The organism is Streptomyces monomycini, assembly GCF_022271435.1.
Lineage (GTDB): Bacteria > Actinomycetota > Actinomycetes > Streptomycetales > Streptomycetaceae > Streptomyces > Streptomyces monomycini.
Genome location: NZ_JAFIQY010000029.1, coordinates 56,446 through 105,790 on the forward strand (window position 1 = coordinate 56,446; position 49,345 = coordinate 105,790).

The 49,345-nt window shown below is 71.6% G+C and carries 52 protein-coding genes (1 of these 52 cut by a window edge); 29 read left to right on the forward strand and 23 right to left on the reverse strand.

The annotated features are described in order from the left end of the window. Window positions 1-690: the 3' portion of a sensor histidine kinase gene (locus JXZ78_RS27275; protein ID WP_157851584.1), read on the forward strand. 471 nt of this gene lie to the left of the window's left edge; the window shows 690 of its 1,161 coding nt (coding positions 472-1,161); the start codon falls outside the window, past its left edge; it ends in the stop codon at window positions 688-690. Continuing rightward, entirely contained in the window at window positions 687-1,424 is a 738-nt protein-coding gene (locus tag JXZ78_RS27280; protein ID WP_030020222.1) for a response regulator transcription factor, read from the forward strand. The genes JXZ78_RS27275 and JXZ78_RS27280 overlap by 4 nt, the downstream gene beginning before the upstream one ends. 160 nt (window positions 1,425-1,584) lie before the next feature. Here JXZ78_RS27280 and map read toward each other — a convergent pair whose 3' ends face one another. Then, window positions 1,585-2,367 carry a type I methionyl aminopeptidase gene (map, locus tag JXZ78_RS27285; RefSeq protein WP_030020223.1) on the reverse strand — a complete coding sequence of 261 codons (783 nt, stop codon included), beginning with the start codon at window positions 2,365-2,367 and terminating at the stop codon, window positions 1,585-1,587. Between the two features lie 64 nt (window positions 2,368-2,431). Between map and JXZ78_RS27290 the strand changes: the two genes are divergently transcribed. Next, window positions 2,432-2,821, forward strand: a complete 390-nt coding sequence (locus tag JXZ78_RS27290; protein ID WP_238783407.1) for a helix-turn-helix domain-containing protein — start codon at window positions 2,432-2,434, stop codon at window positions 2,819-2,821. A gap of 117 nt (window positions 2,822-2,938) precedes the next feature. On the opposite strand, the gene JXZ78_RS27295 is transcribed toward JXZ78_RS27290, so the two are convergent. Both JXZ78_RS27295 and JXZ78_RS27300 read right to left on the reverse strand, forming a co-directional pair. Further along, complete coding sequence (locus JXZ78_RS27295; protein ID WP_238783408.1) at window positions 2,939-3,106, reverse strand: hypothetical protein; 168 nt, start codon at window positions 3,104-3,106, stop codon at window positions 2,939-2,941. Window positions 3,107-3,259: 153 nt separating this feature from the next. Further along, window positions 3,260-4,132 carry a helix-turn-helix transcriptional regulator gene (locus JXZ78_RS27300; protein WP_033037774.1) on the reverse strand — a complete coding sequence of 291 codons (873 nt, stop codon included), beginning with the start codon at window positions 4,130-4,132 and terminating at the stop codon, window positions 3,260-3,262. 87 nt (window positions 4,133-4,219) lie between these two features. Between JXZ78_RS27300 and JXZ78_RS27305 the strand changes: the two genes are divergently transcribed. Together JXZ78_RS27305 and JXZ78_RS27310 are read left to right on the forward strand one after the other, a co-directional pair. Then, window positions 4,220-5,017 carry an SDR family oxidoreductase gene (locus JXZ78_RS27305; RefSeq protein WP_030020226.1) on the forward strand — a complete coding sequence of 266 codons (798 nt, stop codon included), beginning with the start codon at window positions 4,220-4,222 and terminating at the stop codon, window positions 5,015-5,017. A 51-nt stretch (window positions 5,018-5,068) separates the two neighbouring features. Continuing rightward, complete coding sequence (locus JXZ78_RS27310) at window positions 5,069-5,278, forward strand: 4-oxalocrotonate tautomerase family protein (protein WP_030020227.1); 210 nt, start codon at window positions 5,069-5,071, stop codon at window positions 5,276-5,278. A 132-nt stretch (window positions 5,279-5,410) separates the two neighbouring features. Here JXZ78_RS27310 and JXZ78_RS27315 read toward each other — a convergent pair whose 3' ends face one another. After that, window positions 5,411-6,202, reverse strand: coding sequence for a DUF4232 domain-containing protein (locus tag JXZ78_RS27315; protein ID WP_238783409.1), 792 nt, complete (start codon window positions 6,200-6,202; stop codon window positions 5,411-5,413). Between the two features lie 570 nt (window positions 6,203-6,772). On the opposite strand from JXZ78_RS27315, the gene JXZ78_RS27320 reads away from it, so the two are divergent. The 4 genes from JXZ78_RS27320 to JXZ78_RS27335 all read left to right on the forward strand — a co-directional run bounded on the left by JXZ78_RS27320 (window position 6,773) and on the right by JXZ78_RS27335 (window position 10,257). Further along, complete coding sequence (locus JXZ78_RS27320; protein WP_157851802.1) at window positions 6,773-7,042, forward strand: hypothetical protein; 270 nt, start codon at window positions 6,773-6,775, stop codon at window positions 7,040-7,042. Further along, entirely contained in the window at window positions 7,039-7,611 is a 573-nt protein-coding gene (locus JXZ78_RS27325; RefSeq protein WP_157851801.1) for a hypothetical protein, read from the forward strand. Before JXZ78_RS27320 ends, JXZ78_RS27325 begins: the two co-directional genes overlap by 4 nt. A gap of 470 nt (window positions 7,612-8,081) precedes the next feature. Further along, window positions 8,082-9,278: an acyltransferase family protein gene (locus JXZ78_RS27330; protein ID WP_050502013.1), complete on the forward strand. Its 1,197-nt coding sequence runs from the start codon at window positions 8,082-8,084 to the stop codon at window positions 9,276-9,278. Window positions 9,279-9,300: 22 nt separating this feature from the next. Then, on the forward strand, window positions 9,301-10,257 hold the full coding sequence (locus JXZ78_RS27335) for a pirin family protein (protein WP_030017605.1): 957 nt from the start codon (window positions 9,301-9,303) through the stop codon (window positions 10,255-10,257). 90 nt (window positions 10,258-10,347) lie between these two features. Here JXZ78_RS27335 and JXZ78_RS27340 read toward each other — a convergent pair whose 3' ends face one another. Continuing rightward, on the reverse strand, window positions 10,348-10,755 hold the full coding sequence (locus JXZ78_RS27340; protein ID WP_030017604.1) for a hypothetical protein: 408 nt from the start codon (window positions 10,753-10,755) through the stop codon (window positions 10,348-10,350). Window positions 10,756-10,846: 91 nt separating this feature from the next. Further along, entirely contained in the window at window positions 10,847-11,089 is a 243-nt protein-coding gene (gene tatA / locus JXZ78_RS27345; RefSeq protein WP_030017603.1) for a Sec-independent protein translocase subunit TatA, read from the reverse strand. A gap of 135 nt (window positions 11,090-11,224) precedes the next feature. On the opposite strand from tatA, the gene JXZ78_RS27350 reads away from it, so the two are divergent. Next, window positions 11,225-12,898 (forward strand): LCP family protein, encoded by a 1,674-nt coding sequence (locus tag JXZ78_RS27350; RefSeq protein WP_030017602.1) that lies wholly within the window; start codon window positions 11,225-11,227, stop codon window positions 12,896-12,898. 80 nt (window positions 12,899-12,978) lie between these two features. Here JXZ78_RS27350 and JXZ78_RS27355 read toward each other — a convergent pair whose 3' ends face one another. Together JXZ78_RS27355 and JXZ78_RS27360 are read right to left on the reverse strand one after the other, a co-directional pair. After that, window positions 12,979-16,053, reverse strand: a complete 3,075-nt coding sequence (locus JXZ78_RS27355) for a P-type ATPase actuator domain-containing protein (RefSeq protein ID WP_078623939.1) — start codon at window positions 16,051-16,053, stop codon at window positions 12,979-12,981. 7 nt (window positions 16,054-16,060) lie between these two features. Continuing rightward, a complete protein-coding gene (locus JXZ78_RS27360; RefSeq protein WP_030017600.1) occupies window positions 16,061-16,429 on the reverse strand; it encodes an ArsR/SmtB family transcription factor in 369 nt (122 codons plus the stop codon). Between the two features lie 624 nt (window positions 16,430-17,053). Here JXZ78_RS27360 and JXZ78_RS27365 point away from each other — a divergent pair. The 7 genes from JXZ78_RS27365 (at window position 17,054) to JXZ78_RS27395 (ending at window position 22,345) form a co-directional block, all read left to right on the forward strand. Further along, window positions 17,054-17,218 carry a hypothetical protein gene (locus JXZ78_RS27365; RefSeq protein WP_167745376.1) on the forward strand — a complete coding sequence of 55 codons (165 nt, stop codon included), beginning with the start codon at window positions 17,054-17,056 and terminating at the stop codon, window positions 17,216-17,218. 82 nt (window positions 17,219-17,300) lie between these two features. Next, window positions 17,301-17,594, forward strand: coding sequence for a Dabb family protein (locus tag JXZ78_RS27370; protein ID WP_030017599.1), 294 nt, complete (start codon window positions 17,301-17,303; stop codon window positions 17,592-17,594). A 290-nt stretch (window positions 17,595-17,884) separates the two neighbouring features. Then, window positions 17,885-18,694: an RNA polymerase sigma factor SigF gene (locus JXZ78_RS27375; RefSeq protein ID WP_030017598.1), complete on the forward strand. Its 810-nt coding sequence runs from the start codon at window positions 17,885-17,887 to the stop codon at window positions 18,692-18,694. 191 nt (window positions 18,695-18,885) lie between these two features. Next, window positions 18,886-19,722 (forward strand): RNA polymerase sigma factor SigF, encoded by an 837-nt coding sequence (locus JXZ78_RS27380; RefSeq protein ID WP_030017597.1) that lies wholly within the window; start codon window positions 18,886-18,888, stop codon window positions 19,720-19,722. A gap of 219 nt (window positions 19,723-19,941) precedes the next feature. After that, window positions 19,942-20,862, forward strand: a complete 921-nt coding sequence (locus JXZ78_RS27385; RefSeq protein WP_238783410.1) for a hypothetical protein — start codon at window positions 19,942-19,944, stop codon at window positions 20,860-20,862. 55 nt (window positions 20,863-20,917) lie between these two features. Further along, window positions 20,918-21,067, forward strand: a complete 150-nt coding sequence (locus JXZ78_RS27390; protein WP_157851447.1) for a hypothetical protein — start codon at window positions 20,918-20,920, stop codon at window positions 21,065-21,067. Between the two features lie 264 nt (window positions 21,068-21,331). Then, complete coding sequence (locus tag JXZ78_RS27395; protein ID WP_238783411.1) at window positions 21,332-22,345, forward strand: S1 family peptidase; 1,014 nt, start codon at window positions 21,332-21,334, stop codon at window positions 22,343-22,345. A 131-nt stretch (window positions 22,346-22,476) separates the two neighbouring features. Here the strand turns inward: JXZ78_RS27395 and JXZ78_RS27400 are convergent, their stop codons facing one another. The 3 genes from JXZ78_RS27400 to JXZ78_RS27410 form a co-directional block, all read right to left on the reverse strand. Next, window positions 22,477-22,878, reverse strand: a complete 402-nt coding sequence (locus JXZ78_RS27400; RefSeq protein ID WP_030017591.1) for a hypothetical protein — start codon at window positions 22,876-22,878, stop codon at window positions 22,477-22,479. A gap of 34 nt (window positions 22,879-22,912) precedes the next feature. Beyond that, complete coding sequence (locus tag JXZ78_RS27405; protein WP_030017590.1) at window positions 22,913-23,557, reverse strand: CatB-related O-acetyltransferase; 645 nt, start codon at window positions 23,555-23,557, stop codon at window positions 22,913-22,915. Between the two features lie 178 nt (window positions 23,558-23,735). Continuing rightward, on the reverse strand, window positions 23,736-24,140 hold the full coding sequence (locus JXZ78_RS27410; RefSeq protein ID WP_030017589.1) for a YunG family protein: 405 nt from the start codon (window positions 24,138-24,140) through the stop codon (window positions 23,736-23,738). 224 nt (window positions 24,141-24,364) lie between these two features. Here JXZ78_RS27410 and JXZ78_RS27415 point away from each other — a divergent pair, with 224 nt between their 5' ends. The 3 genes from JXZ78_RS27415 (at window position 24,365) to JXZ78_RS27425 (ending at window position 26,035) form a co-directional block, all read left to right on the forward strand. Continuing rightward, complete coding sequence (locus JXZ78_RS27415; RefSeq protein WP_030017588.1) at window positions 24,365-24,808, forward strand: cupin domain-containing protein; 444 nt, start codon at window positions 24,365-24,367, stop codon at window positions 24,806-24,808. An 86-nt stretch (window positions 24,809-24,894) separates the two neighbouring features. Continuing rightward, on the forward strand, window positions 24,895-25,344 hold the full coding sequence (locus JXZ78_RS27420; RefSeq protein WP_050502011.1) for a MarR family winged helix-turn-helix transcriptional regulator: 450 nt from the start codon (window positions 24,895-24,897) through the stop codon (window positions 25,342-25,344). 133 nt (window positions 25,345-25,477) lie between these two features. After that, window positions 25,478-26,035 (forward strand): Uma2 family endonuclease, encoded by a 558-nt coding sequence (locus tag JXZ78_RS27425; RefSeq protein WP_030017586.1) that lies wholly within the window; start codon window positions 25,478-25,480, stop codon window positions 26,033-26,035. A 17-nt stretch (window positions 26,036-26,052) separates the two neighbouring features. Here the strand turns inward: JXZ78_RS27425 and JXZ78_RS41170 are convergent, their stop codons facing one another. Continuing rightward, window positions 26,053-26,556 (reverse strand): GntR family transcriptional regulator, encoded by a 504-nt coding sequence (locus JXZ78_RS41170; protein WP_372498451.1) that lies wholly within the window; start codon window positions 26,554-26,556, stop codon window positions 26,053-26,055. Window positions 26,557-26,996: 440 nt separating this feature from the next. Here JXZ78_RS41170 and JXZ78_RS27440 point away from each other — a divergent pair, with 440 nt between their 5' ends. Then, window positions 26,997-27,341, forward strand: coding sequence for a hypothetical protein (locus JXZ78_RS27440; protein WP_030017584.1), 345 nt, complete (start codon window positions 26,997-26,999; stop codon window positions 27,339-27,341). 36 nt (window positions 27,342-27,377) lie between these two features. On the opposite strand, the gene JXZ78_RS27445 is transcribed toward JXZ78_RS27440, so the two are convergent. From JXZ78_RS27445 to JXZ78_RS27455, 3 genes are all read right to left on the reverse strand, one after another. Continuing rightward, window positions 27,378-27,596 carry a hypothetical protein gene (locus JXZ78_RS27445; protein ID WP_030017583.1) on the reverse strand — a complete coding sequence of 73 codons (219 nt, stop codon included), beginning with the start codon at window positions 27,594-27,596 and terminating at the stop codon, window positions 27,378-27,380. A gap of 133 nt (window positions 27,597-27,729) precedes the next feature. Further along, window positions 27,730-28,083, reverse strand: coding sequence for a RidA family protein (locus tag JXZ78_RS27450; RefSeq protein WP_050502010.1), 354 nt, complete (start codon window positions 28,081-28,083; stop codon window positions 27,730-27,732). A 77-nt stretch (window positions 28,084-28,160) separates the two neighbouring features. Further along, window positions 28,161-29,672, reverse strand: a complete 1,512-nt coding sequence (locus JXZ78_RS27455; protein ID WP_030017581.1) for a monooxygenase — start codon at window positions 29,670-29,672, stop codon at window positions 28,161-28,163. A 63-nt stretch (window positions 29,673-29,735) separates the two neighbouring features. Here JXZ78_RS27455 and JXZ78_RS27460 point away from each other — a divergent pair, with 63 nt between their 5' ends. Beyond that, the gene (locus tag JXZ78_RS27460; protein ID WP_030017580.1) at window positions 29,736-30,434 is read left to right on the forward strand and encodes a TetR/AcrR family transcriptional regulator; all 699 of its coding nucleotides are present in this window, start codon (window positions 29,736-29,738) and stop codon (window positions 30,432-30,434) included. A gap of 17 nt (window positions 30,435-30,451) precedes the next feature. Here JXZ78_RS27460 and tgmC (JXZ78_RS27465) read toward each other — a convergent pair whose 3' ends face one another. Continuing rightward, on the reverse strand, window positions 30,452-31,579 hold the full coding sequence (gene tgmC, locus JXZ78_RS27465) for an ATP-grasp peptide maturase system methyltransferase (RefSeq protein ID WP_030017579.1): 1,128 nt from the start codon (window positions 31,577-31,579) through the stop codon (window positions 30,452-30,454). 547 nt (window positions 31,580-32,126) lie between these two features. Here tgmC (JXZ78_RS27465) and JXZ78_RS27470 point away from each other — a divergent pair. From JXZ78_RS27470 to JXZ78_RS27495, 6 genes are all read left to right on the forward strand, one after another. Then, on the forward strand, window positions 32,127-32,342 hold the full coding sequence (locus JXZ78_RS27470; protein ID WP_050502009.1) for a putative ATP-grasp-modified RiPP: 216 nt from the start codon (window positions 32,127-32,129) through the stop codon (window positions 32,340-32,342). A gap of 59 nt (window positions 32,343-32,401) precedes the next feature. Then, window positions 32,402-33,307 (forward strand): ATP-grasp ribosomal peptide maturase, encoded by a 906-nt coding sequence (gene tgmB, locus JXZ78_RS27475; protein WP_238783416.1) that lies wholly within the window; start codon window positions 32,402-32,404, stop codon window positions 33,305-33,307. Then, complete coding sequence (gene tgmC / locus JXZ78_RS27480) at window positions 33,304-34,443, forward strand: ATP-grasp peptide maturase system methyltransferase (RefSeq protein WP_030017575.1); 1,140 nt, start codon at window positions 33,304-33,306, stop codon at window positions 34,441-34,443. The genes tgmB and tgmC (JXZ78_RS27480) overlap by 4 nt, the downstream gene beginning before the upstream one ends. A 233-nt stretch (window positions 34,444-34,676) precedes the next feature. After that, the gene (locus tag JXZ78_RS27485; protein WP_030017574.1) at window positions 34,677-35,150 is read left to right on the forward strand and encodes a MarR family winged helix-turn-helix transcriptional regulator; all 474 of its coding nucleotides are present in this window, start codon (window positions 34,677-34,679) and stop codon (window positions 35,148-35,150) included. Window positions 35,151-35,239: 89 nt separating this feature from the next. Beyond that, complete coding sequence (locus JXZ78_RS27490; RefSeq protein ID WP_483027170.1) at window positions 35,240-37,741, forward strand: MFS transporter; 2,502 nt, start codon at window positions 35,240-35,242, stop codon at window positions 37,739-37,741. A 211-nt stretch (window positions 37,742-37,952) separates the two neighbouring features. Continuing rightward, on the forward strand, window positions 37,953-38,810 hold the full coding sequence (locus JXZ78_RS27495; RefSeq protein ID WP_030017572.1) for a YceI family protein: 858 nt from the start codon (window positions 37,953-37,955) through the stop codon (window positions 38,808-38,810). Between the two features lie 99 nt (window positions 38,811-38,909). Here the strand turns inward: JXZ78_RS27495 and JXZ78_RS27500 are convergent, their stop codons facing one another. From JXZ78_RS27500 to JXZ78_RS27530, 7 genes are all read right to left on the reverse strand, one after another. Further along, window positions 38,910-39,146 (reverse strand): chaplin, encoded by a 237-nt coding sequence (locus tag JXZ78_RS27500; RefSeq protein WP_030017571.1) that lies wholly within the window; start codon window positions 39,144-39,146, stop codon window positions 38,910-38,912. Between the two features lie 185 nt (window positions 39,147-39,331). After that, the gene (locus JXZ78_RS27505) at window positions 39,332-40,270 is read right to left on the reverse strand and encodes a TetR/AcrR family transcriptional regulator (protein WP_078623936.1); all 939 of its coding nucleotides are present in this window, start codon (window positions 40,268-40,270) and stop codon (window positions 39,332-39,334) included. A gap of 43 nt (window positions 40,271-40,313) precedes the next feature. Continuing rightward, entirely contained in the window at window positions 40,314-41,894 is a 1,581-nt protein-coding gene (locus JXZ78_RS27510; protein WP_030017568.1) for an MFS transporter, read from the reverse strand. Window positions 41,895-42,009: 115 nt separating this feature from the next. Then, a complete protein-coding gene (locus JXZ78_RS27515; protein ID WP_238783412.1) occupies window positions 42,010-44,301 on the reverse strand; it encodes an ArnT family glycosyltransferase in 2,292 nt (763 codons plus the stop codon). Beyond that, a complete protein-coding gene (locus JXZ78_RS27520) occupies window positions 44,298-45,791 on the reverse strand; it encodes a bifunctional glycosyltransferase family 2/GtrA family protein (protein WP_238783413.1) in 1,494 nt (497 codons plus the stop codon). Before JXZ78_RS27520 ends, JXZ78_RS27515 begins: the two co-directional genes overlap by 4 nt. 26 nt (window positions 45,792-45,817) lie before the next feature. Further along, on the reverse strand, window positions 45,818-47,551 hold the full coding sequence (locus JXZ78_RS27525; RefSeq protein ID WP_033037112.1) for a sensor histidine kinase: 1,734 nt from the start codon (window positions 47,549-47,551) through the stop codon (window positions 45,818-45,820). A gap of 225 nt (window positions 47,552-47,776) precedes the next feature. Further along, window positions 47,777-48,526, reverse strand: coding sequence for a response regulator transcription factor (locus tag JXZ78_RS27530; protein ID WP_030018050.1), 750 nt, complete (start codon window positions 48,524-48,526; stop codon window positions 47,777-47,779). 269 nt (window positions 48,527-48,795) lie between these two features. Between JXZ78_RS27530 and JXZ78_RS27535 the strand changes: the two genes are divergently transcribed. Continuing rightward, window positions 48,796-49,345, forward strand: a 550-nt coding sequence (locus JXZ78_RS27535) for an NADPH-dependent FMN reductase (protein WP_275128260.1), incomplete at its 3' end; no start/stop codon positions are given.

The window sequence follows — 49,345 nt, forward strand, 5'->3', positions numbered from 1 at the left end:
GAACTGCTGCTGGCCGAACTCGACGACTCACGCGAGGCGCAGGCGCGTGCCGCCGCCGTCGCTGAACGCAGCCGGATCGCCCGCGACCTGCACGACATCCTGGCGCAGTCCCTGTCCGCGCTCGCCGTGCAGCTGGCGGGCGCCCGCAAGCTCGCCGAGCGTGACCACGTCGACCCGGCGCTGCACCAGCTGATCGTACGCAGCGGTGAACTGACCCGGGAGGGCCTATCCGACGCGCGCAGGGCCGTCGCCGCCTTGCGCGGGGACGACGTGCCCATGGCCGACCAGCTCACTTCCCTGGTCGACCGATGCCGCCGCGACCTCGCACTGCCCATCACGATGTCGGTGACCGGACAGCCCCGGGCACTCGCGCCGGAGGCACACCTCGCGTTCTACAGAGGAGCCCAGGAGGCGCTCACCAACGCCGCCCGATACGCCGGTTCACCGACCACCGTGGCGCTGCGCTACACCCCGCATGCCACCGTACTGACCGTCTCGGATCAGGGCCGGGCTGCCGACGAGGACGACGCAGGCGGCGTGGCCACGGACTCCGGCCCGTCCCCAGCCAAGTGGACGGGCGGCGGGAACGGGCTGCGGGGCATGCGCGAACGTATCGAACGGGTCGGCGGCAGCACCCACGCCGGCCCCGCCGGACAGGGGTGGACTGTGGAGATGGAAGTACCGGTATGAGCGAAGACGAGACCCCCATCAGCGTGCTGGTCGCCGATGACCAACGGGTGACCCGCGAGGGCCTGATGCTGCTGATCGGCCTGAACGCGGGCATGGAGGTCGTGGGCGGCGCGGCCGACGGTGCGGAGGCGGTGGCGCTGGCCCATGAGCACCAGCCGGATGTCGTACTGATGGACCTGTCCATGCCCGGCACGGACGGCATCACCGCAACCCGGACGCTCCGCGAGCAGGCCCCGGGGATCGCCGTGCTGGTGCTGACGACCTACGCGGACGACGCGTCGGTCTTCCCCGCACTGCAGGCGGGGGCGAAGGGGTACCTCACCAAGGACGTGGGCGCGGACGAGATCGAACGGGCGATCAAAGCCGTCCATGGCGGACAGGTGTGGATGGACCCGGTCGTGCAGGAGCGGCTGGTCGCAGCGGTCACCTCCGGCATGGCACCCCGGCCCGCGGCGGTCGCGGACGGCACCGCGCCGCTCCCCCCGGCCGCCACGCCCGAACCGGGCCGGCCGACGTGGCACACCCTCGCCCCGCTGCCCGAGCGTTTGACCGCACGTGAAGCGGAAGTCCTGGCGCTGATCGCACAAGGACTGACCAACGCCGAGATCAGCGCACACCTCTTCCTCAGCCGCGCCACAGTCAAGACGCACATCAACCGCATCTTCGCGAAGACCGGCGTACGCGATCGCGCGCAGGCCGTCCGCTACGCCTATCGCGCCGGGCTGGCCGGCTGATCCTCGTCCTCGGCGCGCTGTTGCGCCTGGGACGCTTGTGTTGCCCGGACGCCCCGGAACGCGGTCCGGCAGGATCATGTGAGACCAAGCGGCACCGCATCGGCGCCTATGGCGTGGTGCCCGGGCAGTGACGCGCGTCCCGGGCAGGCTCCCCGCCCCCTTACAGCCGTGCCGACGCAGGCAAGGTGAGGATTTCGGCGCCGTCGTCGGTGATGGCGATGGTGTGCTCGCTGTGCGCGGTCCGGCAGCCCGTCGCGCTGCGCAGGGTCCAGCCGTCGGAGTCGGTGACGAGGGTGGCCGTGTCGGTCATGACCCACGGTTCCAGGGCGAGCAGGAGTCCGGGGCGCAGCTTGTAGCCGCGGCCGGGGCGTCCGGTGTTCGCGATGTGGGGGTCCTGGTGCATGGTCGAGCCGATGCCGTGGCCGCCGAACTCGGTGTTGATCGGGTAGCCCGCCTCGCCGAGGACCGTGCCGATGGCGTGGGAGAGGTCGCCGATGCGCGCCCCGGGCCTGGCGGCGGCGATGCCGGCGGCGAGAGCGCGTTCGGTCGTCTCGATCAGCGCGACGCTCTCCGCCGGCCTGGCCTTGCCCACCAGGAAGCTGATCGCGGCGTCCGCGGCCACCCCGCCCTTGGACACGGCGAGGTCGAGAGTCAGCAGGTCGCCGTCGGCGAGCGGGTAGTGGTGCGGCCGCCCGTGGAGCACCGCGTCGTTGACGGCCGTGCATATGTAGTGGCCGAACGGGCCGCGCCCGAAGGAAGGCGCGTAGTCGACGTAGCAGGACTGCGCCCCTGCCTCGGTGATCATCTCCTTGGCCCACTGGTCGATGTCCAGCAGGTTCGTCCCGACCGTGCTGCGCTGCTTCAGCGTGTGCAGGATGTCTCCGACCAGGGCGCCGGCGCCTCTCGCCCGCTCAAGACGGGCGGAGTTCAGGATCTCGATCATGGGGGCCTCTCAGGTGTTTCCAATAACTATCCCGGTATAACTGTACCGGTATTAAAATGGGGCCATGGTCAGGTTGCCGCTCACCCCCGCCGAGGTAGCCCGCGGAGAGCGCCTCGGCGCCCTGCTCCGCCGAGCCCGGGGCTGCCGCTCGATGCTGGACGTGGCGCTCGCGGCGCACATCTCGCCGGAAACCCTGCGGAAGATCGAATCCGGCCGGGTGGCCACCCCCGCCTTCCCCACCATCGCGGCGATCGCCGACACCCTCGGCCTGTCTCTCGACGCCGTCTGGGCCGAGATGTGCCGGGCGGAAGGGGCCGGGGGAAGGTCCGTGGAAGGGGCTGTGGGAAGGTCCGTGGAAGGGGCTGTGGGAGGGTCCGCAGGAGGGGCTGTGGGAGGGAGCGGCGAGGGACAGGTGGTTCGGCCTGTCACGCGGCATCCCTCGCTGGCTTCGTAACGCCGTACGCGGGGAATCGGCAGTGCACCGACCGTGACGAGTGACGAGGAACGTGCGGGTAGATACGGGGGGGGCGGATGCGGGGCGGGGAGAGATGACGTCGTCGGCACGATGACGTCACTGGGGCGATGACGTCACCGGCACGATGACGTCACCGGGGCGTTGCAAGACGGCCTGGGAGGACTCGGCCACCCGCCGGGCATGGCGCCGTACCGCGATGTTCCGGTGTGCCGCACTCCCCTCCTGACTGCTGGTTCCTTCGGCGTGGCTTTTCGCCGTCGTCATGGCGCCGTCCCGGCTGCTCGTGCTGTCAGCCCTGACGCACGAGCCCTGGAGCACGAACCCTGGCGCACGAGCCCTGGAGCACGAACCCTGGCGCGCGCCGCCGGAGCGCGGGTCGGGGCGGCCTGCTCACGGCGTACGCATCCGTTCGATCCGTCAGCGGACCGGCCCGGATGGCGGGGCGCTGATTTCCTGAGTGCCGAGGACGGTGAGCAGGTCGAGGAGGCCCGCGCTGTCGGTGCCGGCCGCGGGGGTGAACCACAGGAGGCGCTGCCGGCCGTCCTCGCTGAACAGGTTGAGGCAGTTGACCTCGATCAGCCCGAGCGCGGGGTGGTTGATGCGCTTGCGGTCGTCGCGCCGGAACGCCACGTCGTGGTCGGCCCACAGGGCGGCGAATTCGGGGGAGGCGGCCAGCAGTGAGCTGATCATCGAGCGGGCTTCGGTGTCCCTGGCGTCGCGCCGGGCGGCGGCTGCCCGCAGGTCGGCGACGAAGGCGCGGGACTGGCCCGGGTGGTCGGCTTCGGGATACAGCCGCCGGGCGTCCGGTTCGGTGAACCACCGGTGGACGAAGCTGGCCCGGGCGCCCCGCAGGCCGGAGTGGTCCCCGAGCAGCGCCACCGCCGGCGGGTTCTGTACGAGGGTGACGTGCAGGTCGGTGATGATCTGAGCGGGTGTCGTCGTCAGGCGGGTGAGCAGGTCGAGCATGCCGGGGTGGACGTGTGAGGCCGGTCCCCCCTGTGCGGGCACCGGGCGGTCGGCCAGGCGGTAGAGGTAGTCACGCTCGTCGGCGGTCAGGCGCAGGGCCCTGGCCAGCGCGGCGATCATCTGCTCGGAGGGCTGGGAACCGGCGCCGCGTTCGAGTTCGTTGTAGTAGTCCACCGACGCGCCGGCGAGCTGGGCGACCTCGTCGCGGCGCAGCCCGGGCACCCGGCGGCGGGGCCCGTGGGGAAGTCCCACGTCGGCCGGGCGGATGCGGGCACGGCGCGAGCGCAGGAAAGCCCCCAGTTCGGTGTGTTGCGCAGACCTCATGCCTGGCATTGTGCGCGTGGCCGGGCCACCGGCACAGGGGATGACATCCCCTGGTTCCGCCACCCGGCGCCGCGCATCGTGGCGGACATGACTACGCATCACCCCCCTTCCGGCCCCCTGACCGGCCCCGACCCCACCCCCGCTGCTACCGCGGCGGCCGGGCGGGTCGCCGTCGTCACCGGCGGATCACGCGGCATCGGCCGGGCGGTCTGCCTCCGGCTCGCCCAGGACGGTCTGGCCGTCGTGGTGAACTACGCCCGCGACGCGGCAGCCGCCGAGGAGACGGTGGCGGCGGTCGACGCAGCCGGCGGGCGGGCGCTCTGTGTACGGGCGGACGTGGCGGACGAGGACGCGGTCGCCGTCCTGTTCGACCGGGCCGAGCGGGAGTTCGGCGGCGTGGACGTCGTGGTGAACTGCGCCGGGCGGCTCGCTCTGTCGCCGATCGCCGACCTGGATCTGGCGGTGCTCGACGCCGTACACCGCACCAACATCCGGGGCGCCTTCGTCGTCGCTCAGCAGGCCGCCCGTCGCCTGCGGGCGGGTGGCGCGTTCGTGGGGTTCTCGACCTCCGTGGTCGGTACCCGGTTCCCCGCTTACGGTGCGTACGCGGCGAGCAAAGCGGCGGTCGAGTCGCTCACGCTGATCCTCGCCCGCGAGCTGCGCGGGCGGGACATCACCGTCAACACCGTCGCCCCCGGACCGACGGCCACGGACCTGTTCCTCGAAGGCAAGACGCCCGAGCAGATCACCCGACTCGCCCTGGCCCCGCCCCTGGAACGCCTGGGCACCCCCGAGGACATCGCCCAGGTGGTCGCCTTCCTCACCAGCCCGGCGGGGCACTGGGTGAACGGCCAAGTTCTGCGGGCCAACGGGGGGATGGTGTGACCCGCGACGAGCCCCGCACTGCGTAAGAACCCACAACAAGGAGAAACACTCATGCCTTTCGCCCACTTCAAGGTACCCGCGGGCACCGTCACCGGCGAGGACAAGAAGAAGATCGTCGAACGCACCACCGACCTGTACGCGGAGATCTACGGCGAGCGGGCCCGTGCCACCACCGTCGTACTGATCGACGAGGTTGCCGACGGCGGCTGGGGCGTCGCCGGCAACGTCCTGACCGCCGCCATGCTCAACGGTGGCGACTGACCTCGAAGCGCATCGGGCGGAGCACGCCGGGCGGTTCACGCCGGACGCCGCCGGACGGGGCAGGACCCCACACGTACCGCGCCCTACCCGGGCCTCCGGGCAGGGCGCGGTACGGCGGTCGGGTCGGGGTGGTCAGCCGATGGGGTTGACGAAGGTGGCGGGGTGGGTGGCGCCGCGCTGGTCGACGAGGGGGCCCCAGGGCCACTTGAGGGTCAGGGAGGTGGTCTCGTTGGGCGGGGTGACGGTTACGGTCCGGGGCAGCCAGGAGTCTTCGGCGTTCTCCTTGGCCATGCCGAGGTTGAGGGTGAAGTCGGTGCTTTCGCCGGGGGCGAGGGTGAGGGAGGAGTGCTGGGCGGAGGAGCGGGTCAGGGACCAGCCGGGGCCGCCGGCGTCGGGCTTGAGGTCGATGCCGGCGAAGCCGCCGATCTTGCAGGAGCGGTTGCTCTTGTTGGTGAGCACGATGCTGGTGGTGGTGGGTCCGTCGGCGTCCGGGTCGGGGACCGCGTCCTCGCCGGTGGCGAAGACGGCGGTGAGGCCGGAGGTGTGGCAGCGTTCGGTGCCCGCGGCGGCTTTGCCGCCGCCGGTGGCGTGCGAGCCGCCCGCCTGCTTGCCCGCGCCGCCCGTCTTGCCGCCGGTGCCACTGCCGGCCTTCGCCTCGGAACCGGACTGACCCCCGGAGCCCTGGGAGCCGGATCCCTGGGAGCCGGAGCCCTGCGTGCCGCCGGAGGAGTCCGTGCCGCCGGAGGCCGTACTGCCGACGTTCGCGGCCGCCTCCGCGTCCAGGTGGGCTGCGGCCTTGGTGCCGGCGGAGGTGTCCGAGCCGGAGCAGGCGGTCAGCGTCAGGCCGGCGACGGCGGTCAGTGTCGCGGCGGCGATGCGCAGGGTACGGCGACGGGCGGTACGGGCACTGGTCTCGGCGGTCATCTCGGGTCCCCCCAGGGCGGTCGGTGTCGGTCTCTCCTCAGTACGTCCACCACTCTGTCCGGCGGCCTTGGCGCCGTACTGCCGCACCGCTAACACCCGGCTAACGCCTACGCGGACGGGCTCAGTCCGCTGGAATGACGCCGCCCCGGCGAGCCGCACGGCACCGCGCCGATGACCTTTCCATCAGGCCTGTCCCTGACGCTCCCGCACTCCGTCCCGATATACGGGCGGTCGGCTCGTGGCGCGCGCTGCACTTCATACCTGACGAAGTCCTGACGGAGACCTGACGGAGACCTGACGAAGTAGGGGCTATATGCCTTGCTGCGGCGCAACCGTGATCCACCCAACACATAACGCGCTACCGCTTATGCCTACTTTGGGTGACTCTATGGGCATCCTGGGCGTCAGCTCGCCTCCTAGGGTGGTGCGAGCTTTCCGGAGGGCGACGGAACACCCTTTTGCGGCAACGAGACGCCGCACGTGCCGGCCAATCGGATCAACACGGAAAGCTACGCCAAGTCCCTGTCGGACCCCAGCGTCAAGAAGTTGTTCGACTCGTGGTCTTCGTGCATGAAGAAGAAGGGTTACCGCTACACGTCACCCCCGGACGCCGCCGATGCCGTGTCGGAGGAGGCCGCCGGCCGTAAGGAGACTGCCACCGCAGTCGCCGATGTCGACTGCAAGAAGGACGTCGGTCTCCTGGACGCCCGGCACGACGTGGAGTCCGGGATACAGGAAAAAGAATTGATTTCAGAGCGCGAGGAAGCGCTCGTCGCGGAGAAGAAACACCTGACCGCGTCTTTGCACGCGGCCGCCAAGGCCTTGGAGAATTCCCGTTGAAACGCTACGTCTGGACCATGGCCGCCTTGGCGGTCTGTCTCGTCGCCTGTGACACCTCGTCGTCCGCCGACCGGTCGGCGGCCTCCCCGGCGCCCCACGCCTCCTCGTCGGACTCGCCCTCCCCGGCCTCCGCTTCGGCGCAGGCGAAGGGGGAGGGAGAAGCAGGGGCCGGGGCGGAGTCGGGAGCACAAGCAGAGGTGGAGCGCGTCCAGCAGACCCTCACCCCTGCCCTCGACGAGCTGTCCGCCTCCCATGGAGAGGGTGGCAAGTCGCCGTGCAGCGCGGCGAAAGCGGAACTCTTCACGCCCTCGTGTGCCGCCATGGCCAAGGATGTCTCCACGCTCGCCGGGACGGTGCTGAACGAGGTCGAGGGAAAGCACGGGTTCGCGACGCTGCGGAAGGTGGCGACGTCCGCACGTGAGGCCGCGGCCCAGTACGCCGAACTGGACTGCGCGAACCGCCCCGCACGTCTCGCTACGCAAGAGAGCTGCCGCCGGCACGCTGCCGTGATCGCCCAGGCATCGCCGGACCTGCGCGACGGAGTGAACCTTGGTCTCACGGGACGCTGACCGCACGCGGCGCGGCAGACGCACCGGAGCAAACGCCTCGCACGGCATGGCCCGGCGTCGTCGCGTGCTGCTGTGTCTGCCGGCCGGGACGGTGGGCCCGGCAGCGGGCAGCCTGGGCACCGCCGCACTCGTCAAGTCCCCGGCGCAGGCGGCCGCCCAAGCGGATACCGCCCACCCCCGCCCCGCGACCACCCCCGCCCCGCGAACCTCCCAACTTGCCAAAGCCGCCGCGGATCCCCCCTTGACCGTTTCGCGATGAACCCCGCCCGCCCCGTGCGCATCATCATCGGCAGACGCAACCCGGTCGTGCCGGATTTTCCGGATTTGGCACCGGAGCTTTCGCGCCGGCCGAACGCCGACCGGTGCACACAGGAGACGCAGACGTCCTGGGCACCGGCCCCCGCGGCCGGCGCCCGTCTCCATCTGTAGGCGTGAAGCGCCCGTGACCAGGGCGTTCAAGGGGGTGCACGATGGCCGGGCCGCGCTCGGGAAACAGGCTTGCCGCGCTGGACGGGCTACGGCTGCTGGCGGCGTTGATGGTGGTTTTCTACCACTATGTCGCGCTTGCCAAGCCGTGGGGACACGACACCGGAACGATCTTCCCGGTCACTCGTGTCGCGGCCCAGTACGGGTGGCTCGGTGTCGAGATCTTCTTCCTCATCAGTGGCTTCGTCATCTGCATGAGCGTGTGGGGCCGCACGCTGGGGGAGTTCGCCGTCTCCCGCGTCTCCCGGCTGTTCCCCGCCTACTGGGCGGGCATCCTGCTCACGACGCTGGTCATCAAGATGTGGCCGGAGGTGGATTCCTTCCCGGGCCTGGACCGGGTGATCAACAACCTGTCGATGCTCCAGTCCGGGAACAACTCCCCCGACGTCGACCCGGTGTACTGGACGCTCTTCGTGGAGCTCAAGTTCTACCTGATCATGGTCGCGGTGGTGTGGTTCGGCGTCACCTACCGCAACTGTCTGATCCTGTGCGGCGTGTGGACGGCCGCCGCCGCGCTCGCCCCGGCTCTGAACACGCCGCTGCTGTCCGCTTTCGCGATGCCGCAGTACGCGCCGTTCTTCATCGCGGGCATCGTCTTCCACCTGATGCGGCGCCACGGGCAGAACGCGGTCCTGTGGGCGCTGGTCGCCGTACAACTGGTGCTCGCCCAGCGGTACATCGACTACCGCATGGCCACGAGCCTCGGCAAAGCCGTCGCGGCCGCCCTGCCCAGCTGGCCGGCCCGTCTCGTCATCGTCGCGGGCTTCGCGCTGGTCGGCGCGATCGCTCTCGGCGCGTTCGACCGCATCCGGTGGAGGTGGCTCACCACCGCGGGCACGCTGACCTACCCGCTCTACCTCATCCACCTCAACATCGGCATGACCCTCATCCACCACTTCCGGAACAGGGTCCCCGCGCCGGCCCTGGTGCTCTCGGTGACGGCCCTCATGCTGGTCACCGCCTGGCTCATCCACCGCGTCGTCGAACGCCCCCTCGGGAAGTGGCTGCGGACCGTCATGCGGAAGGGCGTGGACGACGCCCGCCGGCACATGGCGCCGCGGCGCAAGCCCGCCCGGCAACCCGAGGCGCCGGTACGGGTGCCGGTACCCGCCGCCGCCTCCAGGACGGCAGGCAGCGCCACGAGCGATGAAGTTGAACGTACAATTACTTTGTCACGGTGACCCGCCCGGGAAGGCTACGCACATGAGCGACGAAGACGCCGGACCCGCCGAATCGCCCGGCATCGAGGTTCTCACCCCCCGCGACGTCCCGCTGGGCGGCCCGCGGGCGATGACCGTGCGCCGCACGCTGCCGCAGCGCTCCCGTACCCTCATCGGCGCCTGGTGCTTCGCCGACCACTACGGCCCCGACGACGTCGCCGGAACGGGCGGCATGCGCGTCGCCCCGCACCCGCACACCGGCCTCCAGACGGTGAGCTGGCTGTTCAGCGGCGAGATCGAGCACCGCGACAGCCTGGGCACCCACGCGTACGTACGGCCCGGCGAGCTGAACCTCATGACGGGCGGCCACGGCATCAGCCACTCGGAGGTCTCGACGGAGCGGACCACCGTACTGCACGGGGTGCAGCTGTGGGTCGCGCTCCCCGGCGAACACCGCCACGCGGAGGCGGACTTCCAGCACCACGCACCCGGTTCCGTACGGGTCGGCGGGGCCGAGGTCAGCGTCTTCCTCGGCACCCTCGCCGGGGTGACCTCCCCGGTACGTACGTTCTCCCCGCTGCTCGGCGCCGAGATCGTCCTCGACCCGGGGGCGACGGCCGCCCTCGCCGTCGACCCGGCCTTCGAACACGGCCTGCTCGTCGACCACGGCACCGTCCGCCTGTCCGGCACCCCGCTGCACCCGGCCGAACTCGGCTACGCCGCACCCGGCCGCGACCGCCTCACGCTGACGAACGAGTCGGACACGCCCGCGCGGACGGTCCTCCTCGGCGGCACGCCCTTCGAGGAGGAGATCGTCATGTGGTGGAACTTCGTGGGCCGTTCCCAGCAGGACGTCGAAGAGGCCCGGCGGGACTGGATGACCGGTCCCGGCTCCGGCCCCGGCTCCCGGTTCGGCGAGGTGCACGGCTACGACGGCGAGCGGCTGCCCGCGCCCGAACTCCCCACGGTGGGGCTGAAACCGCGCGGCCGGGTGCGCTGAGCGGCGGAAGGCCCCGGCAGCACGACGCCCCCGCCGCAAGCACGGGCTTGCGGCGGGGGCGTCCCGGATCGCGCGGTGTCGCGCGGGACCTCAGCTGTTGCGGCGGCGGAACGCCTTGCGCACGAAGTGCACGATCAGCCAGATCACCACGATGATGACGACCAGGAAAATGATCAGCAGCACGATGAGGAAGATGCCGAGCTTCTTGAAGAAGCCCTTTTTCTTCTTCTTGTCCTTCTTGTCGCCGTCCTTGTCCTTGGAGCCGAAGGCCGCCGTCGTCACGTGATGGACGGCAGCCGGAGCGGCCTCCGCCTGCGCGGCCGGCGCGCCGCCGGTCTGCTGGTGGACGCCGTGGGCGACCGCCGGGGCGGCGGGCGACGCCGCTGCCGCCGGGCCCGCGGCTCCCATCAGGCCGAGCAGCAGGGCCACGACAACCGCCGTGAACCGCCCGCCCTTCGCGCGTACGGCGTGTTCGGAAGGCTTGCGCTCGGTGCTCATCCGGTCCGGTATCCCCTCGTGTTGGTGCAGGGCGCGGCACGCTGATCGTGACGCGCGTCCACCATTATGGAACCGCCGGCCGGCCGGACGTTCAGTGAGCGGCCGGGCCGCGGTCGTGCGCGGCCGCCGGCTCCCCCGCCCGTACGACTCCCGGGCCCGGCCCTGCCTTGTCGTCGCCGGCCTCGTCCTTCATCGCCTTGGTCTCGCTCTTGAGGATGCGCAGCGACTTGCCGAGGGCCCGCGCCGTGTCCGGCAGCTTCTTCGAGCCGAACAGCAGGATCACCACGATCGCCACGATCAGTAGGTGCCAGGGCTCCAGTCCGTTCCGCAGCATCGCCGTCCCGCCTCTCTTCCAGCCCGCGCTCGTCCGGTTGTCCGCTTTATAACTTGCTACATTGCGCAACTGTACAACCAACGGGCCGGATCTTCCGTCTTCCCCGGTACGAAGCCACGCGGGTGAGGTGCACACATGACAGCAAGCAGCCACAAGGCGGTGGCCGGAAGGTCCGGACGGGCCAGGAAGGCGGGCCGGGACGGAGCGGGCCAGGCCGGGGCAGGCCGCGGTACGGCGGACCGCGCGGCAGGCCGGGCCGTACGCGGCCGCCGCCGGCCCCTGCGCACGGTCGGCATCGTCGCCGTCTCGCTGCTCGTACTGATCACCGCGGGCGCCGGCTGGTTCTACTTCAAGCTCAACGGCAACATCACCACCTTCGGCGCGGAAGGGGTCAGCCCGCAGCGCCCCGCCGAGGGCGCCGGCGGACAGAACGTCCTGGTCATCGGCTCCGACTCGCGGTCCGGCGACAACAGCTCGCTGGGCGGCGGCGAGGGCGACGTGGGCCGCTCGGACACCGCGTTCCTGCTGCACGTGTACGGCGACAGCAAGCACGCGGTCGCCGTCTCCATACCCCGGGACACCCTGGTGGAGATACCGCCGTGCCGGCTCCCGAGCGGCAAGTGGACGGCGGCGCAGCACAACGCCATGTTCAACGCGGCGTTCTCGGTCGGCGAGAGCCCGCGGGGCAACCCGGCCTGCACCCAGAACACGGTGGAGAAGCTGTCCGGCGTACGCGTCGACCACACCGTCGTCGTCGACTTCGAGGGTTTCTCGAAGATGACGTCCGCGGTGGGCGGCGTACCCGTCTGCCTGCCGAAGGACATCTACCAGGGCGACCTCAACCCGAACCGGCACTCCCGCGGCGAACGGATCTTCGCCAAGGGGCCGCAGAACGTCTCCGGCCGGCAGGCGCTCGACTACGTCCGTATCCGGCACGGCATCGGCGACAACTCGGACATCGGCCGCATCCAGCGCCAGCAGGCGTTCGTCGGCTCCCTCATCAAGAAGGTCAAGGACCAGGGCTTCAACCCCACCACCCTGCTGCCGTTGGCCAACGCCGCCACCCAGTCCATGACCGTCGACCCGGGCCTGGACTCGGCCGACAAGCTGCTCTCCTTCGCGATGTCCCTGAAGGACATCGACCTGCACAACACCAAGTTCGTCACGCTGCCCTGGCGCTACCAGGGCGCCCGGGTCGCGATCGTGCACCCGGCCGCGGACACCCTCTGGGCGGACATCAAGGCGGACCGCACGCTGGACGGCAAGGACGCGGGCGGGCCGGGGCCGGCCGGAGGCGGGGCGGCTTCTCCGAGCCCGTCGCCGTCGGGGACGGGTACGGACGCGGGTACGGGCACCGGCACCGGCACCGGCACCGGCACCGGCACCAATGCGGGTACGGGCTCCGGCACCGGTGCGGGCATCAGCGTCGCCGTCTACAACGGCACCACCGCCACCGGCCTCGCCGCCCGCGCCGCCGACCAGCTCAAGTCCGCGGGCTTCACCGTCACCGGCACGTCGACCGCGCGGACCCAGGACCACGCGGCCACCGTCGTCGAGTACGGCGCGGGCAAGGAGGCCGAGGCCAGGACCGTCGCCGCGCACTTCCGCGGCGCCCAGCTCGTGCCGACGGCCACCGCGGGCGTCAGCGTCGTCCTCGGCGCCACGTACGCGTCCGCCCCGGCCCTGGAGTCCCCCGCCTCCTCCGGCCCGGACCCCTCGCCCGGGTCGTCGGCGTCCGGCTCGTCGGAGATCGCCGGCAAGGCACGCTCGGCCGACGACAACATCTGCTCGGATCTGTCCTACGGCTGAGGGGCCGCGCCAGGGCCGGGGGCACGGCCGAGGCCAGGAACGGGGCCAGGAACGGGGCCGGGGGGCGTGTCTCGCGTGGCCTACGCGTCGTCCGGGGCCGTCTTCCGGTCGTACCGGTCCTTGGCCCATGCCAGCCCAAGCCCGTACAGCACCAGCACCGCCGCCAGCAGCCCGTAGTAGAGGGGAGGCAGGGCCGCCATCCCCAGCAGCGGACCCAGCGGTGACGGGGGCAGCAGCAGTCCGATGACGGCGAGCGCGCACACCGCGATCCGGATCGGGCCGGGCGCCCGGCCTTCCGCCGAGCGGCGGCCGGTACGCAGCAGGTACATCACCAGCGCCTGCGTCAGCAGGTTCTCCGTGAACCACCCCGCGTGGAACGCGTCCTGGCCGCCCGGGTCGCCGAAGCCGTGCAGCGCCAGGACCAGCACGCCGAACGTGGCCAGGTCGGCCGCCGCGTTGAGCAGGCCGAAACCGGTGATGTAGCGGAGCAGGTCGGCGGGGCGCAGGACCGCCGGCCGGCGCAGCGCGGCGGGCCCCGGCCGGTCGAAGGCGAACGCGAGCTGGACCGCGTCGAAGCACAGGTTCTGCACCAGGACCTGCGCCGGAAGCATCGGCAGGAACGGCAGCAGCAGCCCGGCGCCGAGCATCGCGATGACGTTGCCGAGGTTGGAGGAGAGGGTGATGCGCAGGTACGTGGCGATGTTGGCGCTGCTGCGGCGGCCCGCGACGATCGCGCCGTCGATGGCGCCGAGGTCCTTCGAGGCGAGGACCACGTCGGCCGCCTCACGGGTCACGTCGACGGCGTCGCGCGGGGCGATGCCGACGTCGCAGGCGTGCAGCGCGGGCAGGTCGTTGACACCGTCGCCGAGGAAGCCGACGGTGCGGGGCGGGGTCGCCGCGCTCTCCGGACCCGGATCCGGCCCGGCCGCCGTTCCCGTTCCCGGCCCGGTCACCGTTACCGGCCCGGTCACCGTCCCCGCCCCGGCCGCCGCTCCCGTCCCTGCCCCCGGCCCGGCTCCCGCCCGCAGCGCCTCCACGATCCGCGCCTTGTGCTCCGGTGTGCAGCGCGCGAAGGCCGTCGTGCGCGCGGCGAGCCGGGCGAGTTCCGCGTCCGTGAGGCCGTCGGTCCGGTCGGCCGTGACCACCGCGCCGGGCCCGGTGTCGAGTCCGAGTTCCCGGCAGACGTGGGTGACGGTGCCCGGGTGGTCACCGGTGAGGATCTTCACCGCGACACCGCGCCGCGCCAGGCCCGCGCAGGCCGCGGCGGCGGTCGGCGCGAGCGCGTCGCGCAGCCCGACGAAGCCGACGAGGGTCAGGCCGCGCTCGTCCGCCGGCGTGTAGCGGCGGCCGGGCCGGGCGGGCCGCTCGGCGACCGCGACGGCCAGCAGCCGCAGCCCGTCCGCCGTACGGTCCGCGACGAGCCGGGCCAGACGGGCGCGGGCCGCGTCGTCCAGGTCGATGTCTTCGGCGCGTTCGGTGGCCGCGGGGCCCTCTCCCCCGGTACGGACACGGGCACAGCGTTCCAGTACGGCCTCGGGCGCGCCCTTGACCACGAGCGTGTGTGTGCCGAGCCGGAGGCCGGGCCCAGCGGCAGCATCCGTACGGACCACCGCGCACGACGTACGGCGCACCGGGTCGAACGGCAGCGCGGCGATGCCCTCGTACGCCAGCAGCTCGTCGAAGTCGTCCTCGGCCGCCTCCAGGACCGCCTCGTCGAGCGCGTCCGGCGTGGGCAGCTCGGCCAGCTGGAGTGTCCACAGGCTGTTGACAGCCGCCCAGTGCAGCGGCTCGGGCACCGGCCGCCCGTCGGGGTCGAGGGAGCAGTCCAGGACCGGGCGGTCCTGGGTGAGGGTGCCGGTCTTGTCCGTACACAGCACGTCGATCGCGCCGAGGTCGTGCAGCGCGGGCAGCCGCTTGACGATCACCTCGCCGCCGCGCGCGAGCAGCGCCGCGCCCCGGGCGAGCGCGGTGGTGACGATGACCGGCAGCATCTCGGGGGTGAGCCCGACCGCCACCGCGACGGCGAACGGCAGCGTCTCCAGGCCGCGGCCGCGCAGCGCGGCGTTGGCCATCAGCACCAGCGGCGGTGTGAGCAGCATGAAGCGGATGAGGGTCCAGGAGACGCCGTTCACGGAGCGGTCGAAGGCGCTCGTGGGACGCGCGCGCCGGGTGCCGCGCGCCCCGCCCGCGGTGTCCGGGCCCGTTCCGGACCGCCGCCGGCGCGTACCGGCCCGGTACGTCCCGGACCGGTACGTCCCGGCGAAGACCGTGTCCGCACCGGTCGCCAGCACCACCGCGGTGGCACTGCCGGACTCGACGCTGCTGCCCTGGAAGCACAGCTCGGGCCGTTCGAAGAGGCCTGGGCCGGAGGCGGCCGTACCGGGGGCGGCCGTACCGGGGGCGGCCGTACTGGAGGCGGCCGTACCGGGGATGCCCGTACCGGAAGCGTCCGCACCGGAGATGCCCGTACCGGAGATCCCCGTACCGGAAGCATCCGCATCCATACCGGAGGCACCGGTTCCTGCCTCCACCGGATGCTTCGCCACCGGCGCCGACTCCCCCGTCAGCGGCGCCTGCCGCACCGTCAGCCCGCTCGCGCGCAGCAACCGCAGGTCGGCGGGGACCAGGTCCCCCGGCCCGAGGCGGATCACATCACCCGGCACCAGCTGATCGACCGGTATCTCCCGGGTCGCCCCCGGCCGCCGCTGCACCGTCGCCGTCGTGGCGATCAGCTCACGCAGCGCCGCCGTGGACCGTTCGGCGCGGTGCTCGCCGCTGGACCGCAGCACCGCGCTGACCACCACCAGTACCGCGATCACGCACGCCGCCCCCCAGGAGGCGACGGCGGCCGAGACCAGGGCCAGGCACAGCAGTACGGTCGTGAACGGATCGCGCAGGCTGCGCACGAAGCGCCAGGACCGGCCGGCGGGCCGCCGTTCGGGCACCGCGTTGTCGCCGTACCGCAGCAGCCGTTCCTCGGCCTGCGCCTCGGTCAGGCCGCGCGGCCCGCTCTCCAGGAACCGCAGGGTTTCCAGCGCCGTGAGTCCGGGGGTGTCGCGCAGCCGGGCGCCGCGGTCCGCCCGTACGCCCGGTGGTGCGGTGGTGCGCCGGCCCGGCTCCGCCTCCCCGTCCGTACGGGCGGACGCGGAACCCACGGCCCTCTCAGGCGCCCAGGCCACGGACGCGTCCCGGAACCGCCGGGCCGTCGGAGCGGCCCGTCCGGTCGGTCAGCTGCCCCACCAGCCACCGCACCATCGACACCACATCGGGGTCGTCCACCAGGTACACCACGCGGCGGCCCTCGCGCCGCGACCGCACCAGCCCCGCCAGCTTCAGCTTCGCCAGGTGCTGGCTCACCGCGGGCAGCGCGCCGCCCACCCGCTCCGCCAGCCCGCTCACGTCGCACTCGCCGCCCGCCAGCACCCAGACGATGTGCAGGCGCGCGGGCGAAGCGAGCAGCCCGAACGTCGCCGCGGCCTCCGTCAGCACCTCGGCCGACGGATCCGCCACGTCCTCGACGCCACTCGTCACAGCCGCTCTCCATCCGCCCAGGGCCCCCAGGGACGGGCCCGTGCCCCCGAAAGGTCCCAGTCTAGGCGCCGGGTGCCCGGCACTCCCGTACCCATGAGGACCTGCTTCAGGACCCGTTCCCGTACGGCGGGCCTCCGCCCCCCCCTGTACGGCGGAAGCCCCGGCCCCGGGCCCGGAAGCCCGGAGCCGGGGCTCCGCGTCATGGTCGGGGGAAACGGCAACGGGGGGACATGCCGTTTCCCCCGATGGTGGGCCGGGCCTCAAAGTCCGCGCCGCTGTCAGGGGGGAAGCTTGCGGCGTGGACCCCGCAGTGAGGCTCGGGCCCGGTGCCCCGCGCATTCCTGCCAGATCCGCCGGGCACCCCCATCTTGCTCCGCCCGCCTCTCGGAGGACGCGGGCAAAGGGCCTGCCTCCAGAGGCCTTTGGTCCTTAAAGTCACCATCAACACGCGCCCGCCGCCTCTCTCCCACCTTCCCCCTCGCCTCTCTCCCACCCTTCCCTTCGTCTCCCTCCCGGCTCCCTCCCGCCGGCTCCACCCCTGTTGCGGAAGTGGTTACACTCACCCGGTCTGCACTCTGGGAAAGGGCGGGCGGGAGCTGCCGTAGGGGAGACGGGGACAGTCAGATGGCGCAAGCGAAGAAGATCGCGCTGTACGTGGTCGTCGTCTTCGTCCTGTACACGATCATCACGTCCCCGGCACGCGCCGCCGATCTCGTGCAGATAGGGTTCGAGGGCATTTCGTCGGCCGCTCACGGTGTCGGCGAGTTCATGACCCAGCTGATCTCGTAGGACGCGCCGGCCGTACGCAGACGTGCGGAGCGGGACGTACGGCGCGGGACGGCCGGGGGCCGACCGTACGGAGGACCGCCCAGTGATACGCCACCTGGTTCTTTTCAAGCTCGCCGAGGGTGTCGGACGCGACGAGCCGCGGGTCGTGGCCGGCGTGAAGGCGTTCCAGGAGCTGGCCGACCAGATTCCCGAGCTGGAGTTCTGGGAGTGCGCCTGGAACATCACGGACCGGCCGATCGCGTACGACTTCGCCGTGAACTCCGCCGTGGCCGACACCGACGCCCTCAAGCGCTATATCGAACACCCGGCCCATCAGGCCGCCGCCGGGCAGTGGCGCGAGTTCGCCACCTGGGTGATCGCCGACTACGAGTTCTGAGCCGCGGCTCCGGCCGCGCGCACATCCCTCGGCCTGCCCGTCGGCCTGCCCGTCGCCCCGCGCCCCGGCCTGCCCGTCGGCCCGCGCCCCGGCCTGCCCGTCGACCTGCCCCTCGTCCCGCCGCGCGGGCGAGGGGCTTCGTCGTGCCCGTGCCCGGCTCCGGCCCTGCGTGCGCCTGCTCGTCGATCAACTCTGCGATCAACACGGCGTTATGCGGTGCTTGCACACAGTGCACATGTCTTGTGATGCTATGACCGCTTTTGCCGGTTGAATGGACTGAGAAGGGTGGCGTGCCCGTGACGGCCCGAACTGCGCCCAAGGCGCCATCCCGCGAGAGCAGGAGCGCGGACACACGGGCACTCACACAGGTGCTGTTCGCCGAGCTCACGAGCCTGGAGCCGGGCACGCCGGAGCACGCACGGGTGCGCGCCGCCCTGATCGAGGCCAATCTGCCGCTGGTCCGGTACGCGGCGGCACGTTTCCGCAGCCGTAACGAGCCGATGGAGGACGTCGTCCAGGTCGGCACGATCGGCCTCATCAACGCCATCGACCGCTTCGATCCCGGCCGCGGGGTCCAGTTCCCCACCTTCGCGATGCCGACCGTGGTCGGCGAGATCAAGCGCTATTTCCGGGACAACGTGCGCACCGTCCACGTACCGCGCCGCCTCCACGAGCTGTGGGTGCAGGTCAACGGCGCCACGGAGGACCTGACCGTGCTGCACGGACGGTCGCCGACGACCGCCGAGATCGCCGAACGGCTCAAGATCGGCGAGGACGAGGTGCTGGCCTGCCTGGAGGCGGGGCGCTCGTACCACGCGACCTCCCTGGAGGCCGCTCAGGAGGGTGACGGCCTGCCGGGGCTGCTGGACCGGCTCGGGTACGAGGATCCGGAGCTGGCCGGGGTCGAGCACCGGGACCTCGTCCGGCACCTCCTCGTCCAGCTCCCCGAGCGCGAGCAGCGCATCCTGCTCCTCCGTTACTACAGCAACTTGACGCAATCTCAGATCAGCGCCGAGCTGGGGGTGTCGCAGATGCATGTGTCGCGGCTACTGTCGCGGAGCTTCGCACGACTGCGGTCCGCAAACAGGATCGAAGCCTAACCGGGACGGGCTACCCGTTCCTGCACAGATATGTCGACATGGCGCTACAGCGTGTTGCCGACATGTGACATTCTGCAGGAACCGCGTTTGCCGTGGCGCCGCCTCCGGTATTCAGGTGGAGGCATAAGTTCTCGGTTCCGCCGCGGACCGAGGGCGCCGCAGCGACCCGACCGCGACCTCAAGGGGGTGGCATGTCCGTAGAACTGGGCAGCTCGAAGGTGCTTCCCGCGATTCCCGCGCCGGCACCACATGTGCACGACGACGACGCTCTCAACACCCGTACGCTCTCCCGCTCCCTCTTCCTGCGGCTGGCCACGCTCGACAAGGACAGCCCGGAGCGCACGTACGTACGCGACACCCTCATCGAACTGAACCTGCCGCTGGTGCGGTACGCGGCGGCACGTTTCCGCAGCCGCAACGAGCCGATGGAGGACATCGTCCAGGTCGGCACGATCGGTCTGATCAAGGCCATCGACCGTTTCGATTGCGAACGCGGCGTCGAATTCCCGACGTTCGCGATGCCGACGGTGGTCGGCGAGATCAAGCGGTTCTTCCGCGACACCTCGTGGTCGGTCCGCGTTCCGCGCCGCCTCCAGGAGCTGCGCCTGGCCCTGACCAAGGCCAGCGACGAACTCGCCCAGAAGCTCGACCGCTCCCCCACCGTCACCGAACTGGCCCAGTGCCTCGGCGTGTCCGAGGAGGACGTCGTCGACGGCCTGGCCGTCGGCAACGCCTACACCGCCTCCTCGCTCGATTCCCCCTCCCCCGAGGACGACGGCGGCGAGGGCTCCCTCGCGGACCGCCTCGGCTACGAGGACAGCGCGCTCGAAGGTGTCGAGTACCGCGAGTCCCTGAAGCCCCTGCTGGCCAAACTCCCGCCGCGGGAGCGCCAGATCATCATGCTGCGCTTCTTCGCCAACATGACGCAGTCCCAGATTGGCGAAGAGGTCGGCATTTCCCAGATGCACGTCTCCCGCCTGCTCACCCGCACCCTGGCGACCCTGCGCGACGGCCTGATCTCGGACTGAGCCCCAGCAAGGCCAACGCCCGCCGGCGGGCCGACCGGCACCGCCCGGTGCCCCGTCTGCCGCACGGGCCGACGCCCAGCCGTACCGGGCCTATGCAACTGACGCCCCGTCAGTGACACTGGCCCGATGCGACGGATCACGCGCGCCCCGAAAACCGCAAGTGCTCCCCGTACGCCCGGTAATCCCGGCTCTCCGCACACCCGGCAACCCCGTCTGCCCATGCGCGCCCCACAGGCCCCGCGCGGCTCACCTTTTCTGCGCGCCCCGAACCTCCCGCGCGCATCACACTCCCCGCACGTATCGCGCCTCCTGCGCGTACGGCGCCTCCCACGCGCCGTCCTGCCGGCCACCGCTTTGTGCCTGGCCGCGCTGCTCAGCGCCTGCGCCAGCGACGACGGCCATGGCCACGCCGCGGTGGGCGCCGCCGGCCCGGCGGACGGCCGATCCCCGACGAAACCGGTACCCCCGCGCGACGGGATCACCCTCACGCCTCTGGACGAAGCCGGCACCCCCACGACGGCCAACGGCTCATCCTCGTACGCCTCACCGCCGCCATCGGCCCCCGGCACATCCGCCACACCCGGCTCCGACGCCGCTCCTCCGGCCGCCCCTCGACATCACGCCACCGGCAGCGACAGCGACAGCAGCAGCGACCGTGTTGCCGACCACGCCACCGCCCCCACCCCCGGTCCACCCGGCACATCTCCCGGACGCCCCTCCGGCGAAACCCCGCAACGCCCCCCGGCGCACCCCCCAGCACCCGGCACCGGCACCGGCCCCAGCCCTCGACCGACCCCCACGCCCAAGCCCAAGCCCACCCCGCAACCCGACACCCCACCCCACCTCACCGCCGGCCCCGTCAACCGATCGGGCACCGACGTCCGATGGTGCGAAAAGGTATCCGTCCCCCTGCACAACACCGGCGACCGCCCCGTCACTTCAGGCACCATCACCTTCGGCACCCACATCATCGGCGCCCTGGGCATCGACTGGACCACCCGCACCTCCACCCACCCGCTCCCCACCCCCCTCACCGGCCACACCCGCCACACGGCCACCTGGCGCGTCTGCGTCGCCGCCTGGCGCGTACCTCTGGGGATGCACATCGAGACCCGGGACGTACGCCTCGACTGGCACTGACAGACCGGAACTGACCGCTCCGCCCCCACCCGGCCTGGACCACCACCCCCGGGCCGTGCGTCAATTCGACGCCCAGGGAGCAGACAACGACCGTTACCACCCCGTAGACCACGCCGAGGACGAGGAGCGGAGCCGATACGGCACGTCCGCCCTCCCACCGGACTTCCCAGAAGACTTCCACGCCCGCTTCGCCCTCGCCCTCTAGCTGCCCGGCGTCCACGCAACCCGTACCAAGGGTGTCCGGGTGTACAGGCCCACGCCCAGCCCCCGAGACCGTGTCAGGGTCGTCACCCCGCAGGATGACCGCTGACGCGGCCGAAATCTGATTACTCCCGTACGCCTGCGCACTACATTCAACTCTCGTAACAGGCAACGGCGCAGGAGCGGACTGGGCAAGCCCCATCCTGCCGGAATCAGGGAGCGGCACGTGGGGCTGGAGCAACGACAGTACGGGCTCGGGGAGCGTCGGGTGGGCGCGCGTGCCGGAATGGCGCTGGGGGCGGCCGTCCTGACCGCCGCCACCCTCATGGCCACCACCATCGGCACCGCCGGCTCGGCCCAAGCCATGTCCGGCGGCACGCAGTTACCCCGGCCGGGCGCCACGCCCTGGCTCGCGACGCTGGCCGAGAAGGGCGCCACCCCGTTACTGGAACGCGCGTCCTGCGGCGGCGTCCTCATCGCGCCCGACCGCATCCTCACCGCGGCCCACTGCGTGAACGGTGTGGACGTTCAACGCATGGAGGTACACCTGGGCTCCTCGGTCCTCTCGCAGGACCCCGGCACCGTACGCGGCATTCGCAGCGCCACCCTGCACCCGCGCTTCGAACTCCTGCCGTCCCCCGCCGCCCCCAACAGCCCGGAAATGTCCTCGGCCGCCTACGACATCGCCGTACTCCGCCTCGACACGCCGGTACGCGGCATCAAGCCGCTCCCCGTCACGCGGCACCGGCCACGCCCCGGCACCCCCGTATCGATCTTCAGCCACGGCACCACGGCCCCGACGGACTCGTCCCGGCCGGGTACGGGGATACGCGGCGACGTACTGCGCCGCGGCGACCTCATCGTGCGCAGCCACGAGCGGTGCGCCGCGCAGACGCCGGCGGTGGTGGACGAGGCATCGGTCTTCTGCGCCCGGGACGCGCGCGGCGGTCTGCCGGACCGTACCCCCACGACCATGTGCACCGGCGACAGCGGCAGCCCGCTGGTGGCCTGGGGACGGCGCGGCCCCGAACTGACCGGCATCTTCAGTTTCGCCGGCGAGACCGCCGGAAAGGTCTGCGGGCAGCCCGCCGACGCGGCGTTCGCCGACGTACCGGCACTGCTGCCGGACCTGACACCGTCGCCGCTTCCGCTGGAGCAGCGCGCGGCCGCGCGCCCGGATGGCGGCCACGCCCCGCTCGGCTGTGCCACCAAGGACTTCCAGCCCCACCCGGCGACGGCGGCCGCCCTCATCGCGGCAGGCGCGCGCCCCCGGGACGCGTGACGCCGGTCGGCACGTGGGACGGGGCGCTCGGCACATGAGGCGGGACGGTCTGCACGTCACGCGGGGCGGTCGGCACATGAGGCGGAACGGTCGGCACGTCACACGGGGCGCTCGGCACGCGCCCCGGACCATCAGTTGAAGGCGACCGCAGCCGCCCCGCCGAGCGCGGCCAGTACGTACGCCGGTACCTCCTGCCACCCCGTGAACGGCTTCCCGCGGCCCCGGGTGCTGAGCAGTCGCACGGTCCGGCCCGCATACCCCGGCACCAGCACACCGAGTACGCCGAGGGTGCCGACGCTCCACTCGAAGTCGATGCCGCTGAGCACGGCCGTGCCGACCATGGCCAGTGTGGCGACCGCGTACAGCGGGCCGGGGCCGAGCCCGGCCTCGTCACGCGGTTGGGGCGATGCTTCGTCCTCGCCTCCGGGCTCCCCGGAGTGGCGCCGATCCCGCTGTTCGACGCCGAAACAGGCGAGCAGCAAGACGACGGTCTCCACCACCAGGACGGCGGCCGCGACGAGTACGAAGGTCATGTGTCCCCCTCACACGTGCCTGCTGCCCCATGTTCTACGGCTTCGGCGCCACCGCGGCCAGCTCCTCCACCGATCCCGACGTGATCGTCCGAACATGCTCGGTGATGTGCTCCACGGGCCAGTCCCACCACGCCAGTTCGAGCAGCCGGTCGGTGTCCGCCCCGTCGTAGCGGCGGCGGATCAGCTTGGCCGGATTGCCGCCGACGATGCCGTAGTCCGGTACGTCGTCCACGACGACGGCCCCGGAGGCGATGACCGCGCCGTGGCCGATCCGTACGCCCGGCATGACCATGGACCGGTACCCGAACCACACGTCGTTGCCGACCACCGTGTCGCCCTTGCCCGGCAGCCCGCTGATCAGGTCGAAGTGCTCGGACCACGACCCGCCCATGATCGGGAAGGGGAACGTCGAAGGGCCGTCCATCCGGTGGTTGGCGCCGTTCATGATGAACCGCACGCCCTCGCCCAGCGCGCAGTACTTACCGATGACCAGCTTCTCGGGCCCGTAGTGGTACAGCACGTTCCGCGTCTCGAAGGCGGTCGGGTCGTCCGGGTCGTCGTAGTACGAGAAGTCACCGACCTCGATGAGCGGCGAGGTGACGAGGGGCTTCAGCAGCACCACCCGCGGCTGGCCGGGCATCGGGTGCACGACGTTCGGGTCAGCGGGGACAAGTGGCATCGGGCATCGCCCTCTCGTAAGGGGGAACGGTGGGATACGCATCGGTCCGGATACTCGGCTCCGGCTCTCGCGCCATGATCGCAATCACCGCCACCGCACGCGACCGGTTACCGAGGTCGACGCGGCCACGCCGGAGCCGGCCGGCGCGTAGATCAGCCGGCGCGCATCCCGGCCGAGTTCACCTAGCAGGTTCCGGCAGGGGGCCGAGACGCTCCATGACCCGCTTGCGCAGGAGAAGGTACTCGTCCCAGCGGCGCAGCGGGCCCGGCGGACGTTCCACCACACGGCCCTCGGTGACGGTCTGACCTCGCTTGAACTGCTCGCGCGTCAAGTCGAGCTCGATGCCGCTGGCCAGCCGGTTCCACATATGGAAATTGTGCCGGTCCCCGTTGAAGTACACCTCGCCCGCCATCAGATCGCCGCCGAAGACATCATTGACGATCAAAGCCGTGATGTCGCAGTGCCCCCAGGCCGGGTTCTCCGGCTGCCAGCCGGAGCGGGCCAGGTCGTCAGGCGAGCAGGTGTCAGCGGCCCAGCTGGCGCGTAAGGCTTCGTCAAGTTCGAGCAGAGTCCAGGGCATCATGACGTCAGCATCGCAGCCACCACTGACATCGACGCTGACGCGGAGCCGGCCCGGAGCACGGCCAGGACCGGAGCCCCAGTCGCCGATCACCGCGCCTCCACGTTTTCCCAACGCACGGAGTCGGCACAAAAGTTGCTCTATCAGCAACAATACTTGCCACTCCGCGAAAGCAGGCGCAGCCTGTTGCCCACTGAAGGCCGTCGCAAGAATCAGGGGGCAACACGATGACCAGCCACCATGACACCGGGACCACGCCCAGCACCGACGCCGACGCGCCACGCGGCAACCGCGTGCACCTCGTCCGGGCCGGCGAGCTGGACGGCCATGCCGCGATCAGCGGCGGCACCGTCGGCTCGAAGCGGCTCTGGATGGGGATGGTCGTGAACCCGCCGCTCAGCTCGACGGACAACCACCACCACGGCGCGTCGGAAGCGGGCATCTACGTCGTCAGCGGCCACCCCGTCTTCGTCCACCACGACGGCGAACAGGAGGTACGGATCACCGCGCACCCCGGCGACTTCGTACTCGTCCCGCCCTTCGTCCCCCACCGCGAGGAGAACCCCGACCCGGACGAACCGGCGGTCGTCGTGATCGCCCGCACCACGCAGGAGCCGATCAAGGTGTCCGTACCCGAGCTGTACCGGCATGAGGAGCCCGGCACGCGGTAGCCGACAGCTCCAGGCGCAGCCCCGCCACCTGGGACACTGGTACCGGAAGAGCCCTTACTGACGCACACCGCTAGGGAGAGTCACAGGTGAGCAAGGCGCCGGAGAGTGCCCTGTCGACCGTCATGATGGTGATCGCCACCGGACGGCGTCTCCAGGAGCAGCTGGAAACGCGGCTCACCGGCGTCGGCCTGTCGATGCGGCTTTTCGGGGCGCTCGGGCACATCTCCCGCGACCCCGACCTCTCGTACAGCGACCTGGCCCGCCGCGCGGGCGTGACGAGCCAGAGCATGCGCGCCACGGTCCTCATGCTGGAGGAACTGGGTGCGGTGGAACGCAACCTGCGCGGCCAGGGACACCGCGCGCGCCTGGAGCTGACGGACAAGGGCCGCGCGCTGCTCGCTCAGGCGCGGGGCATCCTGTCCGAGCTGGACGAGGAGTTCCTGAAGGCCGCGGGGCAGGACCAGAAGGCGGCCCTGGACGCCGCCTGCGAGCGCGCGCTGGCCCCTGGGGGCCCGTTTCCCTTCCGGGCCGAATAGCCCGCGCCCCTGGCTCAGCCCCGGTGCCGTACGAACACGGCCGGGTGACAGCCCGCCTTCGGCATACCTTACGGGCGGGTGGCGGCGTTGAATGAACACGTGGCCACCCGCCGTTCTCCGGGAGGATGTGCACATGAGCATCGAGTCGGGCGACTACAGCAGCGGCATCAATCCAGAGCATGCCCTGAAGTACGCGATCCAGCATCTTCGCGGCGACCGGGTCCAGATCATTGAGGGAGTCATCGAGCCGGTGTCGCCAACCTGGGACCACGAATCCACCGCCGACATCCTCCGTGAACAGATTCGCGCCCGCGCCCGCGAACTCGGTTGCATGATCGGCTCCGGCAACCTCGACCTGCCCGGTTCCCCCAACTGGTACGTACCCGATCTCGCCGTCGTCCCAGCCGCCGCAGCCAAGGGCGCCGGCGCACTCCTTCCCGACCAGACACTGCTGGTCGTGGAGGTCACGTCGGATTCCAACGCCGACACCGACCGCGTCGTCAAGCGCCGCCGCTACGCCGAATACGGTGCGCCCCTGTACCTGCTCGTAGACCGCCGGCAGCGCGCCCTCACCCTGTTCGCCGAGCCCGGCCACCTCGGGTACACCCGCATCACCGGCCCGCTGCCGTACGGCACCCCGCTGCATCTCCCGGACCCGTTCAGCCTGGACCTGGACACCAGCGGCTGGTGAAGCGCGGACGCGTCCGATCAAGCTTCGCCTGAACCCTCGCCGGGCTCCGTCGGCAGATGCGGCGATACGAACGACCCCATGCCGGGCATGGTGGTGATCAGCCCTTCTTCCCGGAGGGCGGCGGTGACCTTGCGTACGGTCACGCGCGCGACGCCGAACTCCTGCTCCATCTTGACCTCGGAGATCAGATGACGGGGCGGATATTCGCCACTGGTGATGCGCGACCGCAGCACGTCGGCGATCTTCTCCCATTTCGAGCGCGGACGCGCTGTCCGCGACTCGTTCCCGGCCTCCGCCTGCCGTGAGACGTACGACCCGAGTCCAGGCTCGGTGGTGATCAGCCCCTCCGCCCGCAGCCCACGGTGCACTTTGTGGGCGGTGACACCTGCGATGCCGAACTCCTCCTCAAGCTGGAGGACCGAGGGGACGCGTTCCCCTGGCGCGTACGTACCGTCGGCGATGCGCGCGCGGATCACGTCGGCGACCTGGTGCCAGCGGGGCCGGTCAGGGGCAAAATCCATCACTCGAACACGCTAAGCAAGCTATGCCATGCCTGGCGATATGCCCCGTTCGAGGGAATGTATAGATTCCCCAGACACATCCATAGAACGCGCATCTAGGCTTCGTGTCCTGAAGCCCCGGCGAGTGCTAGCCCACCCCCGGGGCGTGGCCAACGCTGCGCAAGGAGCGCCGACATGCGTCACCGTATTCGTCGACTGGCGGCACGGATGGGGAAACTCATCTCACCGCCGTCCATCACGCCCTTCACCACCTCTCACGCGCCCTCGCGCCCCTCCCCCACCGCAAGGCCGCGAGCCGCCTCCCACCCGCTCGACACCCCCCTGAACACCGACACCTCCCCCCTCGTACGCCCCTACCTGACCGCCTACGAAGTACGGGACCACGAACAACAAACCCGACGCTTCGCGCGCCTCCGCGCAATGCACGGGGAGTTCGCCGTATGAGCGCGGCAGAGGGGCCTGTACCGGGCATGCGCCTGCTGCCCTGGTCGCAGGAGGGCGGGAAGCAGTGTCTGCTGTCGACCGACGGTGACGGCTACGTGGCGCGGTTCGCGGACGACATGGAGGCAGCGCAGCTCGACATGGGTACGGAGCTGCTCGATCACGCCGGGGCGATGCTGGGCGAACCCGACGCGTCCGCCAGTGAACTGCGCTTCCTCGCCAATCGGTTGGCCGAGGCGCTGCATGACGCGTTGCGGGTCGCCGACAGCCGAGGCCGGCGGATTCCCGGCCTGGGCGGTGCGAGCGGAAAGGGGGGCGTCGGCCGCTTGGCCGCGGCCGAGTGAGGGGACGTCAGGCCGACGTGGCCGGAGGGCGGCCGGTCAGCTCAGCGCGAGCCACGCGGCGCCGACGACGACCGCGATCGCGACGATCACGCCGACGATGACGCCGATGCGGGGGCCGCCGGACGACTGCTGCTGGGCCGCTGCCCGGCGGCCGCCGGGCTCGGGGGCGCCCTCGTCCACGAAGGCGCGGAACATCTGCGTGCTGCCGGCCGGGTCGGGCTGGCCGTTGGCCGGGTTCTGCTGGTAGTTCGCCATAGGCCAGGACCCTAGCGAACCCGGCATGTACGGCACACCCCTGGGCCTCGTGCGTCACAGCACAGTTGCCCGCCGATCCGCTCCACCGGCTCCACCGGCTCCACCAACTCCACCGGCCTCGGGTCCATCGGCCCTACCGTGTGCGCAATGCCGCCACCACGTCGACTTCCAGCAGGTACTCAGGTGCGAAGAGGGCGGCGACGCCCACCAGTGTGCTCGCCGGCGCCTCCGTGGTGCCCGCGCGCAGCGGGCCGAAGATGTCAGGGAGCAAGGCGGGGGTGTAGTCCACCACGTAGACGGTTTCCTTGATGATGTCGTCCCGGGTGGCGCCGACCGCCGCGAGGGCCGATTCCAGGTTGCGGGCTATCTGGGCGGCCTGTGCCGCGTGATCGCCGGGTCCGAAGGGCCGTCCGTCGGCGTCCCGGGCGACCTGGCCCGACAGGTGGGCCAGCCGTACGCCTTCGGTGACGACGACTTGGCTGATCAAGGGTGTCGGGGTGGGTACGGCGGGGGGATTGAGGCGTCGTGGAGGCGTGCCGGCGCCGCCCTCCCGGGGCCCGGGGTTCACGACGGCGTGCCCGCCCAGGCCGTGAGCGCCTCGTGCCGTTCGGCCCGGCGGGCGCGGGCGTCGGCGGTACGGGTGGCCCAGGCCACGTGGCCGTCGGGGCGTACGAGGATCTCGGTCACGCCGTCCAGGTCGGGGTGGGTGTCCCGAGTGGTGACGGCGACGGGGGTGACGCGCGTACCCCAGCCCGCGGTGACCGTCTCCCCGAGCTCCGGAGCGTCGCCCGCGAGGTCGAGGTGCACGTACCGGCCAGCCGGGAGGAGTTCGTACACCCGTACCGCCTCCGACCCGGCGGCGGTCAGGCCGATGTCCGGCATCCGGCGGCCCACCAGCGGGTCGGCTCCGGGAGTGGTCGGCGGGTAGGCCGTCCCGATGGCGGAGACCCTGGCGGCGAGGGTGCGGTTGACCTGGGGCATGCCGAGGAGTTCGTCGAAGAGGGTGCGGAGGGCCGTGGCGGGGCGCTGATACTGCGGTACGAGGGTCAGTTCGGCCAGCAGGGTCTGGATCTCGGTGTTCTCGGTGACCATCTGCCCGACGGGGCGGCGTTCCGTGTCGTAGCTGTCCAGGAGGCCGGGCGGGGCCCAGCCGTTGATCTCGGCGGCCAGTTTCCAGCCGAGGTTCATGGCGTCCTGGAGGCCGGTGTTGAGGCCCTGGCCCGCCGCGGGGAAGTGGATGTGGGCGGCGTCGCCCGCCAGGAGGACGCGCCCGGCGCGGTAGCTCTCGGCGAGGCGGGTGGCGTTGCCGAAGCGGGAGAGCCAGCGGGGTTCGGCGACGCCGCAGTCGGAGCCGCAGAGCCGGGTCAGGGATTCGCGGAACTCCTCCAGGCTCACGGGTTCGCCGGCCGGCACGCGCATGCGTTCCGGGTCGATGTAGACGAGCCGGACGATGCCGTCCTCCATCGGGGCGACCAGCACGCCTCGCGCGCGGGCGGCGTCGAGGGCGGCGGGGTCGGTGACCGCGAAGTCGCCGAGTACGCCGGTCAGGGACTCGTCCGTACCCGGGAAGGCGATGCCCGCGGCCTGCCGTACGACGCTGCGTCCGCCATCGCAGCCGACGACGTAACGGGCCCGTATCGTCGCGACGCTGCCGTCCCGGCCGCGCACCTTGACCTCGGCCCCGTCGCCGTCCTGGCTCAGCCCGTCGACTTCGTACCCCCGCTCGATCACCACACCAAGCTCCCTGGCGCGCTCCGCCAGCAGCGCCTCGGTGTGCGCCTGGGCGAGGAACAGCGTGTAGCCGTGCCGGGAGTCCAGTACGGAGAAGTCGAGGTGGGTGGGGAGCTGGGCGAAGTGCCAGCCGGGCACGGGCCGGCCGAGCGGGAGGAAGCGGTCGAGCAGTCCGCGCTGGTCCATCAGCTCCACGCTGCGCGGGTGCAGGCTCAGGGCCCGCGAGTCGCGCTGCGGTGCGGTACGGCGCTCGAAGACACGGGTGCGTACGCCGGCCAGCGCCAGTTCGCAGGCGAGCAGCAGGCCGGTCGGTCCTGCGCCCACGACAGCCACATCAACGTTCATCGGAGACACCTCTCTATTTAATGAACAGTGTTCACGTGAACAACGTTCACTATAGTGAGGCCCATGAGCTCTCCGTCAAGCCCGGCCCGCGGCCGCCCCGCCCGACTCGACCGCGCCCGTACCCTGCAAACGGCACTCGACCTGCTCGATCAGTCGGGCCTCGACGCACTGACCATGCGCCGGCTCGCCGACGCGATGGGCGTACAAGCGGGCGCCCTGTACCGCTATTTCGCGACCAAGCAGGATCTGCTCACCGCCATGGCGGAGCGGATGATGGAGGGCGCCGCCGAGGCCGCCGCCACCACATCAGCGGCCACTGCGGACGGCGGCGACTGGAGCGAGCGGCTGACCGCCCTAGCCCGCGCCGCGCGCAGCGCCCTGCTCGCCCACCGCGACGGCGCGCGCGTCTTCGCCGGTACGCATGCGACCGGCGAGAGCGTCCTCGGCTTCGCCGACGCGTTCGTGGGAGTCCTGCGCAAGGCGGGTTTCGGCGACGACGCGGCGGCCCGGGCGCTCTACACGGTCGTCAACTACACCGTGGGCCACACCCTGGAGGAACAGGCGGCCCTCCAGGCGCAGGACGGCGACCAAGAGGGCGCGGGAGCACTGCGCGACGCGGTATCCGTCGGGACGTACCCCCACCTCAGCGCCACCCTGCCCGCCCTGACCAGCACAGACTTCACCGGGCTCTTCGAATTCGGCCTCGACCTGATCGTCGGGGGGCTGCGGGCACGGCACGCGCCGCCGCCGACAGGGAAATGATCACGCAGACCGGCCGCTCACCTCGCCGGCCAAGTGATGCGCTGCCCGCCCGGCCCGACCGTGATGCCGAACCGCTCCAGGGGCGGCGAACCGTCGGCCCGCCAGCGCTGTACGTGCTCCTCCACGGCGTCCCACAACCGCGCCGGGCCTCCCTGGCGTACCAGCGAACGGCCCCCGTCCGGGCGGAGGGCCGCCCATGCCCCGTCCGCGACATCCAGCAGAACCTGCTCGGCACTGCCGTCCTCACGCTTCAAGGTGAAGTGCTGAGCGCGAGGCACCGCAAGCTGGGCGACGAACCGCGCGGTCCAGTCGTCCAGCACCTCGCGTGCGGCCAGGCGGGTGGGGTTCTCGTCGGAGCCGTCCAGGTCGGGCAGACAGCCGAGCGGGGGCGGCTGGTGCGTGCGGGCGAGCATGAAGGAGATCCCGCCGCCGAGGAAGCGGCCGCGCGCAACACCCTCACCGACGGTGAGGCAGGCCAATTCGGAGGCGTACAGCCAGCCGGACACGGTGGCCAGGATCCGGCCGCCCGGGCGGGTCTGCTCGACCCAGTCGCCGGGCACCTCCAGAACTCCGCAGGTGGCGATCGTCCGGTCGTACGGCGCCGAGGGCCCGTACCCGGCCAGGCCGTCCCCGACGACGAGCTCGGGGGCGTATCCGCACGTGCCGAGCGCGACCCGGGCCCGGGTCAGCACATCCGGATCCACCTCGACGGTGGTGACGCGGTCGGCGCCGAGCCGGTGGCACAGCAATGCGGTGGAGTAGCCGGTGCCGGTGCCGACCTCCAGCACCCGGTGGCCGTCGGCGGCCTGGAGTTCTTCGAGCATGCGCAGCACCAGGCCCGGCATGGTGCTGGAGGACGTGGGGGCCCGGCAGATCTCACCCCGGACGTCGGCCGGGACGATGGTGCCGGCCACCTGCGTGACCAGGGAGTCGTCGCGGTAGCAGCGCTCCAGCCAGGTGGTGTCGTCGGGCAGCACCGGCCGCCACCAGGTCGGCGAGGAGCCGGAGACCCGCTCGAAGAAGCCGCCGCGCAGGAACTCGTGCCTCGGCACCGCTTCGGCCGCCGCCCGCCACCGGGCCGTACGGAGATGTCCGGCCTTCGTGAGCCGACGGACCAGATCCGCCCGCAGCTCGTCGTCCTTCACGCTGTGACTCTCCTCTCCAGCAGGCCGGCCATGGCCGCCACCATGGGCAGACCGGTCTCGGGCTCCAGCCAGGCGCCCTCGTGCTGGGAGTCGGGGCGGGCGCCGGGTTGCTCCTGGGCGGTGGCGCTTTGACCGACGGCGTCGGTGACGAGACTCCGGGCGTCAGAGTTCTCGTAAAGAAAGGTGCGGGAGACGCCTGTTCGACAGACGACGACAGCGACAGAGACGAGCGCCTTCTGTCGCCTCGGTCTCCGCGTTCAACCTTCTACCCCCGGTTCCCACCACCCCAACCCCGCGAGCGCCATACCGGGGTGTGACGACCGCATGCGGCCCCAGCGCATGAGCCGTTGAGTGCGTGTGGACGCTCTGTCCGGACGGACGCACCTTCGCCATGCTGTTGTCCGTTGGAGTACGCGGTACCGCTGAGGGCCCGACGCGACGGGCACTACCCGGAGCGCACCCCCTGTGATGCGGTCGCCGGCGTCGTGCATGATCTCGGAGGCACACCTTGAGCGTTCCTGTTCAGGCCCCCTGGGGCCTGTCCCGCATGAAGCCTTACCCCACGTGCGCGACGGCCTTCACTCCCTCTCGCCTGGTGCTGGACGAGAAGACGCAGACCGTGCGGTGGCTGGAGGTGGACGGCATCGAGCTGCCGACGCTGGACCGGCACAAGAGGTCGGAGACGTCCAAGGAGACCAACACCACCACGAGCCTCGACAGCAATCCGGACCAGGGGCACGACCAAGAGGGGGACGAGGATTGACCGGCGGGCAGTTACCGGTCCTCGTCGTCACCCGCCTCGATGACGTGACCGCCGACGTGGTGATCGCTCACCTCAACCGGCGAAGCGTGCCGGTGGTCCGTATCGACCCAGGAGACTTTCCTGAGACGGTCGCTCTGAGCGCCCGCATGGGCGGGAAGGGAGTCGGTGGGCGCCTGCGTACCGCGTCCCGGACGACGGACCTAGGGCAGGTGCGGTCGGTGTACTGGCGTCGGCCTCGCCCGTACACCGCCGCCGGGGGCTTGGACGAGCAGGTCCGTACCTGGTGCGTCACCCAGGCCCGCTACGGGCTGGGCGGTGTCCTGGCGGCCCTGCCTGGCGCCCACTACGTCAACCACCCGTGGCGCAACCGCGACGCCGAGTACAAGCCGGTCCAGCTCACCACCGCGCTCCAGTGCGGCCTGGTCATTCCGCCCACCCTCATCACCAACGAGCCGGCCGAGGCACAAAAGTTCGCCCGCGAGTACGGCCCGGTGATCTACAAGCCGCTGCGCCACACCGACTTCACCGGACCCGACGACCGCCCGCTGACCGTCTGGGTGGAGAACGTAGCCGCCGACGAGCTGCACGATGGCGTGTCCCACACCGCACACCTGTTCCAGCAGCGCATCGACTCCGTCGCCGACCTACGCCTGACCGTCATCGGGGAGCGCATGTTCGCCGTGCGCATCGGTGGTGCCCCGGGGAAGGACTGGCGCCGCCACTACGACGAGCTGATCTACACCCTCATCGACACCCCGCCCGAACTCGTCACGGGCGTGCGCGCCTACATGGACGCCTTCGGCCTGGTCTTCGGCGCCTTCGACTTCGGCCTCGACTCCGACGAGCGGCCGTGGATGTACGAATGCAACCCGAACGGCCAGTGGGCGTTCTGCGGCGACACCATCACCGAACGGATCGCCACCGCCCTGGCCGACTACCTCCAGTACGCAGGGGAAGTCCCGTGAACGATCCCGCCGCGCTGCGCCGTGCCCTCGCCGACCAGGTCGCCGCCGCGAGCCCGCCACCTGATCCGGTCTGGATCGCGGCGCTTGCCGCAGTGCCCCGCGAACGGTTCATGGGTCCCTCCGTCTACCGACCCGCCCCGTCCGGCTGGGAACCCGTCCACCGTGCCCATCTCGGCGAAGAAGAGTGGCTGCGCATGGTCTTCACCGACCAGACCTGGGTGACGCAGGTCGATGGCGTGGACGCGGCCGACGCTCCGGGCCCGGTGACGGGCATCCCCACCTCTTCCGGCACCCGGCCCACTCTGGTCGTACGCACCCTGCACGCCGCCGGGCTGCGCTCCGGCGACAAGGTGCTGGAGATCGGCACAGGCACCGGCTACTCCACCGCACTCCTGTGCCACCGCCTGGGCCATGACCACGTCGTCAGCGTCGAGTACGACACCGGCGTCGCCCGCCGCGCCGCCACGCGTCTGCACACGGCCGGCTACGCACCCACCCTCATCCAGGGCGACGGACTGCGCGGGCATCAGGAAGCCGCCGAATACGACGCCGTTGTGGCCACTTGCTCCGTTCGCACCATCCCTCGCTCCTGGATTTTTCAGATCACCGACACCGGGAGCATCACCTGCACCCTCAGCGGCTGGATGCTCGCCTCCGCCATGATCCGGCTCACCCTCGATGAGAACGGGGACGCCCACGGCCGCTTCCTGGCCGGCGGCGACTCCGTCTCGTACATGCTCGCCCGACCCCACGAACGCCCACCACGCCCCACCCTCTACCGCCACCCCGGCGACACCCGGCCCGCCCGCCTCGACCCCAGCTTTCTCGCCGATCCCACGGGCCGCTTCGTCGCCCAGCTCGGCGCCCCCTCCGCCGAGCTGGTCATCACCGGCGACAGCTACGTCCTGATCGACGTCGCCACCGGCTCACAAGCTTGGACCGAAGGCGGGGGCGCGGACACAACGGTGCATCAGCGCGGCCCCCTGCGCCTGTGGGACCAAGTCGAGGACGCCGTCCTGACCTGGCAGAAGGAAGGTGCTCCGGAGACCACTGCGTTCGGCATGACGGCCGCTCCCGAAGAGCAGTACGTGTGGCTCGGGAGCCCTGACGGTCCACGCTGGTTCCTGCCTGTGTAGACCGTGGTGGGAGAGATCAACGAGTGGCCGTGGAGGTCACGGGCCATTGCCCCCGTCATTCCCCCAAGGCCCCACTGACCTGCACCTTTACACCCCCACCCCACCCCCTTGACCATCGATCTTGCCAACCTTTTAGGTTCCTTTACCTCCCCCGCCCCAGAATCGTTTGCCTTCAGCAACCAAGTGGTTCTACGGTTGCTCAAGGCAACAAAAGAAGAAGTGCGGAGGTGCCCATGGCCGCTCAGAGTCAGTACGAGGAGCTGGCCCGGCAGCTCAGTGCCATCGGTGCCGTCAAGCGTGAGATGGGGCGGATTCTGCCGCCCGACTGCCCGCCCGCCTCGGCCGGTGTGCTCACCCTGCTCGACCGGTACGGCGAGATGCGGATGAGCAAGCTGGCGGAGCTGCTCGCGATCGACATGTCGGTCACGAGCCGGCACGTGGCCCACGCCGCCGAGCGCGGCTGGATCGAGCGCGAGCCCGACCCGCTGGACAAGCGGTCGCGGCTGCTGCGGCTGACACCGAGCGGCCGGACGCTCCTCGCGGAGCTCTCCGAGCGCTACACAGCATCACTCGCCCGGTACCTGGACGACTGGTCCGACAGCGACGTCGGCCGTCTCAACGAATTGCTCGCCAGGCTCCGTACGAGCTTCGGCGACTGCCGGACCCGGGCGCATCACGAACCCACCACCCGCACACCCGCGGAATGAAAAGGAACTACATGGCTACGACCACACCATCCGGTGTGCGGGGCGGCCACGCCAAGCACGGGGGCCACCCGGCTCCCGACGGGGCGCCCATGTCGCACCGTCAGATCATGGAGGCGATATCCGGGCTGCTGCTCGGCATGTTCGTCGCCATCCTGTCCTCGACGATCGTCTCCAACGCGCTGCCCGAGATCATCCACGACCTCAAGGGCGGCCAGAGCGCCTACACCTGGGTCGTCACGGCGTCGCTGCTGGCGATGACCGCGACCACCCCGCTGTGGGGCAAGCTGTCCGACCTGTTCAGCAAGAAGCTGCTGGTCCAGGTCGCGCTGGTGATCTACGTGGCGGGCTCGGTGGTGGCCGGTCTGTCGCAGAACTCCGGCATGCTGATCGCCTGCCGTGTCGTCCAGGGCATCGGCGTGGGCGGTCTGTCCGCGCTGGCCCAGATCGTCATGGCCGCGATGATCTCCCCGCGCGAGCGCGGCCGTTACAGCGGCTACATCGGCGCCACCTTCGCGGTCGCCACCGTCGGCGGACCGCTGCTCGGCGGCGTCATCACCGACACCAGCTGGATGGGCTGGCGCTGGTGCTTCTACGTCGGCGTGCCGTTCGCGATCATCGCTCTGATCGTCCTCCAGAAGACCCTGAAGCTCCCCGTGGTCAAGCGGGACGTCAAGGTCGACTGGGCGGGTGCCTTCTTCATCAGCGCGGCGGTCTCGCTGCTGCTGGTCTGGGTGACCCTGGCGGGCGACAAGTACGACTGGATCTCCGGCCAGACCTTCGCCATGGTCGGCGGCGCGATCGTGCTCGGCGCGATCTTCGTGTTCGTCGAGTCCCGGGCGAGCGAGCCGATCATCCCGCTGCGGCTGTTCCGCAACAAGACGATCACCCTGGCCTCGCTGGCCTCGCTGTTCGTCGGTATCGCGATGTTCTCCGGCACCGTCTTCTTCAGCCAGTACTTCCAGCTGGCGCGCGGTGAGTCGCCGACCATGTCCGGGATCATGACGATCCCGATGATCGGTGGTCTGTTCATCTCCTCGACCGTCTCCGGTCAGATCATCACCAAGACCGGTCGCTGGAAGGCCTGGCTGGTCTCCGGTGGCGTGCTGGTGACCGCGGGCCTCGGCCTGCTGGGCACCATCCGGTACGACACCGAGTACTGGCACATCGCGATCTTCATGGCGCTGATGGGCCTCGGCATCGGCATGATGATGCAGAACCTGGTCCTGTGCACGCAGAACCAGGTCGCCCCGAAGGACCTCGGCTCCGCCTCCTCCGTCGTGACCTTCTTCCGTTCCCTCGGTGGTGCGGTCGGCGTCTCGGCGCTCGGTGCGGTGCTCGCCAACCGCGTCACGCACTACGTGAAGGACGGCGTCCAGGAGCTCGGCCCGCAGGCCGCGGCGAAGTTCGCCCAGGGCGGCGGCGGTGGCGGCGGCGGCATCCCGGACCTGGACGCCCTTCCGGCCCCGTTCCGGACGATCATGGAGAGCGCCTACGGGCACGGCGTCGGCGACGTCTTCCTGTACGCGGCTCCGTGCGCGCTGCTCGCCTTCCTGCTGACGCTGTTCATCAAGGAGGTCGCGCTGAAGACCCAGGGCGGTCTGGCGCAGTCCGGCGAGTCCGAGGCGGCACCGGCCGGTGCCCCCGCCGCTGCCGGTGCGGCCGCCGCCGCGGCGCCGCAGCCGGAGCCCGCCCTCGTGGGCGCCGGTGCCCCGGTGGCCCAGGACGACGGCCAGGCACCCTCCTGGGCGCAGCAGCCGTCCGCGACGGCCACCACCCAGCCGCTGGCGGCGTACGCCTCGGCGGGCGGCGGTGACGAGGTCCCGGCCGGTCCGGCGATCCACGGCTCGGTCCGCAACGCGGAGGGCCACCCGGTCACCAACTCCGCGGTCACGCTGATCTCGCTCAGCGGCAGCCAGCTGGGCCGCTCGGTGGTCCAGGCCAACGGCTCGTACGTGCTGAACGCCCCCGGCGCCGGTTCGTACGTGCTGATCGCGGCGGCCGACGGCCACCAGCCGCAGGCGTCCACGGTCGTCGTCGGCGAGCAGGCCCTGGCCTACGACATCCTGCTCAGCGGCACCAGCGGCCTCGGCGGCCAGGTCCGCAGCGCGGTCACCGGCGAGCCGGTGACGGACGCGATGGTCGTGGTCACCGACGTACGCGGCGAGGTGCTGGCCACCGGCAAGACCGCGCCGGAGGGGTACTTCTCCTTCGACGAGCTGGCTCCCGGCACGTACACCATCGCCGTCAACGCGGCCGACTTCCGGCCGACGGCGCTGCCGGTCGAGGTCGGCGGGCAGGGCACCACCCGGATGGAGATCGAGCTGCTGTCCGGCGCCCGGGTGCAGGGCGTCGTACGGGCCGGAGCCGACCGGCGTCCGCTGCCGGACGCGCGGGTCACGCTCGTGGACGCGGCGGGCAACGTCGTGGCCACCTCCACCACCGGTGAGGACGGCGCGTACGCCTTCACCGACCTGGACGCGGGCGACTACACGGTCATCGCGAGCGGCTACCCGCCGGTCGCCAACGGCCTGACGGTCGACGCGCGCGGGGTCGACGGCTACGACGTCGAGCTCGCCCACCCCGGCGAGTGATTCCGGGCCCGGGGGCCGGCCGTACGGCGGCGGGCCCCCGGGAGCCCCGGTTCACCCCGGGGCGCACGAACCCCGGCCCGCTGTCCTTTTGAGCGGAGAGGCAGCACGGGCCGGACCCCAGGGCTCCGGCGGCGGTACGCGCACAGGCAGGGGACGGCCTGCGTGCCGCCGCCCGGAGCCCGACATGTGAGAGGCAAGAACGGGAGTGGGAATGACTTCGACGGGCGCGGCAGCGGGAGCGGCCAACGGCGCGGGCGTACGCGCACAGGTCCGTACACGGGACGGCTGGGCGGTGCAGCACGCGGTGCTGACCGTCACCGACATGACCGGCACCCAGGTGCTGCGCGCGGCGGCCGACCAGGACGGTGCGGTACGGGACGCACAGCCGCTGGCCCCCGGCCCGTACACGGTGATCGTGACGGCCGTCGGCTACGCGCCGGTCGCCTCCAGCGCGATCGTGACGGCGAGCGGCCGGATGGACGTCGGCAACGTGACGCTGGCGCGCCAGGGCGGGGCGGAGCTGCCGCCGCCCGGCGCCTGGACCATCGACCCGATGCACTCGACGGTCGCGGCGACCGCCCAGCACCTGGGCATCACCAGTGTGCACGGCCGCTTCCTGGACTTCGCGGGCCGCATCGAGATCGCCGAGGACCTGCACACGTCGTCGGTCCGGGCGGTCATCAAGACGGCGTCGATCGACACCGGCAACGGGATGCGCGACGGGCACCTGCGGACCGGGGACTTCCTCGACGTCGAGCAGTACCCCGAGATGACCTACGTCAGCACCGGCCTGGAGCCGGCCGGCCCGGACCGCTGGACCGTGCACGGCGACCTGTCGCTGCGCGGCGTGGTGCGCCCGGTGGACCTGGACCTGAGCTACCTCGGTACCGGACCCGACCCGTGGGGCGGCGTGCGGGCGGCCTTCAACGCCACCGCCGAGCTGCGCCGCGAGGACTTCAAGATGAACTACAACCAGGTCGTCGCCGCCGGTATCGCGGCGATCGGCACGACCCTCCGGGTCGAGCTGGACATCCAGGCCGTACAGGGCGAGACCCTGCCCGCGGCCTGACGACCCGCGGCCCCACCCCCCGACCGACCGGGGCCGCACGCGACGGTGCCCCGCCCTTTGCATCGCAAGGGGCGGGGCACCGTCGTGCAGGGGGTTCCGTCAGTTGGTCTTGCACTTGTTGCCCGTGGCGGGGTTGAGCAGTCCGATGACGTCGATGGTGTTGCCGCACAGGTTCAGTCCGAGGTCGATCGGTACCTGGATGGCGTTGCCCGACAGGATGCCGGGCGAGTTGGCGACCTTGGCCCCCGCACCTGCGTCGGCGACGGCGGTACCGACGCTGCCGAGGACGGCGGCGACGGTCAGGACACCCGCGCTGATGGCAGTACGAACGCGCATGTGGAGCTCCTTACGCTGCGCTGAGAAATGATCAGATAAGAGGTAGACACGGCGCGGTGGTCGAAAACCGCCGCGCCCGTCGATGCCCACGTTCGGCGGGCCCTCTTCATCCGTTCGGACGCGCGGGGAGCACGGGTCGGGGCGGGGGGTGGTAGGGGCGCCGCGGGGCGGCGCCACCGGTCCGGTTACGGGGTTGTGGCGGCCGGGTCCGTACCGGGGTCGGAGCCGGGGGTGCCCATGATGCCCGTGTCGGAGCCGGGGATGCCCGTGTCGCAGCCGGGGTTGTCGGCGTCGGAGCCGGGGTGACCCGTGTCGGAGCCGGGGCCGTCCGTACCGGAGCTCTCCGCCGCGGCCGCCGCCCGCTGCCGCTCCCGCATCGCCTCGATGCCCGCGATCTGGAGGTCGAGGGCGAAGGCGAAGTCGTCGTCCAGCATCTGCTCGATGGTCATCCCCTCACGGGCGTACGTGGCGTTGACGGACAGGTCCATCGTCTCGGCGAACCGCGGACGGTCCCGCACCGCTTCCACGACCCGGTGGAAATACTCGTCCAGGGTGGTGCCCTCGGCCCGGCAGCGGGCCCGGTGCTGGCCCTGGATGCTGCAGAAGCCGTAGATGAACTGGAAGACCGCCGCCAGCGCGCCCGACGCCGACTTCTTCGCCAGGCCGCTGCGCGCCATCACCCGCAGCGTCGCGTTGGAGAACGCCACCGAGCGCGGTCCGAAGTTGAGGTACTCCCCCAAGAGCTTCGGCAGCCACGTGTGGGCGAGCAGCAGCTTGCGGTACTCGAAAGCGAGATGGCGCAGCTGGTCGCGCCAGTCGGCTCCCTCGTCGGACTCGTCGGGCAGGTGCAGCTCGCCCGCCACCGCGTCCATGGCCAGTTCCAGCAGGTCGTCCTTGGTGTCGACGTACCAGTAGACGGACATGGCCGTGACACCCAGTTCGGCGGCGAGACGGCGCATGGAGAACTTCGCCAGGCCCTCGGCGTCCAGCAGCCGGACCGTGGCCGCGACGATCTTGTCGAGGTCCAGTCCGGCCGGCTGGTCCGCCTTCCGTTTCACCGGGGGGCGCTCGGCCAGCCACACGCTCTTCGGCTGCTTCTCGGCGCGGCTCGAAGTCGCTGCCATCTCGCGCCCTCCCTCTCGTTCACGCGGTGGTACGGAGTCGATGCTATTCCGGCCGGGCGGCGGCCGGGCCCGGGCGTACGGGGTCGTCTTCCGGGGCGCTCGGCCCGGGTGCGGCCGGGCCGGGCGCGGGGACACCGCGCTCCGCGCGCCGCAGCAGGAACGCCGCGAGCAGCCCGCCGAGGAAGACGGCGGCCGCGCCCACCAGTTGGCTGGTGCCGATGCCGGAGGCGAACGCGTCGTGGACGGCCGCCCGGTCCGCGTCCGTACGGGCCATGGCCAGCGCGGCCGGCAGCGAACCGGCGCCCAGCGCGACCGCGGGCAGCAGCGCGGCGAAGCGGGAGTTGAGGACCGCGCCGAGGACGGCGACGCCGAGCCCCTGGCCGAACTCCATCAGCGTGCCGTTCACGCCCGCGCCCACCCCGGCCTTCTCGACCGGGATCGACGACATGATGGCGTTGGCCATGGTGGGCATCGCGAACGCCACACCGACGCCCATCAGCAGCAGGCCGAGCAGCATGCCGCCGTAACTGTCGCTGCCGAGGGTCGCGATGGCGGCCAGACCGCCGGCGAGCAGGCTCATGCCGACCACGATCATGCCGGGGGTGCCCAGCTTGGGCAGCAGCTTGACGCCCAGGCCGGTGAAGTTCAGCGCGACGACCATCAGGGCCAGCGGCGCCATCCGCAGCCCGGCCTCCAGCGGCCCGTAGCCGAGGACGAGTTGCAGGTGCTGGGTGAGCAGGAACATCGACCCGCCCAGGCCGAACGCCACCAGGATGCCGCCGGACACCGCGCCGATGAACCGGCTGTTGCGGAAGAAGTGCATGTCCAGCATCGGGTTCGGGATGCGCAGCTCCCAGAGCGCGAAGACGGCGAGGCCCACGACGCCGACCGCGGCGGAGATCAGCACCCGGCCGGAGAGCCAGCCGCTCCCGGGCCCGGAGATGATCGCGAAGACCACGCCCACCATGCCGACCATGGACAGCAGAGCGCCGACCAGGTCGGGGCGCTCCCCGTTGGAGCTCTTCGACTCGGGGACGAGCCGCAGCACGGCGACGAAACCGATCAGCGCGACCGGGATGTTGATCAGGAACAGCGAGCCCCACCAGTAGTGGGCCAGCAGCGTGCCTCCGATCAGCGGCCCGGCGGCGAACCCGAGCGAGTTCACCGAGCTCCAGATGCCGATGGCCTTCGGGCGCTCGGCGTCGTCGAATATCTGCATGACGACGGCGAGCGTGGTCGTCATCAGCAGCGCGCCGCCGACACCCATCGCGGCACGGGCCGCGATCAGTTGTCCGGGCGACTGGGCGAGGGAGGCGGCGAGCGAGGCGACGCCGAACAGCACCAGGCCGAGGGCGAGCATCTTCTTGCGGCCGTACCGGTCGGCGGCGTTGCCGGCGGTGAGCAGCAGGCCGGACTGGACCAGGGAGTACGCGTTGAGCATCCACTGGACGTCGGCGGTGGTCGCGCCCATCTCCTCGGTGAGCGAGGGGACCGCGACGTTCAGGACGGTGTTGTCGAGCAGGACGGTCAGCTGCGCGAGGCAGATGACGGCGAGGATGAGCCAGCGGGTGGGATTGCGGGCCGGACTCAAGGGTGGGGTGGCTCCGGAGGCCACGGAGGACATACAGGCTCCCTGTACGGAGTGATCGAGCGGATCAGCGGGACATCTACACCGTACAGGGAGCGCTATACGCCGTACATCTCTTTATCGGCGGAGCGACTGGGCGTCCTTGACTACATCACGAGACGGGTTTCGTCAGGTCGTACAGCGTCGTACCTCCGACGGTCACCTTCTTGAAGTTCTTCTCGACCCAGCTCGTGATGTCGGACGAGGTGGACTTCTGGGCACCGTTCGGGCCGAAGAAGCCGCCGCCCGCGCCGCCGCCGACGAAGTAGTGGATCTTGCCCTGGCGTACGTACTCCTTGAACTGTGCGAGCGTGGGTGAGGGGTCGCTGCCGTTGAAGCCGCCGATGGGCATGACCGGCAGCCGGGTGGCGAGCTGGTAGCTGGCGGCGTTCTGGGAACCGATGGCGGCGGCGGCCCAGGTGTAGTCGGCGGCGTTCTCCTGGAGGGCGGCCTTGGCTTTGGGGCTGACCTGCTGGCCGTTGAGGAGTCCGCCGAGGGTGTTGTGGGGGCCGCCGTTGGGGGTGGCGGGGCGGTTGGGGCCTCCCGGGCCGGCGGGCCGGCCCTGGCTCTGACCCTGGCCCCCCTGGCTTCCCTTGCCTCCCTGGCCTCCCTGGCCTCCCTGGCTCCCCTGGCCTCCCTGGCCTCCCTGACTTCCCTTGCCTCCCTTGCCGTCCGGCCCGGGCCCGCCGACGATGATCATCCCGCCGTGCCGGCCCCCGGCGCCCTCGACCTTCGGGCCCGCGGTCACGATCGACCCGGTGTGCGGGGTGCCGACCGTGTTCGCCGCGTACGCCACCGGCCCGCCCAGCCCGGCGGCGACGCCCAGCCCGGCGGCCACCACGGCCAGCCGCCGGCCCATCCGTACGGACAGCAGCAGCCCCAGCGCCGCCACCGCGCCGACCGCCACCACCGACCAGCGCAGCCACGGCAGCCACTGCGGCGAGCGGTCCAGCAGGACGTACGCCCAGGCCGCCGTCACCGCGACCGTGCCCGCCAGCACCAGCACGGCGGCGGTGCGGTCCCGCCGCCGCCACAGCAGCGTCGCGCCCATGGCGACCAGTGCCGCGATGTACGGCGCCAACGCGATGTTGTAGTACTGGTGGAAGATCCCGGACATGAAGCTGAACGTCGCGAACGTGATCAGCAGCGCGCCGCCCCACACCAGGAACGCCGCGCGCGCGGCATCGGTCCGCCCGGCCCGCCGCAGTATCACCAGCCCCGCGACCAGCAGGACCGCGGCGGCGGGCAGCAGCCAGGCGATCTGGCCGCCCATGTCGGAGGCGAAGAGCCGGGTGAAGCCGGTGTCGCCCCAGCTTGCCCCGCCGCCTCCGCCGCCGCCTGGGCGGCCGCCGCCGACACTGCCCGCCTCGTTGCCGTTCAGGCGCCCGAGCCCGTTGTAGCCGAAGGTCAGCTCCAGGAAACTGTTGCTCTGCGAGCCGCCGATGTACGGACGTGAGCCCGCCGGCCACAGCTCGACGATCGCGACCCACCAGCCGCCGGAGACGACCATCGCCAGCCCGCCGAGGAGGAGTTGACCGAACCGGCGGCGGAGGCGCGTGGGCGCGCACACCACGTACACGAGCGCCAGCGGCGGCAGGATCAGCCACGCCTGAAGTGTTTTGGTCAGGAAGGCGAAGCCGAAGCAGACGCCCGCCAGCAGCAGCCACTTCGTACGGGCGTCCTCTAGCGCGCGCAGCACGCAGTACACGGCGCAGACCATCAGCAGGCACAGCAGCGCGTCGGGATTGTTGAAGCGGAACATCAGCGCGGCGACCGGCGTCAGGGCCAGCAGCGCCCCCGCGAACAGCCCGGCGCCCACCCCGAAGCGGCGCCGTACGGCCGCGTACAGCACGCCGACCGTGGCGACGCCCATCAGCGCCTCCGGCACCAGGACGGACCACGAGCTGAGCCCGAAGAGCCGTACGGACAGGGCCATCGGCCACAGGGCGGCCGGGGGCTTGTCGACGGTGATGGAGTTGGCGGCGTCGGAGGACCCGAAGAAGAGCGCCTTCCAGCTCGCGGAACCGGCCTGGGCGGCCGCCGAGTAGAACTGGTTCGCGTAACCGGACGCGCCGAGGTCCCAGAGGAAGAGCGCGGCGGATGCCAGGAGCAGCGCGGCGAGGGCGGGGCGGGCCCAGCGGGGGGAGGCGGGGGGCGGGGCGGCCTCTTGGGCGGCCTCCTGAACGGCCTCCTGGGTGGCCCCCTGGGTGACCTCCTGGGGGGATTCGGACGGCTCGGGCGCCTCGGACGGCTCGGATGGCTCAGGCGGCTCGGCCCGCTCAGGTGACTCGGCCTGCTCAGGCGGCTCGCCTTCCTGGGCGTGGGGACCGGGCGGCTCGGCTTCCTGGGCGTGGGGGCCGGGCGGATCGGCCGGTTCCGTGAGGCGGGGGTGGTGCGTGGTCATCGGGGGCTCCTGCCGGGGTGGTGCGGGGCGGGGATGGGGTGCTGGTCGTCCGGGGCGGGGGCGGGGTGATTCCGTACGGGGGCGGGGCGGGCCGGTACGGGGGTCGGGTCTTCTCGTACGAGGGTGGGGTGTTCCCGTACGGCGGCGGGGCGGTCCGGTACGGCGGTGTGGCGCTCCTGTACGGCAGCCCCGCCGTTCCGCTCCGGCTCCCGCCCCCGTGCCCGCTCCCGGCCCTGGTCCCGCTCCCGGTCCGTGAAGACCCACGCCCGGAAGAGCAGGAACCGCAGCAGCGTCGCCGCGAGGTTGGCGGCGACCAGCACCGCCATCTCGGTGCCGTGCGCGGGGTCGCCCGTCGCGGCGTCCAGCGCGGCCAGCGATCCGCTGGTCAGGGCCAGTCCGATGCCGAAGACGACGAGCCCCTGGGCCTGGTGGCGTACGGCGCGCTCGCGGCCCCGTACGCCGAAGGTCAGCCGGCGGTTCGCCGCCGTGTTGCCGACGGCCGACAGCAGCAGGGCCGCGGCGTTGGCCGTCTGTGGCCCGACGCCGAGCCGGAAGAGGGAGTAGAGGCCGAGGTAGAGGAGGGTGCTCAGGGCTCCGACCACACAGAAGCCCATGATCTGGCGGGCCAGTCCGCGCGGTACGCCGGTCAGTTCGCGGTCGCGCGGGTCGTCGCCGAAGGGGCGCGCGAGCCGGTCCAGCGGCAGCGCACCGGTCGCCAGCGCGCGCCCCACGCGCCAGACGCCCTTGAGGTCCTCGGTGGCCGTCCGCGCGATGTGCACGGTGCTGTGCGGGTCGTCCACCCAGTCCACCGGGACCTCGTGGATGCGCAGGCCGGCGCGTTCGGCGAGCACCAGCATCTCGGTGTCGAAGAACCATCCGCTGTCCTCGACCATGGGCAGCAGCCGCTCGGCGACGTCGCCCCGTACGGCCTTGAACCCGCACTGCGCGTCGGAGAAGCGGGCGGCCAGCGAGCCGCGCAGGATGAGGTTGTAGGAGCGGGAGATGAACTCCCGCTTGGGGCCGCGCACCACCCGCGAACTCCGCGCCAGGCGCGAGCCGATCGCCAGGTCGGAGTGGCCCGAGATGAGCGGGGCGACCAGCGGCAGCAGCGCATTCAGGTCGGTGGACAGGTCGACGTCCATGTAGGCGAGCACCGGGGCGTCGGAGAGGGACCAGACCGTGCGCAGTGCCCGGCCGCGGCCCTTCTCCTCCAGGCGTACGGCCGTCACCTCGTCGATCGCCTCGTCCAGCGACGCGGAGATCTCGGGCGTACGGTCCGTGCTCGCGTTGTCCGCGACGGTGATGCGGAAGCCGTAGGGGAAGGTACGGGAGAGGTGGTCGTGGAGCCGGCGGACGCACGGCTCCAGGTCGGACTCCTCGTTGTAGACGGGGATCACGACATCGAGCACCGTGTCGATCTGGCCGAGGCGCAGATGCTCACGGGGCGGCAGGGAACCCAGGGGGGTGTGGGCCGGCTGTGTCGTCGTCATGGCATCGACACTTCCGGAGCGCGCTGTCACCCTTGTGTGGTGCCGCTGTGCCCGGGCTGTGAATGGGCGTATTCAAGGGGCGTATGGGAACCCTGAGGGGCGCGTGCGGTGTCGCGCGCCGGTCCGCCGGCGGGCAGCCGGACCCGGAAGACGGTCCGTCCGGGGGCGCTCTCCACCCCGACCGTGCCGCCGTGCGCCGCGACCACGGCCTCCACGATCGCCAGCCCCAGGCCCGTACTGCCGCTGTTACGGGCGCCTGCGTTCTTCGTACCGCCCGCACTCTCCGTACCGGCTGCACTCTTCGTACCGCCCGCACCGCCCGTACCTTCCAGGCCGTCCAGGCCGCCTGCGCCTCCTGCGCCTCCTGCGCCACGCGAGTCACCTGAGCCGTGCGAGTCCCGCAAGCCACCTGAGTCACCGGTTCCGCCGCTGCCGCCGCTGTCGCCGCTGCCGCCGCCCGTACGGGAACGGGAAGCGTCCCCCCGGGCGAACCGCTCGAAGACATGCGGCAGCAGCTCGGGCGGCACACCGGGGCCGTCGTCCCGCACCTCCAGCCGGACGAAGTGCCCCGCCCCCGGCATCGGCATCTCGCGCCGCAGGCAGGCGACGACCGTGGTGCCCTCGGGCGTGTGCGTACGGGCGTTGGCCAGCAGATTGACCAGGACCTGGTGCAGCCGGTCGCCGTCGGCCCGTACGGGCACCGGGTCGGCCGGCAGCTCCAGGCGCCACTTGTGACGGGGGCCGGCGGCGCGGGCGTCGCTGACGGCGTCCACGACGAGCGGCACGAGGTCGGTGCAGTCGTACGACAGCGGGCGCCCGGAATCCAGCCTGGCGAGCAGCAGCAGGTCCTCCACCAGGCCGGTCATCCGCTCCGCCTCGGACTCGATGCGCCCCAGGGCGTGCCGGGTGGCCGGTCCCGGCTCCTCGCGGCCCCGGCGGGTCAGCTCGGCGTAACCGCGTATCGAGGCCAGCGGCGTCCGCAGCTCGTGGCTCGCGTCCGCGACGAATCTGCGGACCCGTGTCTCGCTCTCCTGCCGCGCCGCGAGCGCCGACCCCACGTGCCCGAGCATCCGGTTGAGCGCCGCGCCGACCTGCCCGACCTCCGTACGCGGGTCCGCCTCGGCGGCCGGGACGCGCTCGTGCAACGCCACCTCACCGCGGTGCAGCGGCAGTTCGGAGACGCGGGTGGCGGTGGCGGCGACCCGGCGCAGCGGCCACAGCGCGATACGGACCGTGGCGGCGCCCGCGAGGCCGGCGGCCACCAGGCCCGCGGCGGTCACACAGACCTCCACGACCACCAGCCGCCCGACGACGTCCTGCACCTCCCCGGTCGGCAGCCCGACCAGCGCGGAGTCGTCCGGCGCCGACTCGACACGGTAGTCGCCCAGGTCGGGGAGGGTGACGGTGTGCGGACGCCCGTCCCGCGGCACGGCGGCCAGCGCCTGCTTCTGCTCGTCGGTCAGCGTGATCAGGTTCTGCGCGGGCAGCGGATTGCGCGCGTCGATGCTGCGGGCGGCGGCGGTGACGTCACCCTCGGGGGAGAGGCGCGCCCCGACCGTGCCGATGGGCTGGCCGGGGCCGGCGATGAACCCGAGGTCCCGGTGTCCGGTGAAGTCACCCTGCCGGCCCACGGAGTGCTGGGCCGACTCCCGCAGCTTGCCGTCGAGCTGGTTCTGGAGGTACGAGTGCAGCGCGATGGTGGTGACCGTACCGATCACCGCGCACACCACCGCGATCAGCAGAACCGCCGACACCACCAGCCGGGTCCGCAGACTCCACCGCCGCGGCCGCAACCGGAACTGCCGAGGACGCCGATGCCGGTGCACACGCGGGCCGGTGGCGGACGCCCCGGCACCCGCCCGTACCGCGGTCGCCGAACCAGCGCCCGGAGCCCGCCCGTCAGTCGGCGCACCAGAACCCGCGGCCCGCCCGGCGATCGGCGGACCGGCTGCGCCCCCCGCGGCCCCCGGTGCCCCGGACACCCGCTACCCGCCAGGCTTGATCAAATACCCGGCGCCACGGCGCGTGTGAATCATCGGGGCGCGGCCCGCGTCGATCTTCCGGCGCAGGTACGAGATGTACAGCTCCACGACATTGGCCTGGCCGCCGAAGTCGTAGCTCCACACCCGGTCCAGGATCTGCGTCTTGCTCAGCACCCGGCGCGGGTTGCGCATCAGGTAACGCAGCAGCTCGAACTCGGTCGCCGTCAGGTGGATCTCCTGGCCGCCCCGCCACACGTCGTGGCTCTCCTCGTCGAGCAGCAGGTCGCCCACCGCGAGCAGCGACTCGCTGCGTCCCGCCGCCGCACCCGCCCTGCGCAGCAGACCGCGCAGCCGCGCCACCACCTCCTCCAGGCTGAAGGGCTTGGTCACATAGTCGTCGCCGCCCGCCGTCAGCCCGGCGATCCGGTCCTCGACCGCGTCCTTCGCGGTCAGGAACAGCACCGGCACCTCGGGCAGTTCATGGCGCAGCCGCCCCAGTACGGTCAGGCCGTCCATGTCCGGCAGCATCACGTCGAGCAGCACCGCGTCCGGCCGCCACTCACGTGCCGCCCGCAGCGCGGCCGTGCCGTCACCTTCGGCGCGGATGTCCCAGCCCTCGTAACGCAGCGCCAAGGAGAGCAGTTCGGCGAGCGACGCCTCGTCGTCGACGACCAGCACCCGCACCGGGCTCCCGTCGGGACGCAGCAGCTCAGCACGCTTCTTGGCGGTGGATGTGGACGCTGTCACGGTCATGCTGTCGAGGCTGACCACCCCCTCTGAGAGCCGTCTTGCGCGTATCTGTGAATCTCCTGAGAAACACCCGTCACCACAGCAATGCTTCAGTGGAACCGGACTGGGCCGCCCCCCGCGCGGTCCAGCCGGTCACCACTGGAATCAGCATCGCACCCACCACTGACAATCGCCCTGACCTGCGCTTTCACCCTCCCGAAGGGCCTTCGTCCCCCCGCCCTTCGCCCCCGGCCCCTTCCCTTCACCCCGACGTCAATCCGTACCGTCACCGCATGAAGATCCGCATGAAGATCCTCGCCCTCAACGGCAGCCTGCGCGCCCGCTCCTCCAACGGCGCCGTCCTGCGCTCCGCCCTCGCGCTCACCGACGCCACGTCAGCCACCGCCGACATCGCCGCGCTTCCCCACTTCCACCCCGACCAGGACGCTGAGGGCGCCACTCCGCCCGCCCCGGTGGCCGCCCTGCGCCGCGCCGTGGCGGACGCGGACGCCGTACTGGTCGTCAGCCCGGAGTACGCCCACGGCGTCCCCGGCGTCCTCAAGAACGCCCTCGACTGGCTGGTCAGCAGCGCCGAACTCCTGGGCAAGCCGACCGCGGTACTCACCGCCTCGCCCTCACCGACCGGCGCCGCCTACGCACACGAACAGCTGCGCGAAACCCTCCGCATGATGTCCGCCGACGTGGTCCCGGACGCCTGCCGCGACCTCGCCGCCATCGGCCCGAAGACCGACCCGGCCACCGGAACCGTCACCGACCCCGCCACCCTCCAGGACCTCCGCACAGCCCTGGCAGCACTGACCGCGGCGGCCCCCCCCCCCCCCC

Bases quoted from the DNA above. Each gene is read 5' to 3' on its own strand.
- JXZ78_RS27280 (WP_030020222.1), top strand. From the start codon at position 687: ATGAGCGAAGACGAGACCCCCATCAGCGTGCTGGTCGCCGATGACCAA.
- map (WP_030020223.1), bottom strand. From the start codon at position 2,367: ATGATCGAGATCCTGAACTCCGCCCGTCTTGAGCGGGCGAGAGGCGCC.
- JXZ78_RS27290 (WP_238783407.1), top strand. From the start codon at position 2,432: ATGGTCAGGTTGCCGCTCACCCCCGCCGAGGTAGCCCGCGGAGAGCGC.
- JXZ78_RS27295 (WP_238783408.1), bottom strand. From the start codon at position 3,106: ATGACGACGGCGAAAAGCCACGCCGAAGGAACCAGCAGTCAGGAGGGG.
- JXZ78_RS27300 (WP_033037774.1), bottom strand. From the start codon at position 4,132: ATGAGGTCTGCGCAACACACCGAACTGGGGGCTTTCCTGCGCTCGCGC.
- JXZ78_RS27305 (WP_030020226.1), top strand. From the start codon at position 4,220: ATGACTACGCATCACCCCCCTTCCGGCCCCCTGACCGGCCCCGACCCC.
- JXZ78_RS27310 (WP_030020227.1), top strand. From the start codon at position 5,069: ATGCCTTTCGCCCACTTCAAGGTACCCGCGGGCACCGTCACCGGCGAG.
- JXZ78_RS27315 (WP_238783409.1), bottom strand. From the start codon at position 6,202: ATGACCGCCGAGACCAGTGCCCGTACCGCCCGTCGCCGTACCCTGCGC.
- JXZ78_RS27320 (WP_157851802.1), top strand. From the start codon at position 6,773: ATGAAGAAGAAGGGTTACCGCTACACGTCACCCCCGGACGCCGCCGAT.
- JXZ78_RS27330 (WP_050502013.1), top strand. From the start codon at position 8,082: ATGGCCGGGCCGCGCTCGGGAAACAGGCTTGCCGCGCTGGACGGGCTA.
- JXZ78_RS27335 (WP_030017605.1), top strand. From the start codon at position 9,301: ATGAGCGACGAAGACGCCGGACCCGCCGAATCGCCCGGCATCGAGGTT.
- JXZ78_RS27340 (WP_030017604.1), bottom strand. From the start codon at position 10,755: ATGAGCACCGAGCGCAAGCCTTCCGAACACGCCGTACGCGCGAAGGGC.
- tatA (WP_030017603.1), bottom strand. From the start codon at position 11,089: ATGCTGCGGAACGGACTGGAGCCCTGGCACCTACTGATCGTGGCGATC.
- JXZ78_RS27350 (WP_030017602.1), top strand. From the start codon at position 11,225: ATGACAGCAAGCAGCCACAAGGCGGTGGCCGGAAGGTCCGGACGGGCC.
- JXZ78_RS27365 (WP_167745376.1), top strand. From the start codon at position 17,054: ATGGCGCAAGCGAAGAAGATCGCGCTGTACGTGGTCGTCGTCTTCGTC.
- JXZ78_RS27380 (WP_030017597.1), top strand. From the start codon at position 18,886: ATGTCCGTAGAACTGGGCAGCTCGAAGGTGCTTCCCGCGATTCCCGCG.
- JXZ78_RS27385 (WP_238783410.1), top strand. From the start codon at position 19,942: ATGCGCGCCCCACAGGCCCCGCGCGGCTCACCTTTTCTGCGCGCCCCG.
- JXZ78_RS27400 (WP_030017591.1), bottom strand. From the start codon at position 22,878: ATGACCTTCGTACTCGTCGCGGCCGCCGTCCTGGTGGTGGAGACCGTC.
- JXZ78_RS27405 (WP_030017590.1), bottom strand. From the start codon at position 23,557: ATGCCACTTGTCCCCGCTGACCCGAACGTCGTGCACCCGATGCCCGGC.
- JXZ78_RS27410 (WP_030017589.1), bottom strand. From the start codon at position 24,140: ATGATGCCCTGGACTCTGCTCGAACTTGACGAAGCCTTACGCGCCAGC.
- JXZ78_RS27415 (WP_030017588.1), top strand. From the start codon at position 24,365: ATGACCAGCCACCATGACACCGGGACCACGCCCAGCACCGACGCCGAC.
- JXZ78_RS27425 (WP_030017586.1), top strand. From the start codon at position 25,478: ATGAGCATCGAGTCGGGCGACTACAGCAGCGGCATCAATCCAGAGCAT.
- JXZ78_RS41170 (WP_372498451.1), bottom strand. From the start codon at position 26,556: ATGGATTTTGCCCCTGACCGGCCCCGCTGGCACCAGGTCGCCGACGTG.
- JXZ78_RS27440 (WP_030017584.1), top strand. From the start codon at position 26,997: ATGAGCGCGGCAGAGGGGCCTGTACCGGGCATGCGCCTGCTGCCCTGG.
- JXZ78_RS27445 (WP_030017583.1), bottom strand. From the start codon at position 27,596: ATGGCGAACTACCAGCAGAACCCGGCCAACGGCCAGCCCGACCCGGCC.
- JXZ78_RS27455 (WP_030017581.1), bottom strand. From the start codon at position 29,672: ATGAACGTTGATGTGGCTGTCGTGGGCGCAGGACCGACCGGCCTGCTG.
- JXZ78_RS27460 (WP_030017580.1), top strand. From the start codon at position 29,736: ATGAGCTCTCCGTCAAGCCCGGCCCGCGGCCGCCCCGCCCGACTCGAC.
- JXZ78_RS27470 (WP_050502009.1), top strand. From the start codon at position 32,127: ATGAAGCCTTACCCCACGTGCGCGACGGCCTTCACTCCCTCTCGCCTG.
- JXZ78_RS27485 (WP_030017574.1), top strand. From the start codon at position 34,677: ATGGCCGCTCAGAGTCAGTACGAGGAGCTGGCCCGGCAGCTCAGTGCC.
- JXZ78_RS27490 (WP_483027170.1), top strand. From the start codon at position 35,240: ATGTCGCACCGTCAGATCATGGAGGCGATATCCGGGCTGCTGCTCGGC.
- JXZ78_RS27495 (WP_030017572.1), top strand. From the start codon at position 37,953: ATGACTTCGACGGGCGCGGCAGCGGGAGCGGCCAACGGCGCGGGCGTA.
- JXZ78_RS27500 (WP_030017571.1), bottom strand. From the start codon at position 39,146: ATGCGCGTTCGTACTGCCATCAGCGCGGGTGTCCTGACCGTCGCCGCC.
- JXZ78_RS27505 (WP_078623936.1), bottom strand. From the start codon at position 40,270: ATGGCAGCGACTTCGAGCCGCGCCGAGAAGCAGCCGAAGAGCGTGTGG.
- JXZ78_RS27510 (WP_030017568.1), bottom strand. From the start codon at position 41,894: ATGTCCTCCGTGGCCTCCGGAGCCACCCCACCCTTGAGTCCGGCCCGC.
- JXZ78_RS27515 (WP_238783412.1), bottom strand. From the start codon at position 44,301: ATGACCACGCACCACCCCCGCCTCACGGAACCGGCCGATCCGCCCGGC.
- JXZ78_RS27520 (WP_238783413.1), bottom strand. From the start codon at position 45,791: ATGACGACGACACAGCCGGCCCACACCCCCCTGGGTTCCCTGCCGCCC.
- JXZ78_RS27530 (WP_030018050.1), bottom strand. From the start codon at position 48,526: ATGACCGTGACAGCGTCCACATCCACCGCCAAGAAGCGTGCTGAGCTG.